General features: G+C 49.8%; 64 protein-coding genes and 1 pseudogene (1 of these 65 only partly in view). 39 read left to right on the top strand and 26 right to left on the bottom strand.

Annotation, left to right across the window (positions count from 1 at the left end):
* The coding region (locus A9165_RS16865) for a hypothetical protein (RefSeq protein ID WP_176714591.1) at positions 1–479 on the top strand (479 nt) is incomplete at its 5' end.
* Positions 480–488: 9 nt separating this feature from the next.
* Here the strand turns inward: A9165_RS16865 and A9165_RS03510 are convergent.
* From A9165_RS03510 to A9165_RS03540, 6 genes are all read right to left on the bottom strand, one after another.
* Entirely contained in the window at positions 489–974 is a 486-nt protein-coding gene (locus tag A9165_RS03510; RefSeq protein WP_065954917.1) for a PIN domain-containing protein, read from the bottom strand.
* Positions 975–2027 (bottom strand): ImmA/IrrE family metallo-endopeptidase, encoded by a 1053-nt coding sequence (locus A9165_RS03515; protein ID WP_065954918.1) that lies wholly within the window; start codon positions 2025–2027, stop codon positions 975–977.
* 143 nt (positions 2028–2170) lie between these two features.
* Entirely contained in the window at positions 2171–3289 is a 1119-nt protein-coding gene (locus A9165_RS03520; RefSeq protein ID WP_065954919.1) for a Fic family protein, read from the bottom strand.
* A gap of 122 nt (positions 3290–3411) precedes the next feature.
* Positions 3412–4302, bottom strand: a complete 891-nt coding sequence (locus A9165_RS03525; protein WP_065954920.1) for a nucleotidyl transferase AbiEii/AbiGii toxin family protein — start codon at positions 4300–4302, stop codon at positions 3412–3414.
* A 13-nt stretch (positions 4303–4315) separates the two neighbouring features.
* Positions 4316–4843: a type IV toxin-antitoxin system AbiEi family antitoxin gene (gene abiEi / locus A9165_RS03530; RefSeq protein WP_065954921.1), complete on the bottom strand. Its 528-nt coding sequence runs from the start codon at positions 4841–4843 to the stop codon at positions 4316–4318.
* An 885-nt stretch (positions 4844–5728) separates the two neighbouring features.
* Positions 5729–6055 (bottom strand): hypothetical protein, encoded by a 327-nt coding sequence (locus A9165_RS03540; protein ID WP_065954923.1) that lies wholly within the window; start codon positions 6053–6055, stop codon positions 5729–5731.
* Between the two features lie 316 nt (positions 6056–6371).
* On the opposite strand from A9165_RS03540, the gene A9165_RS03545 reads away from it, so the two are divergent.
* Entirely contained in the window at positions 6372–6677 is a 306-nt protein-coding gene (locus A9165_RS03545; protein ID WP_065954924.1) for a hypothetical protein, read from the top strand.
* Between the two features lie 54 nt (positions 6678–6731).
* Positions 6732–7226: a hypothetical protein gene (locus A9165_RS03550; protein ID WP_255365631.1), complete on the top strand. Its 495-nt coding sequence runs from the start codon at positions 6732–6734 to the stop codon at positions 7224–7226.
* Here A9165_RS03550 and A9165_RS16560 read toward each other — a convergent pair.
* Positions 7222–7371: pseudogene (locus A9165_RS16560) on the bottom strand (type II toxin-antitoxin system HipA family toxin); the annotation flags it as partial. The gene A9165_RS03550 and the pseudogene A9165_RS16560 overlap by 5 nt on opposite strands.
* Complete coding sequence (locus tag A9165_RS03555) at positions 7364–7690, bottom strand: helix-turn-helix domain-containing protein (RefSeq protein WP_057786018.1); 327 nt, start codon at positions 7688–7690, stop codon at positions 7364–7366. The gene A9165_RS03555 and the pseudogene A9165_RS16560, both read right to left, overlap by 8 nt.
* Before the next feature lie 382 nt (positions 7691–8072).
* Between A9165_RS03555 and A9165_RS03560 the strand changes: the two genes are divergently transcribed.
* From A9165_RS03560 to A9165_RS03600, 9 genes are all read left to right on the top strand, one after another.
* A complete protein-coding gene (locus A9165_RS03560) occupies positions 8073–8363 on the top strand; it encodes a helix-turn-helix domain-containing protein (RefSeq protein ID WP_065954925.1) in 291 nt (96 codons plus the stop codon).
* Between the two features lie 140 nt (positions 8364–8503).
* Entirely contained in the window at positions 8504–8989 is a 486-nt protein-coding gene (locus A9165_RS03565; RefSeq protein ID WP_065954926.1) for a PaaI family thioesterase, read from the top strand.
* Between the two features lie 89 nt (positions 8990–9078).
* On the top strand, positions 9079–9711 hold the full coding sequence (gene gmk, locus A9165_RS03570; protein ID WP_065954989.1) for a guanylate kinase: 633 nt from the start codon (positions 9079–9081) through the stop codon (positions 9709–9711).
* Between the two features lie 58 nt (positions 9712–9769).
* A complete protein-coding gene (gene rpoZ, locus A9165_RS03575) occupies positions 9770–10045 on the top strand; it encodes a DNA-directed RNA polymerase subunit omega (RefSeq protein ID WP_008606791.1) in 276 nt (91 codons plus the stop codon).
* A gap of 124 nt (positions 10046–10169) precedes the next feature.
* Positions 10170–12287 (top strand): bifunctional GTP diphosphokinase/guanosine-3',5'-bis pyrophosphate 3'-pyrophosphohydrolase, encoded by a 2118-nt coding sequence (spoT, locus tag A9165_RS03580; RefSeq protein ID WP_065954990.1) that lies wholly within the window; start codon positions 10170–10172, stop codon positions 12285–12287.
* A gap of 6 nt (positions 12288–12293) precedes the next feature.
* The gene (locus A9165_RS03585) at positions 12294–12686 is read left to right on the top strand and encodes a RidA family protein (RefSeq protein WP_008984677.1); all 393 of its coding nucleotides are present in this window, start codon (positions 12294–12296) and stop codon (positions 12684–12686) included.
* Between the two features lie 23 nt (positions 12687–12709).
* Positions 12710–14794: an ATP-dependent DNA helicase RecG gene (gene recG, locus A9165_RS03590; protein ID WP_065954927.1), complete on the top strand. Its 2085-nt coding sequence runs from the start codon at positions 12710–12712 to the stop codon at positions 14792–14794.
* A 108-nt stretch (positions 14795–14902) separates the two neighbouring features.
* A complete protein-coding gene (locus A9165_RS03595; RefSeq protein ID WP_065954928.1) occupies positions 14903–15688 on the top strand; it encodes a putative hydro-lyase in 786 nt (261 codons plus the stop codon).
* A gap of 92 nt (positions 15689–15780) precedes the next feature.
* A complete protein-coding gene (locus A9165_RS03600; RefSeq protein ID WP_065954929.1) occupies positions 15781–16029 on the top strand; it encodes a type II toxin-antitoxin system Phd/YefM family antitoxin in 249 nt (82 codons plus the stop codon).
* A gap of 61 nt (positions 16030–16090) precedes the next feature.
* Here the strand turns inward: A9165_RS03600 and A9165_RS03605 are convergent, their stop codons facing one another.
* A complete protein-coding gene (locus A9165_RS03605) occupies positions 16091–17104 on the bottom strand; it encodes a sensor domain-containing diguanylate cyclase (RefSeq protein WP_065954930.1) in 1014 nt (337 codons plus the stop codon).
* Between the two features lie 258 nt (positions 17105–17362).
* Between A9165_RS03605 and A9165_RS03610 the strand changes: the two genes are divergently transcribed.
* From A9165_RS03610 to A9165_RS03655, 10 genes are all read left to right on the top strand, one after another.
* Positions 17363–18118, top strand: a complete 756-nt coding sequence (locus tag A9165_RS03610) for a 5-oxoprolinase subunit PxpA (protein WP_065954931.1) — start codon at positions 17363–17365, stop codon at positions 18116–18118.
* On the top strand, positions 18109–18822 hold the full coding sequence (pxpB, locus tag A9165_RS03615) for a 5-oxoprolinase subunit PxpB (protein WP_065954932.1): 714 nt from the start codon (positions 18109–18111) through the stop codon (positions 18820–18822). The genes A9165_RS03610 and pxpB overlap by 10 nt, the downstream gene beginning before the upstream one ends.
* Positions 18819–19871, top strand: coding sequence for a biotin-dependent carboxyltransferase family protein (locus A9165_RS03620; RefSeq protein ID WP_065954933.1), 1053 nt, complete (start codon positions 18819–18821; stop codon positions 19869–19871). The genes pxpB and A9165_RS03620 overlap by 4 nt, the downstream gene beginning before the upstream one ends.
* A complete protein-coding gene (locus tag A9165_RS03625; protein WP_065954934.1) occupies positions 19868–20749 on the top strand; it encodes a glutamate cyclase domain-containing protein in 882 nt (293 codons plus the stop codon). The genes A9165_RS03620 and A9165_RS03625 overlap by 4 nt, the downstream gene beginning before the upstream one ends.
* Positions 20750–20766: 17 nt before the next feature.
* Entirely contained in the window at positions 20767–21633 is an 867-nt protein-coding gene (locus A9165_RS03630; RefSeq protein WP_065954935.1) for a D-amino acid aminotransferase, read from the top strand.
* A 192-nt stretch (positions 21634–21825) separates the two neighbouring features.
* The gene (locus tag A9165_RS17180; protein WP_008984688.1) at positions 21826–22230 is read left to right on the top strand and encodes a prepilin-type N-terminal cleavage/methylation domain-containing protein; all 405 of its coding nucleotides are present in this window, start codon (positions 21826–21828) and stop codon (positions 22228–22230) included.
* A 1248-nt stretch (positions 22231–23478) separates the two neighbouring features.
* Positions 23479–23763 (top strand): BrnT family toxin, encoded by a 285-nt coding sequence (locus A9165_RS03640; protein ID WP_065954936.1) that lies wholly within the window; start codon positions 23479–23481, stop codon positions 23761–23763.
* Complete coding sequence (locus A9165_RS03645) at positions 23738–24019, top strand: BrnA antitoxin family protein (RefSeq protein WP_008606753.1); 282 nt, start codon at positions 23738–23740, stop codon at positions 24017–24019. The genes A9165_RS03640 and A9165_RS03645 overlap by 26 nt, the downstream gene beginning before the upstream one ends.
* A gap of 361 nt (positions 24020–24380) precedes the next feature.
* Positions 24381–24626, top strand: coding sequence for a type II toxin-antitoxin system CcdA family antitoxin (locus A9165_RS03650; protein WP_065954937.1), 246 nt, complete (start codon positions 24381–24383; stop codon positions 24624–24626).
* Positions 24626–24922, top strand: coding sequence for a CcdB family protein (locus A9165_RS03655; RefSeq protein ID WP_008606750.1), 297 nt, complete (start codon positions 24626–24628; stop codon positions 24920–24922). The genes A9165_RS03650 and A9165_RS03655 overlap by 1 nt, the downstream gene beginning before the upstream one ends.
* 268 nt (positions 24923–25190) lie before the next feature.
* Here the strand turns inward: A9165_RS03655 and A9165_RS03660 are convergent, their stop codons facing one another.
* A complete protein-coding gene (locus A9165_RS03660; protein WP_218060728.1) occupies positions 25191–25895 on the bottom strand; it encodes an NF038132 family protein in 705 nt (234 codons plus the stop codon).
* 233 nt (positions 25896–26128) lie between these two features.
* Between A9165_RS03660 and A9165_RS03665 the strand changes: the two genes are divergently transcribed.
* Positions 26129–26941 (top strand): nidogen-like domain-containing protein, encoded by an 813-nt coding sequence (locus tag A9165_RS03665; RefSeq protein WP_065954938.1) that lies wholly within the window; start codon positions 26129–26131, stop codon positions 26939–26941.
* A gap of 457 nt (positions 26942–27398) precedes the next feature.
* On the opposite strand, the gene A9165_RS03675 is transcribed toward A9165_RS03665, so the two are convergent.
* Together A9165_RS03675 and A9165_RS03680 are read right to left on the bottom strand one after the other, a co-directional pair.
* Entirely contained in the window at positions 27399–27845 is a 447-nt protein-coding gene (locus tag A9165_RS03675) for a helix-turn-helix domain-containing protein (RefSeq protein ID WP_008606759.1), read from the bottom strand.
* Positions 27846–27855: 10 nt separating this feature from the next.
* Positions 27856–28197, bottom strand: coding sequence for a DUF4258 domain-containing protein (locus tag A9165_RS03680; RefSeq protein WP_039924875.1), 342 nt, complete (start codon positions 28195–28197; stop codon positions 27856–27858).
* A 427-nt stretch (positions 28198–28624) separates the two neighbouring features.
* Here A9165_RS03680 and A9165_RS03685 point away from each other — a divergent pair, with 427 nt between their 5' ends.
* Positions 28625–29200: a zeta toxin family protein gene (locus tag A9165_RS03685; RefSeq protein ID WP_008606755.1), complete on the top strand. Its 576-nt coding sequence runs from the start codon at positions 28625–28627 to the stop codon at positions 29198–29200.
* Complete coding sequence (locus A9165_RS03690) at positions 29193–29387, top strand: hypothetical protein (protein WP_008950236.1); 195 nt, start codon at positions 29193–29195, stop codon at positions 29385–29387. The genes A9165_RS03685 and A9165_RS03690 overlap by 8 nt, the downstream gene beginning before the upstream one ends.
* A gap of 151 nt (positions 29388–29538) precedes the next feature.
* Here A9165_RS03690 and A9165_RS03695 read toward each other — a convergent pair whose 3' ends face one another.
* Positions 29539–29922, bottom strand: coding sequence for a type II toxin-antitoxin system death-on-curing family toxin (locus tag A9165_RS03695; protein WP_369799931.1), 384 nt, complete (start codon positions 29920–29922; stop codon positions 29539–29541).
* An 8-nt stretch (positions 29923–29930) separates the two neighbouring features.
* A complete protein-coding gene (locus A9165_RS03700; RefSeq protein ID WP_008950244.1) occupies positions 29931–30101 on the bottom strand; it encodes a hypothetical protein in 171 nt (56 codons plus the stop codon).
* 392 nt (positions 30102–30493) lie between these two features.
* Between A9165_RS03700 and A9165_RS03705 the strand changes: the two genes are divergently transcribed.
* From A9165_RS03705 to A9165_RS03725, 5 genes are all read left to right on the top strand, one after another.
* Positions 30494–30721, top strand: a complete 228-nt coding sequence (locus tag A9165_RS03705; RefSeq protein WP_255365632.1) for a toxin — start codon at positions 30494–30496, stop codon at positions 30719–30721.
* A gap of 5 nt (positions 30722–30726) precedes the next feature.
* Positions 30727–31005 carry a CopG family antitoxin gene (locus tag A9165_RS03710; protein ID WP_008606764.1) on the top strand — a complete coding sequence of 93 codons (279 nt, stop codon included), beginning with the start codon at positions 30727–30729 and terminating at the stop codon, positions 31003–31005.
* A 128-nt stretch (positions 31006–31133) separates the two neighbouring features.
* Positions 31134–31844: a transposase gene (locus A9165_RS03715; RefSeq protein WP_065954942.1), complete on the top strand. Its 711-nt coding sequence runs from the start codon at positions 31134–31136 to the stop codon at positions 31842–31844.
* 88 nt (positions 31845–31932) lie between these two features.
* Positions 31933–32202, top strand: coding sequence for a BrnT family toxin (locus tag A9165_RS03720; RefSeq protein ID WP_065954943.1), 270 nt, complete (start codon positions 31933–31935; stop codon positions 32200–32202).
* Positions 32186–32461 carry a BrnA antitoxin family protein gene (locus A9165_RS03725; RefSeq protein ID WP_008606745.1) on the top strand — a complete coding sequence of 92 codons (276 nt, stop codon included), beginning with the start codon at positions 32186–32188 and terminating at the stop codon, positions 32459–32461. The genes A9165_RS03720 and A9165_RS03725 overlap by 17 nt, the downstream gene beginning before the upstream one ends.
* 135 nt (positions 32462–32596) lie before the next feature.
* Here the strand turns inward: A9165_RS03725 and A9165_RS03730 are convergent, their stop codons facing one another.
* Positions 32597–33388, bottom strand: a complete 792-nt coding sequence (locus A9165_RS03730; protein WP_065954944.1) for an NF038132 family protein — start codon at positions 33386–33388, stop codon at positions 32597–32599.
* Positions 33389–33702: 314 nt separating this feature from the next.
* Here A9165_RS03730 and A9165_RS03735 point away from each other — a divergent pair, with 314 nt between their 5' ends.
* The 8 genes from A9165_RS03735 to yacG all read left to right on the top strand — a co-directional run bounded on the left by A9165_RS03735 (position 33703) and on the right by yacG (position 41096).
* Positions 33703–34449, top strand: coding sequence for a PilZ domain-containing protein (locus A9165_RS03735; protein WP_065954945.1), 747 nt, complete (start codon positions 33703–33705; stop codon positions 34447–34449).
* A gap of 93 nt (positions 34450–34542) precedes the next feature.
* The gene (locus tag A9165_RS03740; protein ID WP_065954946.1) at positions 34543–35352 is read left to right on the top strand and encodes an ABC transporter substrate-binding protein; all 810 of its coding nucleotides are present in this window, start codon (positions 34543–34545) and stop codon (positions 35350–35352) included.
* A 189-nt stretch (positions 35353–35541) separates the two neighbouring features.
* Positions 35542–37242 carry a type IV-A pilus assembly ATPase PilB gene (gene pilB, locus A9165_RS03745; RefSeq protein ID WP_008606741.1) on the top strand — a complete coding sequence of 567 codons (1701 nt, stop codon included), beginning with the start codon at positions 35542–35544 and terminating at the stop codon, positions 37240–37242.
* Positions 37243–37317: 75 nt separating this feature from the next.
* Entirely contained in the window at positions 37318–38547 is a 1230-nt protein-coding gene (locus tag A9165_RS03750; protein WP_008606740.1) for a type II secretion system F family protein, read from the top strand.
* Entirely contained in the window at positions 38547–39425 is an 879-nt protein-coding gene (locus A9165_RS03755; protein WP_065954947.1) for an A24 family peptidase, read from the top strand. Before A9165_RS03750 ends, A9165_RS03755 begins: the two co-directional genes overlap by 1 nt.
* Positions 39422–40063, top strand: coding sequence for a dephospho-CoA kinase (gene coaE, locus A9165_RS03760; protein ID WP_008606738.1), 642 nt, complete (start codon positions 39422–39424; stop codon positions 40061–40063). The genes A9165_RS03755 and coaE overlap by 4 nt, the downstream gene beginning before the upstream one ends.
* Positions 40053–40802, top strand: coding sequence for a cell division protein ZapD (gene zapD / locus A9165_RS03765; protein ID WP_065954948.1), 750 nt, complete (start codon positions 40053–40055; stop codon positions 40800–40802). Before coaE ends, zapD begins: the two co-directional genes overlap by 11 nt.
* A gap of 60 nt (positions 40803–40862) precedes the next feature.
* The gene (gene yacG / locus A9165_RS03770; protein WP_065954949.1) at positions 40863–41096 is read left to right on the top strand and encodes a DNA gyrase inhibitor YacG; all 234 of its coding nucleotides are present in this window, start codon (positions 40863–40865) and stop codon (positions 41094–41096) included.
* Positions 41097–41105: 9 nt separating this feature from the next.
* On the opposite strand, the gene mutT is transcribed toward yacG, so the two are convergent.
* Entirely contained in the window at positions 41106–41513 is a 408-nt protein-coding gene (gene mutT / locus A9165_RS03775; RefSeq protein ID WP_065954950.1) for an 8-oxo-dGTP diphosphatase MutT, read from the bottom strand.
* Positions 41497–44217, bottom strand: coding sequence for a preprotein translocase subunit SecA (gene secA, locus A9165_RS03780; RefSeq protein ID WP_065954951.1), 2721 nt, complete (start codon positions 44215–44217; stop codon positions 41497–41499). Before secA ends, mutT begins: the two co-directional genes overlap by 17 nt.
* A 237-nt stretch (positions 44218–44454) precedes the next feature.
* Between secA and A9165_RS03785 the strand changes: the two genes are divergently transcribed.
* Entirely contained in the window at positions 44455–44922 is a 468-nt protein-coding gene (locus tag A9165_RS03785; RefSeq protein ID WP_065954952.1) for a DUF721 domain-containing protein, read from the top strand.
* Between the two features lie 4 nt (positions 44923–44926).
* Here A9165_RS03785 and lpxC read toward each other — a convergent pair whose 3' ends face one another.
* The 9 genes from lpxC to murD form a co-directional block, all read right to left on the bottom strand.
* Positions 44927–45838, bottom strand: a complete 912-nt coding sequence (lpxC, locus tag A9165_RS03790; RefSeq protein WP_039924923.1) for a UDP-3-O-acyl-N-acetylglucosamine deacetylase — start codon at positions 45836–45838, stop codon at positions 44927–44929.
* 142 nt (positions 45839–45980) lie between these two features.
* The gene (ftsZ, locus tag A9165_RS03795) at positions 45981–47147 is read right to left on the bottom strand and encodes a cell division protein FtsZ (protein WP_065954953.1); all 1167 of its coding nucleotides are present in this window, start codon (positions 47145–47147) and stop codon (positions 45981–45983) included.
* A 28-nt stretch (positions 47148–47175) separates the two neighbouring features.
* Positions 47176–48411 carry a cell division protein FtsA gene (gene ftsA / locus A9165_RS03800; protein ID WP_065954954.1) on the bottom strand — a complete coding sequence of 412 codons (1236 nt, stop codon included), beginning with the start codon at positions 48409–48411 and terminating at the stop codon, positions 47176–47178.
* Positions 48408–49160, bottom strand: coding sequence for a cell division protein FtsQ/DivIB (locus A9165_RS03805; protein WP_065954955.1), 753 nt, complete (start codon positions 49158–49160; stop codon positions 48408–48410). Before A9165_RS03805 ends, ftsA begins: the two co-directional genes overlap by 4 nt.
* Positions 49161–49163: 3 nt before the next feature.
* Positions 49164–50075: a D-alanine--D-alanine ligase gene (locus A9165_RS03810; protein WP_065954956.1), complete on the bottom strand. Its 912-nt coding sequence runs from the start codon at positions 50073–50075 to the stop codon at positions 49164–49166.
* Positions 50072–51526, bottom strand: a complete 1455-nt coding sequence (gene murC, locus A9165_RS03815; RefSeq protein ID WP_065954957.1) for a UDP-N-acetylmuramate--L-alanine ligase — start codon at positions 51524–51526, stop codon at positions 50072–50074. The genes A9165_RS03810 and murC overlap by 4 nt, the downstream gene beginning before the upstream one ends.
* Positions 51523–52608 carry an undecaprenyldiphospho-muramoylpentapeptide beta-N-acetylglucosaminyltransferase gene (gene murG / locus A9165_RS03820; RefSeq protein ID WP_065954958.1) on the bottom strand — a complete coding sequence of 362 codons (1086 nt, stop codon included), beginning with the start codon at positions 52606–52608 and terminating at the stop codon, positions 51523–51525. Before murG ends, murC begins: the two co-directional genes overlap by 4 nt.
* On the bottom strand, positions 52601–53800 hold the full coding sequence (ftsW, locus tag A9165_RS03825; protein WP_065954959.1) for a cell division protein FtsW: 1200 nt from the start codon (positions 53798–53800) through the stop codon (positions 52601–52603). Before ftsW ends, murG begins: the two co-directional genes overlap by 8 nt.
* Positions 53797–54861, bottom strand: partial view of a UDP-N-acetylmuramoyl-L-alanine--D-glutamate ligase gene (gene murD / locus A9165_RS03830; protein WP_065954960.1) — the 3' portion only. Its footprint extends 267 nt past the window's final position; the window shows 1065 of its 1332 coding nt (coding positions 268–1332); its start codon lies off the right edge, out of view — the gene reads right to left on this strand; it ends in the stop codon at positions 53797–53799. The genes ftsW and murD overlap by 4 nt, the downstream gene beginning before the upstream one ends.

Genomic DNA, 54861 nt, shown 5'->3' on the forward strand with positions numbered 1-54861 from the left:
CAAAATTTCTGGGGATACCTCAGTGGAATCAGACCAATGCTTTCAAAATAGAACTAATCGAATGCTTGAAACGCAACTGGAACACCCAAAATGAATTTAAACACAAAATATTTAGCCACCTAATGCATGATAACCATGAGCATGGCCAATGGTTTTGGAATTATCTAATCGATAAAGCAAAAGTGCCTCACTGGTTTCTTGTTCCTACAACATACAGTGAATATTTTGCATGTGCATTTGCTATTCTCTACATCTGGCAAGTTAGTCATGCTGAAAAAACTCTAATGTTAAATAAGGCTTACAGCAGTTTTCATAATAGTCGATCAAAACAGAAACCAGATAATGAGAAAGGAGCGAACCTCTGGCTTAATGCAGACTCTTTGAATCAGTTGAACGAGATTGCACGTAAGAAAAATTGTAGCACCAAGCTCGCACTAAAGAGGCTAATAGCGGCTGAGTTTGACAAAATTAGCAAATAAAAGTAAAGGTTAAGGTATTAGTTGCATTAGCCGCTGTTTAGCAAGAGCCCATGGCAGGCGACGCCCGGCTTTTGCCATTTTATCGTAAGCAGCTTGCGCCTCAACAACTGTAAGCATGCCATGCGTGACAAGCTGCTCGATAACCCATAGCGTCCCTTGAACCAATATCGCTTCTTTTTCGGCGGCACTCTTAAGTGCTCTATCACCGGTAAGAAGTGGGCACTGCTCTTGCCTGGCTAACGCAAGTGCAAAGCAATCGTTCATGCTGGGGCCCGTATATTTCTGCCTCAATTCAAAGGAATACATCATAGACTCAGGGCTTAGCTCCCCCAGAGACAAGCCTAAATCAATTAGAAATCCGTGTTGCTCACTCAGCTCCTCATGAAATAACACATCTGGAACTTTGAATTGGTAGGGTAAATTGAAAAAGATCTCCAGTAACTGGCCTTCCTCGAGATCAATGAGAATATTGGCATCACTGATCAACAAGTACATCTATACAGCCTCAGCTAACATTCGGCGTTGCTTATGCAGTGCCATAACCGATATTTGTAACAATTCAGCGGCTTTCGACTCGCTAAGGATCCCCTCAGCTAAGGCGCGATAGACTAGTTGCTCAAACAGCAGTGTTTGCTCTTGCGGGTAAGGCTTCCCTGGCTCTTGCTTACGCCAGCCATTTTGAGAAAACTGGATAAAAATTTGGCGCTTTTTCTCTTGAGTTATAACACCAAGATCGGCGCTACGATACAAACAGGCCGCCATGCTTAAACCGTATTCATGCTTCAAAAAGTAAAGTTCTTTAGCCTCAATATTCGAGCGCTGCTCACCTAAGTGTTGATAAAGCCCAATGTCTGGCAATAAAAATGCTGACGCAAAACGATTGCATGCCATTTCCTCGTTAACAGAATCATCTAGCAGGCCATGTAAAATCAGATGACCAAGTTCGTGTGCCAGCGTGAATCGCTGACGACACCCTGGCCAGTGTGCAGATACCACAATGATAGGCTGCCCAGAAATCTTGGCTTGTAATCCATCAAATTTATCTGCTTGAGGCACGTTGCTGACAATCACCAAAATACCTTTAGACTCAAGCAAATCAATTAAATCAGGTAGAGGATTCATCCCCAGTTGCCAGTCACTACGTACCTTAGCAGCAACCTGCTCTACCGCAGCTAATGAACTCACCACTGGAATATCAGGATGATAGTCAAAGTCTGAAATTGGGAAGTTAGGCCACGCATTTTTGAGCGCCAGCCAGCGTTCAGCTTGGTCGATCACATCAGATTCTATTTTTTTCAGTAGCTTAGCTGGAGCTGACGCTTTCTTGCGATACTCCACCTCACCTAACGTCACTTGTGCTGGGCGAAAAAAGTATTCAGAACGAACCGACAATGCAGCCGCCAATTTGAGTAAAACACCCGAGGACGGCATACTCTGGTTATGCTCGTATTTTTTAACCATGTTGGCACTTATACCAACAATATCACCCAAGGCCTGCATAGACAGGCCAGCAGCAGTACGGGCTCGTTTTATGCGCTCTCCAATCACACTGACCTCCGGTTTATAAATATAAATATTTGTGGGTAATTATAAACCGACTGGGTGATTCTGTCGATTGGCATCACAGGGTAAAAAGGATGGCGATCTTGGGATTGTTTAGACACTTTGCTTTATAAGGCTATAAACGCCCGCTAATGCGAGATCACATATCTAGTACTTCTCCCCCCAGCCGCGGTTTTCTCCAAGCACCCCATTTCAACCAACTGAGCCAAATGCCGGCTTGCAGTTGCCGGACTGACCTTGGCCACTTTGCCGTACTGGCTATTACTGATGCCATCGCTGAAATCGCCATCCAGTAACCGGTTTAGTACTTTTACTTGCTCTTTGCTCAGTTGGGTTTGGTCTACCCGTTGCCAGAAGCGGGTTTTTAGCAGCGTTTGTTCGATATCAGCCAGCGCCTGCTTTAGGCTAGCGGCTAGCGTGTCGAGAAACCAAACCAACCAAGCAGTGATATCAGTATCGCCTTTTTGGCTTTGCTCAAGAATGTCGTAATAGCTGCTTCGCCTTTCCAGGATAGCAACCGACATGGCATAAAAGCGGATCGACTGATGTTCGGCCTGCGCCAGCGCCAGATCAGTCAGCAGCCTGGCCAAGCGGCCACTGCCATCTTCCAGTGGATGGAGTGTGATAAACCAGAAATGCGCAATGCCTGCGCGAAGCAGCGGGTCTAACTTGGCATCATCCCGCGAGCGGTTAAACCAGTCGATAAAGCAATTAAGCTCGCTTTCCAATACGTCGCGTGGTGGCGCTTCGAAATGCACTTTAGGGCGATCTATCCGACCGGAGACCACCTGCATCGGCTCGTTACCGCGAAGCTGCCCGCCCTGCACTCTCTGCATTAGTGAGCTGTCGGTCGGAAATAGCCAGGAGTGCCACTGTAATAATCGCTCCTGCGTTAATGGCTGTTGCCAATTACCGATAGCATCGGTCACCATCGCAGCAAGGCCATCCGATTGCGCTGTTGTTGCAACGCTTTGCAGTTCAGCAATACCCAGCTTTCGGGCTAATGATGAACGCACCACGCTATGGTTAAGTCGCTCTCCCTCAATGGCGCTAGAGGTAAGGATATTGGCAAGCATGGTATCCAGTGCAGCCTGCTGGTTATTCTGCACGCCCATTTTGCCCAGCAGCACGCCTTGCAAAAAGTGCAGTTCACGTAACTTAGGCATCAGTGTCGCATGATCATAACGAAAGGCTGGCGATGCATTTTGCTGACGGCCAGGCCAATCGGGTTTTTGCCAGATCCACATAGACAAGGCTCCTACTGATTGAGGTGAATACGTTGCACAATCTACTCACATGGTGAGGCGAATAGCAAGATTAATCACCTCATCAGACGCACTCAGAAATTCTAAGTTTCGTTCGACAGGCTTCACATCCCCATATCAAACCTGGTTTTGGGCGAACCATTACTGAGTAACTCCGATGCCATCGCACTGACTTCGGCCTGCACATAAGCCCAATATTCCGGGTTATCCACCGTACGCTCCTTGATCTGACTTGGGATAAAACGGCTCATCTCCATATTAAAATCAGCACGTACTTCATCATCTTGCTGTAACTTTTTGATCTGCTGCTCGAGCGCGGTTCTAAAGTCGTCTTTATGTTTATGTCTTGCCGCTAATTTTTTTTCAACCAGCTCTTTTGATAGCGCTACGCCTCGTTGTTTGATCCAGACGATATCCCAGATATCTCGCGGTTTAATTCTTCTAGCCCGATAAGCGACGGCAATAAATTTATCTGCCAACGTTTCTTGCAATGACTGCACCGGCACCAAAATCCCTTCGGTGGGTACCACGATATTGTAATGGTTTAACAAGGGCCTTTTTTCAATGTCGAATGACGGAATGGCGCAAACATCAATATGCATTTTTTGCCGGGGCAAGTCCGGACGGTTCGCTTCTTTTACGATACTGATTTTCCAGGAAACCGTATCTCCCTGATTGTCTGCTGCAGGTTTGTTTACCCATACCTCAGTTTCATATTTGTTCTGAATATAGTTTTGAATGTCGGCTTCAAGACCATCGAAATCAGCCGGCTTGAAATTATGGCCACCGTTAAAATCGAGATCCTCTGATAGGCGTGCACTGTTGTAACACATACGCAAAGAAGTCCCGCCAATAAAGGTCAGACTTTGCATCGCACCTTGCTTGATCAAGACCGCCATAATGTCGTGGTGCAGGATCTCTTTCTCAATAACAGGGGTAATAGCGGCATAGTCTGGATTCGCTTGTACAATTTGACGAAGCTGTTGTTTTAACATCCTGATCCTCTCTCTATTCATGCTCCAGCATATGCAGATTGCGCTGACAGTATTTCAGGTCGGTCAGCGCTTGTTGGGTATTGGCGCGATACATTTTAATGTCAGGGTCAAAATACAGATTAGCACCAAGCTGTTCGACAGGCCTTTTGGTGTGGGTGAACTCAATCACGCCGTAAGGGGTGGCAAAGGTGCCGCTTCTACCTTTTGTCACCACGGTAACCCTGTCCATCATCACTTGCGAAATCTCACCAGTATGGCTTAGCTGACTTTCCAGGCTGATATAACTCAGTTCATCGCTGCGCAATTTTTTGATGATTTTATAAATGGCTGTTTCAGGCTCTGGCGGCGTTAGCACACTTTCGTATAACCCTTTAGCTACTCTCCTAAGCTGACCTTTTTTTACCCGGTCGGCCAGAAATTTCGTAAAAGCAGGTGTGTATGGCTCACCTAACATAAAAGCCAGCTCTGCAGCGCTATGAATACCGCCGCCAGCCTTTACCGCGTTAGCAAAAACGAGCAATAATTTATCAGATTTTTGCATAGGTACACACCAAATAACCAAATACGTAATAAAGTGTAGATGAAAACGGAAAATCGTCAATCTAATGGTGCACAAGAACACACCATTCAGGTAAGAAATTGCCAACCTAATAGTTAATATAACTCATACAAGCTTGAGCAACAGTCGGGCGACAATTAGGATGACCGCCAAAGATAGACGACGAACAACAGTTGCTGCCAATCCACACGGAGCTAACTACTCAAGAAGCGGCGGATCTACTGAATTTAGCACGGCACTTTACCTATCAAATCGGCTAATTGCTGGCGCGTTAAGTACGGATTGTGTTGCAGCAATAATTTAATCGGCTTAAGCGTTTTTAAACCAGCAATATTTACAGGGGCATTTACAGAGGCGTTTACAGAGGCATTTCTTACTAAAGCTTGAACCAAATTTTTAGCAATAGCGCTCAGCGCAAGCAACAGAAAAACGGTGGGTAAAGTGGCGGGTAAAACTACAAAAATACCAACAAAATAAAACTCAAACCACTGATTTAAAACAAAAATAAATTCACACTCTACAAATAGATCCAGAATATTGAATGATATCTACCGGTATTAACCTTTATCCACTGGAGCCGCTGGCGAAATTGGCTGAACATTTAAGAAATATCATTTAAAACTAAAAAAATGCATTTTGGGACATCACCATCACATGCCATAAAACCGTGTGATGGTGATGTAGAACTACTTATCTAATTATCATCTGCCATCCAGCTCTTCAGGTGGCAGCAAACTGGCAATGTTACTTTCACCAATGACTACGCCGTATTTACCATCGTTCTCTTGGGTGTACACTGCTCCACCTTCAAAGCGTTTAAACAGTGTTAATCCAGCCAGGTCGTCAATAGACTGATTTGCAGTTTTATTATTCATCAGAGACTTGATACAACCGATTAAACGCCGGCTCTTCAAAATAAGCATAATCGCCCAACTGCAAAGCCTGCTGGCGGCGCGCTTGGGCTGAGGGTTTGCGCTCGGCAATGCTGATCCCGAATACTTCCAGGTGCACCTTTTCCATCAGCTGTTGCACTTGTTGGCGGCTGCATAGCTGTAATAGCTCACCAGCATGAATAAAGCCCTGCGCCCGTAAACGTTGCTCGCTGTTATCTTTGCCTGCTTTACTGGCCTGAAACAGATCGCGAAATTGCGCTTCTAAGGTTATTAAGAATAGGTCTTGCTGTAACATGCTCATTTCAGTCTCCTTTGGTAATTGGCATCCTTGCCGGTTTGTCCCTGCGCATCCAAGCAAATAGCATCCTTGCTAATAGCTTCCTTAAAAAAGCATCCTTGCCAATAGCGTCCAGCTAGCTTGTCCATACACTGTCATGGTTAGTGACATGTCATCCATAAGTCACCATCTTAGGCTGTTTCTTTTTTCACGCCATACTGTGCAGGTACTCAGTGTATGATTTTCAGGCAGATGTTTTTTGGCCTTTGCGCCAACCCCTTTAAGACGTTCGCGCACTGGCTTAGAGTTGGGGCAACACCCAACAAAACGCGAGCTAATCATGAACAACCAGCACATTCGCGCTGAGGATTTACCCCGGCTAACCCGCTTACAAGAGTTGTGTAAAACTCTCAATGCTATAGAGCACTTAGTCAACGCTAAGCACGATAAAGTGGTGTATGCTGGGCGTATTTGGCGCTATGCCGATTTGGTTTATCTGGCTTATGAGTATTATGTGCTGGCTATTCCGTACGGCTTAAAGATTGATAACTTCAGTAAGTGGTTAGCGGCAGAACAAGCTATTTTAAAGCAGTTTAATTTACCCTGGCCGGTTGCCACCTTAAATGCAGCAACGGATAACGCCTAAAACGTATTGATTGCAGGTGTGTATGCTAATCAGACACATTTTACAGGAGTTTAGATGCAAAACCCTCAACCACAGCCCCCACTTTTAACAGATAGCCGTAGCAGCCTAGACGCCAGCGGCTGGCCACTGCGCTGGGAGCTATTAATGCGTTACCGGCTAATTGAAATTGTCGCGCTATGGGAAGGCCGTTTAACCACGAATCATTTATGTAATAGTTTTGGTATCGCACGCCAGCAGGCATCGAAAGATATTAATGCCTATTTGCGCGATATTGCGCCGGGTAACCTGGTGTATGACGGCAAGCTTAAAGGCTATAAACCGGCTGCCAATTTTACCCCCAAAGTCACCAGCGGCCTGGCCGATGAATACCTGCATGCGCTAGCCAGCACCAAAGATTTTGCCCACACCTTTAGCCAGCTCGATTTAGGCTTTGCCCATACCGAAATGCTCACGCCCCCACTGCGCCAGGTAAACCCGGATATTTTGCGGGCATTAGTACAGGCCGCACGCGATGGTAAAAAGATTGATATGGGTTATGTGTCGCTTTAAACCCCAGCCCCAACACAGGCCGCGATTTGTGATTAATGTACGAATCTGTAAAAGCGAAAAGTGTTCTGTCATTGCCCACGTTAGTGATCGTTGCAATGGGTTCACCATAAAGCAAAACGTTGAGCGTAGAGACATTATTAGTCATCGTCATCTCCATCTAACTGATATGCGGGCGACATTGGCTCAGTTTCATCACCAAGACCGTTATTATCAGTACCTTTGCTACTTCGAATGATCGACTTAATGGCAGGAACAGATTTTTTAGGTGCGACAAATAACTCTAAATCGAGTACGCGGGCAATCGCTATCAAACTGGACATTCTTAAATCAACGCCACCAGACTCGATCTTCGAAATATGACTTTGCGGCACACCCGACCGCGCGCTCAACTCTCTTTGGCTAAAACCCTTACTTATTCGCGCTTCTCGAAGGCTTTGTAGTATCTGCTCTGTTACATAGCTCATTTCGATACGCCTTAATATATCACTGAGAAATAATTATATGTATAAACATATCAACCTAACCAAGAGAACACAAGAATGATTAGTTATTACATATCATAAATCGACATTGATATACAAATGTAGATAACACGGCGCACAGCAAGTAAACCCGGCACCCCATTGTTGGTCATTGACTGTGGAATGTAGAGGCAAATAATCGAAACAATACTTTTTATATATCTAAGTCAGCCCTACAATTAATCACCAATATCGGCTATTTATCAAGAAAACCTGTTTCTGCCTCAATATATTCACCGTTATCGGTGATAATAATTGAAATCTCCCAAAGCCCAACTATAATCACCGGATGTGGTGATTAATATATTAAAAAGCGACTCCCGTTATGGCAAAGAAAGTCACGGCGTCAAACATGCCTAACTCAGTATTTATCGAAAATGCCGAAATATTAGGGCGACTGATTAAAGCGAAGCGCACAGAGCTTGGCATTAAATTGGCCGACTGTGCGGCGCTGTGCGGCATTGGCATTAACACCTTATCACGTATTGAAAACGGCAACGCCAATTGCACTTTAGCCGCAGTTTTCTCTGTGTTAAACGGCTTGGGAATTAAGCTAACATCGAAAGAGTTGACGACAGCAGCGAATTCCTCATCAGCTGAAAGAAAGTGGGTTTGATATCAGCTTAGCCTCAGCTATAAAGGGCTATCTGTAAAAAACAGTAGCGCAGACAACTCTAAAACCAACACTGGCCTCTTGGTCTGACCAGTGCTAAGCTAGCGCTTTACTAGCAGCATTTTCGGAAAACTGGAGTGGTTATGGCGGTATCGTTACGTAAAGCGAATTGGTTTTTAAAGCTGTTTGCCTGGCGCTATATACCACTGATTGGCTTTTGCTCGCCCAAAATTATCCGTATGGATGACAAAACCGTTGAAGTGACGATGCCGCATAAATGGCGCACCAAAAACCATCTGGGCAGTATCTATTTTGGTGCCTTAGCCATTGGTGCTGACTTAGCCGGGGCATTTTTAGTATTTACCAAAGCCAAGGCGCGGGGTGTAAATGCTAACTTTGCTTTTAAAGATGTGGAAGGTAAATTTTTAAAACGTCCGGAAGGTCGGGTGCATTTTATTAGCCATGATGGCGATGTGATTGACCAGATGCTGGATGAGTCTATCGCGACCGGCGAGCGGATCAATCGCCCGGTGTCGGTAATGGTAACTTGCCCGGAAAAAAATGGTGACGACGTGATGGCGAGTTTTACCCTTACCTTGTCAATTAAAGCCAAAGCGAAAAAATCTTAACTGACGCGCCAGTTTGCACCGGCAAGCTGGCCACAGTAAACTTAGCCTATTCCTATTTAGCTAAGGTATTCCCCGTGATCGATCACAGCATGCAGCAATTAAGCGGCAACCTGTTTATTATTTCGGCGCCCAGTGGCGCCGGCAAATCGACGCTGATCCAAGCGCTGCTAAAGCGTTACAGCGATATGCGCTTAAGTGTGTCGCATACCACCCGTGCGCCACGAGCAGGCGAGCAGGATGGCGTGCATTATCACTTCACCACTATTCCCGATTTTCAGCAGCGTATCGCCAACGGCGAATTTTTAGAAAGTGCCGAGGTATTCGGTAACTACTATGGCACCTCAGCACAGGCTATTCGCGAATTACTCAGTCAGGGTATCGATGTGTTTCTGGATATCGACTGGCAGGGTGCACAGCAAATCCGCGCCAAGGTGGCCGGCACTATTGGCATCTTTATTTTGCCGCCCAGTCTCGACGCGTTGCTGCAGCGGCTGACCCATCGCGCTACCGATAGCGCCGAAGTCATCGCCAAACGTATGGCGCAGGCGCAAAGTGAAATGTCACATGCCTTCGAATATGACTATCTGATTATTAATGACCAGTTAGAGCAAGCTTACAATGAGCTGGAGCGCATCGTACTGGCGCAGCGTAACCGCTTTAGTAGCCAGGCTCACCGGCAGCAGGCTTTGCTGGAACAACTGTTGGCGAAAGCAGCAAAATAGCGTACACTATGCGGTCTTGTAATACCTGTATTAACACTGAATTATCCCGGAGTGCTGAATGGCTCGCGTAACCGTTGAAGATGCTGTAGATAAAATTGGTAACCGTTTTGACTTAATTCTGGTTGCAGCACGCCGTGCTCGTCAGCTGTCAGTGGAAGGCAAAGAACCCATGGTTGACCGTGAAAACGACAAACCAACTGTGGTTGCACTGCGCGAAATTGAAAAAGGCTTTATTACTCAGAGCATCCTGGACCAACAGGAGCGCCGCGATCAGTTACAGCAAGAAGCCTCTGAAATGGCTGCCGTTGCTGCCATTATCGGCTCAGATCAGTAAAAAAAAGCCTGCCAAATTGCTGCCAACGGCCTTTCTGCCGTTGGCATTCGCCAAATTTACACGTATATTCTAAGCTTAAACAGCATATTATCTTTCAACTATGCTGTGTTCGTTTGGAGATCCCGTGTATCTGTTTGAAGGTCTGAAAAATCAGATAAGTGCGTATCTGCCCCCGGAGCAGGTTAATCTGGTACAACAGGCCTATGTGGTTGCCAGAGATGCACATGCACCGCAGTTTCGCTCTAGCGGTGAGCCCTACATTACCCACCCGGTAGCGGTCACCAGTATTCTGGCCGAGATGAAACTCGACCACGAAACACTGATGGCCGCCCTGCTACATGATGTGATTGAAGACACCCCGGTTACCAAAGAAGATCTTACCCGCTTATTCGGTGCCACCGTAGCCGAGCTGGTACAGGGTGTTAGCAAACTCGATAAAGTAAAATTTAAAGATATCAAAGAGTTTGAAACTACCAACCTGCAAAAAATGTTTATGGCGATGACCCAGGATATCCGGGTTATTCTGATTAAACTGGCCGATCGCACCCACAATATGCGCACCCTAGGGGCGTTAAAACCAGAAAAACGTCGCCGTATTGCCAAAGAAACCTTAGAACTGTACGCGCCGATCGCCAACCGCCTGGGTATTCATAATATCAAAAATGAGCTGGAAGACTGGGGTTTTCAGGCGCTGTATCCTATGCGTTACCGTGCTCTTAGCTCAGCGGTTAAACAGGCGCGCGGTAACCGCCGTGAGCTGCTGGAAAAAGTGCAGCAGGATATCCGCAACCGCATTCAACAAACGGGTATTCCGGCTGAGGTCAGTGGCCGCGAAAAACATCTGTACAGCATCTACCGCAAAATGAAAAACAAAGAGCTGATGTTCAATGATGTGATGGACATCTATGCGTTTCGGGTCGTGGTCGACAGTATTGATAACTGCTACCGCACCCTGGGCGTGATGCATAACCTGTTTAAGCCGATTGAAAGCCGCTTTAAAGACTATATCGCTATTCCAAAGCAAAACGGCTATCAGTCGCTGCATACCTCACTGATTGGCCCGCACGGTATTCCGGTTGAAATTCAGATGCGCACCCGCGAAATGGACGAAATGGCCGACAAAGGCATCGCCGCGCACTGGATGTACAAGGTTAACGGCGAAGTGCGTGAGTCTACCGCCCAAATCCGCGCCCAGCGCTGGATGCAAAGCTTGCTGGAATTACAGCAAAGCGCCGGTAACAGCCAGGAATTTGTCGAAAATGTGAAATCCGAGCTGTATCCGGACGAACTTTATGTCTTCACGCCAAAAGGCCGCATTGTCGAGCTGCCCATTGGCGCCACCGCAGTCGATTTTGCTTATGCGGTACATACCGATATCGGTAATAAATGTGTTGGCGCTAAGGTCGATCGCCGGCCCTACTCGCTAAGCAAACCACTGGAAACCGGGCAAACGGTGGAGATTATTACCAGCCCCGGCGGTAAGCCGAATGCCAACTGGTTAAACTATGTGGTCACCAGCCGCGCTATTTTAGGTATCCGCAATTACCTTAAAAAACAACAGCAAAACGAAGCTGTTAGCCTGGGTAAACGCTTACTGACGTCCGCTTTGGGTACAGTGAAACTGGAAGAGATTAGCCTGGAGCGGATTGAACAGGTCCTGACCAACTTACAACAACCGACGCTGGATGCACTGTATAGCGAAATCGGCCTCGGTAATCAGTTACCCATTGCCATTGCCCGCCGCTTATTGGGTGAGTTTGATAGCGATGAGCCGCAAAGTAAGGCGCCGGCTATCCCCAAAGGCAATACCTTTATCGTCGGCTCCGAAGGTATGTTGGTCACCTTTGCCAAGTGTTGCCGGCCGATACCCGGCGATCCTATCGTCGCCAATGCCACACCGGGCAAAGGTCTTAACGTGCACCGCGCTGAGTGTCGTAATATCAAAGGCTGGGAACGTGAACCGGCAAGGTTCTTCCCGGTACGTTGGGATAATACGACGGAGAAACAGTTCCTGTGTGATATCCGGGTGTTTATTCTGAATAAACAAGGCGTGCTGGCAAAACTGACCACGATGATCGCCACTCAGGACTCGAATATTCAGGATTTATCGACAGAAGATCGCGATACCGGCGAATATGTGATAAAAATCACCCTCTCGGTGAAAGATCGGGTACATCTGGCCAATGTGATGCGCAAAATCCGCGTTATGCCCGATGTGCAAAAAGTTTACAGAAGGAAATAAGCGTTCATGTCAAAAGTGATTATCCGTACTGATGCCGCGCCAGCAGCCATTGGTACCTACAGCCAGGCGGTAAAAATTGGCACTACCGTGTATTTATCCGGCCAGATCCCATTAGTGCCAGCTACGATGCAAATGGTGTCAGAAGATTTTGCCGAACAAACCCACCAGGTGTTTAAAAACTTAAGCGCGGTGTGTGAAGCGGCCGGCGGCACTCTGAATAATATGGTGAAGGTAAATATCTTTTTAACTGACTTAAGCCAGTTCGCCACGGTGAATCAGATTATGAGCCAGTACTACCAGGAGCCATATCCGGCACGGGCTGCGGTACAAGTCAGTGCCCTACCCCGCGGTGCGCAAATTGAAATCGACGGCGTGATGGAAGTGCCGTCAACCTACTAACGTTTAGCTACTTAGGCCCGGTTTTGAGCCAGACCCGTCTTGATAATATCGCCATTTCAGCCATTAAGGGCGTCGGCAGCAAAGTTGCTGAACGCCTGGCGAAACTGGCGATTTTTAGCATTCAGGACATCTTATTTCACCTGCCGCTGCGTTACGAAGATCGCACCCGCCTGTACCCTATTGCCGACTTAATGCCGCTGTTGCACGCCACCGTGCAGGGCGAAGTACAAAGTAGCGAGGTGCATTTTGGTAAAAGACGCAGCTGGCTGGTTACCGTCAAGGATGGCAGCGGCAGCATTACGCTGCGGTTTTTTCATTTTTCGGCGGCGCAAAAAAATGCCGTGGTAAAAGGCAGCCGCTTACGTTGCTTTGGCGAGGTCAAGCGCGGCCCGCGCGGTTTGGAAATGCTGCATCCGGAATACAAAGTATTACAGGATGAGGCCTTGGAGCTGCAAGTCGCCGAAACCCTGACGCCAATTTACCCGACCACCGAAGGCTTAAAACAAGCCACCTGGCGTAATCTCACCGATGCCGCCCTGACTTACCTGAAGCAATATGCACCAACTGAATATTTACCGGCCGAGCTGATGCGCCAGCCCTGGTCGCTGGCCGAGGCTCTGCATTATATTCACCGCCCGCCGCCGGATGCGCAGCTTACGCTGTTAGAAGCAGGCAAGCACCCGGCGCAGCAACGGCTGATTTTAGAAGAGCTGATTGCGCAGCAGCTGAGTATGTATCAGCTGCGTAGTCAGGGCCAGCAACAGCAGGCAGTGGCATTGCCAGCACCGGCAAAACTACTCAATGACTTTTTAGGCCAGCTGCCGTTTCAGCCTACCGGCGCCCAACAGCGGGTGGTCGCGGAAATTCAGGGCGATCTCGCCAAGCCTCTGCCAATGCTGCGCTTAGTGCAGGGCGATGTCGGTTCCGGTAAGACGCTGGTTGCGGCACTGGCGGCGTTAACCGCTATCGGTAATGGCTATCAGGTAGCGTTAATGGCACCCACCGAGCTTCTGGCCGAACAGCATGCACTCAATTTTCAGCGCTGGTTTGCGCCGCTCGGTATTCAGTTAGCCTGGTTGGGCGGTAAAAGTAAAGGCAAGGCGCGTGAGCAGAGTCTGGCTGCGATCGGCGATGGCAACGCCCAAATGGTGGTGGGTACCCATGCGCTGTTTCAGCAACAGGTTGAATTTAAACAACTGGCGCTGGTGATTATCGATGAACAGCACCGCTTTGGCGTACATCAGCGCCTGGCACTGCGGGAAAAAGGCGGCATTGCCGGCCATTATCCGCATCAGCTGGTGATGACGGCAACGCCAATTCCTCGCACCCTGGCAATGACTGCCTATGCCGATCTGGATACCTCGGTGATTGATGAATTACCGCCGGGTCGTACGCCGGTGACCACCGTCGCCATTCCGGATAGCCGCCGCGATGAAGTGATTGCGCGGGTCAAGCAGGTGGTTACCGAACAACAACGCCAAGCGTACTGGGTTTGCACCTTAATTGAAGAGTCAGAAGCGCTACAATGCCAGGCCGCGGAGGATACCGCGACCTTGCTACAGCAAGCGCTGCCAGAGCTAAAAATTGGCCTGGTGCATGGCCGCTTAAAAAGCGCTGAAAAACAACAGATTATGCAAAGCTTTAGCAGTGGTGAACTGGATTTATTGGTCGCCACTACCGTCATTGAAGTGGGCGTCGATGTGCCCAACGCCAGCCTGATGATTATCGAAAACCCGGAGCGGCTGGGCCTGGCGCAGCTGCATCAGCTGCGCGGCCGGGTTGGCCGGGGTAGCGCCGTATCGCATTGTGTGCTGTTATATCATGCACCGCTGTCGCGCACGGCCCAGGCACGGTTATCAGTACTACGCGAGAGTAACGACGGCTTTGTGATTGCACAGCGCGATTTGGAAATTCGCGGTCCCGGTGAGCTATTGGGCACCCGGCAAACCGGTTTAATGCAGTTTAAAATTGCTGACTTAACCCGTGACAGCGAGTTACTGCCACAAGCACGACAACTCGCAGCGATAATGTGGCAACAACACCGGCCGGCCAGCCTGCAACTAATCAAACGCTGGCTCGCCAACAAAGAAATTTACGGCCACGCCTAACCTTCGGTATCTGACCCCGAACCTTGACCCCGAACCTTGACGGCCACGCCTAACCTTCGGTAACCTTCGGTATCTGACCCCGAACCTTGTCCGGCCAAGGAGATCTCCATGCAACAACTTACCCCCTATCAAATCCGCCAGCTGTGTCGCAGCGGTGAGTTTGCCAGCAATACCTCGGGCCTGGCGCCGGGTTTTGTGCAGGCCAATATGGCGATTATCCCTGCCGCCTATGCAGCCGACTTCCTGCAGTTTTGTCACTTTAACCCCAAGCCCTGCCCGCTGCTGGGTATGGCGGCTCGTCCCGGTGCTGTTGCGCTGCCGGCACTGGCACAAGATTTAGATATTCGCACCGACTTACCGCGTTACCGCATTTTTCGCCATGGCGAACTGGTGGATGAAGTGACTGATCTGACTACCGTCTGGCGCGATGATCTGGTGACCTTTTTAATCGGCTGTTCTTTTTCATTTGAAGAAGCATTACTGGCTGATGGCCTGGAAATTCGCAATATAACCGAACAGGTCAATGTACCGATGTATCGCACTAACCTGGCCTGTCAGAGTGCCGGGGTGTTTAGCGGCAGTATGGTGGTCAGTATGCGACCAATGAAACCAGCCGATGCCATCCGCGCCATTCAGATTTGCTCGCGCTTCCCGCAAGTACATGGCGCGCCGGTGCATTTTGGCGATCCGGCGGCTATCGGTATTCGGGATATCAATCAGCCTGATTATGGCGATGCGGTAACGATTAAACCCGGTGAAGTGCCAGTATTCTGGGCCTGTGGTGTCACACCGCAGGTAGCGATTGCTAATGCCAAACTGGATTTTTGTATTAGCCATGCACCGGGGCATATGCTGGTTACCGACTTAAGCAACAGTAAACTGGCAGTGCTCTAGCAAGTCACGCCAAGTCGAAACGCGGCAACTTGTGACACCACTACTTAAGCGCTAAAATGACCTAAATAGAGACTGCATTAAGGACCTAATCAATGACCTCTAGAATTTTAGCTGATGTAGCAGCAAGCATTACTGAATTAAAAGCCAACCCGATGAAAGTTGCGACAAGTGCATATGGTGCACCTGTCGCGGTTCTTAATCGAAACGAGCCTGCGTTTTACTGTGTGCCCGCTAAAGCATACGAAGACATAATGGATCGTCTCGAGGATCTCGAACTGCTTGCAATTGCAAGAGAACGGGAATCAGAAGAAAGCATCCCGGTTAATATCGATGACCTATAAACTTGATTTTAAAAAAAGCGCCTGGCAAAGTTCGGGGTCAGAGCCGCTAGGTCACCATAAATCAGGCGCGCAGCGTTCTGCAGGCGATTTGGCCGCGACCGCTGTTTTTAGCCTGATACAGCGCCTTGTCGGCCAGTAACAGCAAATCATCGTTCGCGCCCTGCCCGGTCACAGCGATACCAATGCTGATACCGTGTTTGTCACCAAAAGGGCTGGCCTGATAACTTTGCTGAATGCGGCTGGCCACGTCTTGCGCTTCCAGACGCTGACAGCCGGGCAACACCAGTAAAAATTCATCACCACCTAAACGCGCGGCAAAATCATAATCGCGGGTATGTTGCTGTAAAATCGCGCCCAAGGCTTGCAAGGCTTCATCGCCCGCCTGATGCCCAAAGTTATCATTCAGTTGTTTAAAATTATCGAAGTCCAGCGCAATCACCGCTACCTGCTTTTGATCGGTGTCGACTTCGGTGCAGCGCTGCCAGAAATCCGCAAAACCACGCCGGTTTAATAAGCCGGTTAAGGGGTCACGTTCGGCCAGGGCTTTTAACGAATCACGGTCCTGATAGGCAAGTTGTAAACGCTGGCGGGTAAACTGAAGCCGCTGCTGCAATTTAAATAAACGCTGCCATTGTGCCAAGGTCCAGGATACGGCTTCGGCAATCAGCTGCAGTTGTTCATGCTGCTCTGCACTAAGGTATTGCTCACGAGTACTGGCACCACACACAGTACCAATGATTTTCTCCTGATGCTGCACCGGCACCGCAAAAAAGGTATTCATGCCCAGGGCCGCCCCAGCGCTTAGCGGATAGTGCTGTTTAATCTCGTTGTCTTGCCAGTGCTCGTCATTAAACAGCAGCCGGCACATCGAGTCTTGCCAGTCGATTTCACTGCCCTCGACAACGCCAATTTCACCATCACCCACTACTACGGCCACTTGTTGGCGCGCCAAAATAGGGTCGATATAGGTGACAAAAGCGGTTTCCAGCCCGGTAATTTTACATACCAGTTGCATTAGCGGCAGTAACGCCTGCTTTAAATCTTTTATTCTGCTATCAAACCGCGCATTGCTCATACTGCCTCTAAGCTCCTGCTGTAGCGTCTGCCTATTAAAGCACAACTTGTTACTTACTGTTCAGATATTTTCAACAAAGACAAAGTTCATGGAATACTTTATTCCGCTATGAAATGCATAAAGAATTTTTTATTAGAACAGCGCTACCAACCTCTGGACAAGGCGGGGCCAGTCGCGCAAACTAGACCAGGCTCTGACCCCGAAGCGGACTTCGGGGTCAGAGCCACTAAGTCAAGCCAGCTACGACCGGAGAGCCCAATGTCACAACCTCGCCCTGCCTTATTACTCAACTGTGATCTCGGTGAAAGCTTCGGTAGCTGGACTATGGGGTTAGATGAGCAGGCCATGCCCCATATCGACCTGGCTAATATTGCTTGCGGTTTTCACGGCGGCGATCCTGATGTGATGGCGCGCACCCTTAAGCTGGCCAAACAACATCATGTTACCATCGGCGCCCATCCGTCTTACCCAGACTTACAGGGTTTTGGCCGGCGCAGTATGCAATGCTCCGCCAGCGAAATCATTAATCTTATTCACTATCAGGTAGCAGCGCTGGATGGCATGGCGCAAAACCAGGGCCTGACACTAAGCTACATTAAACCGCACGGCGCCCTGTATAACGATATGATGGCCAAAGCTGAGGTTTGGCAAGCGGTACTGCAAGCGGTTGCCAGTTACCATAAACCCTTGAAGCTGATGATTTTAGCCACCGCCAATGCCGCCGATTATCAGCAACAAGCGGCCGCGGCCGGGGTTAGCTTATTACTGGAAGCCTTTGCTGACCGCCGCTATACCGACGCCGGCAAACTGACACCACGCAGCCAACCCGGCGCGGTGCTGCATGGTGCCGAGGTGCTGACGCAGGTACGACAACTGCTGGAGCAGGGCACTGTTACCACCGACAGCTGTAAGGCGCTGCCACTGACTGCCGACACCCTCTGCGTGCATGGCGACAATATCGCAGCCATCACCCAGCTGACCGAAATCCGGGAGTTACTGCGCCAATGGCCATAACACAACCACAACTACGGCTGGAGCTGGCCGGCGAAAACGCTTTTATCCTGTATCTGGAGCCGCAACAAATCAGCCCGGCTACGGCCGCTGCCGTACAGTATTACTGTTCGCTGCTAACACCCCTGTTGGGGCAGCACCTCACTGAACTGCTGCCATCTTACGCCTCAATATTAGTGCAATTTAATCCGCTTACCCACAGCCACCTTAGCTTGCTACCCTTGCTAAACCAGGTGTTACAGGCGAAAGCCGCTGGTGCTGGCCAATTGGCGCAGCAAAGCAGCAAAATTGTCGAACTGCCGGTTTGGTACAGTGCGCAAAGCGGCGCGGATTTGCTTAGCGTCGCCAAGGCAAAAAACCTCACCCCCGATGAGGTAATACAACTGCACAGCAGCCAAAGCTACCAGGTATATGCCATTGGTTTTGCGCCGGGTTTTGCCTACTTAGGTGAACTGCCGGCCGAACTGGCCATGCCGCGCCTTAGCAGCCCGCGGCCAAAAGTACCGGCCGGTGCCGTCGCCATAGCCGATCGGCAAACTGCGGTTTATCCTGCAGCCTCACCGGGTGGCTGGCATTTATTAGGCTTGTGTCCGATCCGGATGTTTAACCCGCAGCAACAACCGGCGATGCCGGTCGCGGTCGGCGATCAGGTGCGCTTTATCCCGGTTAGTGAGCGGGAGTTTCAGCTCCTCGGAGGCGCCTTATGACTCAGCCAAACCACAGCGCCTGCCTGAAAATCATTAGTCCCGGCACCTTAAGCCTGTTACAGGATGCCGGCCGCTTTGGCATGACGGCCCTGGGCCTGACCCAGGGCGGCCCCTTGGATGGCCATAGTTTTGCCTGGGCTAATGCCTTAGTCGGTAACCCACTACACAGCACTGTTATTGAACATAGCATTGGTGGTTTAATCGTGCAGGCAACTGCCGGCTGTACCGTCGCCGTTACCGGTGCCGTGCTGCCACTGCTGCTAAATGGTAAAGCCGTCGCCTGCTGGCAAGCCATTAGCTTAAAAGCCGGCGATGAACTGGAACTGGGTTATATGACGCAGGGCTTGCGCGCTTATCTGGCCGTTAGCGGCGGTTTTGCAGTAGCGTTGCAATTTGGTAGCTGCGCCACCGTAATGCGGGAAGGCGTAGGCGGCCTGCATCAGGATGGCAGCAAACTGGCAGCTGGCGATCAGATCCCACTGGCCGGGCAAGCCACACTGCCGGCGCTAACCACACCGAGTTCACAAATACAACAATTTAGCCTGCCGCCACTTGCCAGCGTAGCAGCGCTTACCGGGGCAGAGCAAAAGCAAGCCAGCGCCAGCACAGTGCTAAGCCTGCGCTTACTGGAAGGCTATCAGCACCATGTATTTAGCGCCGTTGAGCGCGCCCGTTTTTATCTTAACCCGTATCAGGTTAGCAGCCATTGTGATCGGATGGGCTATAAACTCAGTGGCAGTGCTATTAGTTGTAGTAGTCGCGCTTTATTGTCTGAGGGTATTAGTCTGGGTGCAGTACAAATTCCACCCGATGGCCAACCGATAGTGCTGCTCAATGATCGCCAAACCCTTGGTGGTTATCCGAAAATAGGCACTGTGCTAAGTCTGGACTGCTGGCGACTGGCACAAACCCCGCCCGGCAGCCTGGTGCAATTTAGCCAGCTGGATAGTTATCAGGTGCACAATACCCTGGCTCTCTATCGGGCCAGGTTTGCGCCTGCAACCAAAGCATTCCACCCGCAGCATGCCGCTACGCAGGAACCGTTATGACGCTATCCCAACCTACCGCACCCGCCAGTAAAGTGGCAGACTTTTTCGCCATCAGCCGGCAAATTGAGCTGCTGCTTACCGCCCGTAATCTGCGCGGTATGCAGCAGGTACAGCAACAGCTGCGCCCCGGCTATATCCTGCGCGCGGCGCGGCTGTTTAACCTGCCGGCCGGCAGTACCCTGTTAATCGGCACCGGCTTTCCGGTACTGGATACCTTTGAAACCGACGGCCCGGTGGGTGCCATTGCGCTGTACCAGGCAGCCCAGGCACTTAATTTAAAACCTTATCTGGTATGCGGCAAACCGCTGTTCTCGTTATTAGCGCAGCATTATCAATGTGCCGAGCTACCGGTAAATCAACTGCAGGGGCGGGTGGCGCAGGCCAGGCAACTACTGCAGCAACTCAAGCCGGCACTGGTGTTATCAATTGAACGGCCGGGGCTGAGTGCGGCCGGTATTTATGTGAATATGCGCGGTGAAGATATCTCGGCGCGCTGCGCCAGCTTTGATGAGCTGCTGAATCAGGCGCCCTGCCCCACGCTGGCTATTGGCGATGGCGGTAACGAAATTGGCATGGGCAATGTGCAAGCGGCACTGGCCGGCTTAAATATTACCCCCAGCATTACCGAATGCGACGAATTAGTGGTGGCCGATGTGTCAAACTGGGCGGCCTGGGGTATTATTGCCATGTTAGGTGTATTACGGGGTCAGGACTTGCTTACCAACGCCGATCTGGCCGGCCTGTTACAGTTTTTAATCGCCCATGGCTGTATCGACGGCGTAACCCGCCAGGCCACCCTAACCGAAGACGGCCTGCCGATGAGCGCAGGCGAGCAGCTGATTGAGCGGCTACGGGCACTTACTGCGCCCTATCTGTAACCTAAAATGAGAGCCTTATGAGCACAGTATATTTAAATGGCAAGTTTATGCCGGCCAGCGAAGCGCGGATTTCACCAATGGATCGTGGCTTTTTATTTGGTGACGGTATCTATGAGGTGATCCCAACCTATCACGGCCGTTATGTTGGCTTTGCACCACATATCGCACGGATGCACGAAGGCTTAGCCGCGCTTAATATTCAACATGGTATGACCGAGCAGCACTGGCGCGAGCTTTGCGATCAGCTGCTCGAGCTAAACCGGCCAGTGCTGGGTGAGAATCTGGGCGTCTATATTCAGGTAAGCCGCGGTGCCGACACCAAACGTAATCACGCCTTTCCAACTGGTATTAGCCCAACCATTTTTGCTTACACCTTTGCCATCGCCGCCGAGCCGGTGCCGGATAAAACCAAGGTCAGCACCTATAGTGTGGTTACCGCCAACGACTTACGCTGGCAGCGCTGCCATATTAAATCCACCTCCTTGCTGGGTAATGTGCTGCACTATCAATACGGCGTGGAACAGGGCGCGCAGGAAACCCTGCTATTTGACCGCGACGGCAACTTAACCGAAGGCGCGGCAGTCAATGTGTTTGTGATTAAAAACGGCGAAATTGCCACCCCGCCACTTAGCAATAAACTCTTACCCGGCGTAACCCGCTTATTATTGCTAAAGATTTTACGCCAACATTCCAACCTTAACGTGGTCGAGCGCGATATTAGCTTCGACGAAGTGCTTAGCGCAGATGAAATCTGGCTAACCAGTTCCAGTAAAGAAATTGCGCCGGTGCTTAGTGTTAATGGCCAGCCGGTGGGCAATGGGCAGGTAGGCGATATCTGGCTGGCGGCGCAGCAGCTATTTAGCCAGTATAAGTATCAGTCTTAATCACGAAACAAATAGTACTTTATGGCTATACTTATTAGTGACAATGATCGTGGCTGCAGCAGGAAAAATCTGCGCTACAGCAATAAATTAGTAAAAAACGTTAAAAGCCTTGAAAATTTGCTTGCGCTTTAACAAAAAGCATCCAGAATGGATATTAGCCTTCGCGGCTATTCAAACTCAGGAGATGTTAAAATGAAACGTACACAACAGGGTTTTACCCTTATTGAATTAATGATTGTAGTTGCGATTATCGGTATTTTGGCGGCGGTTGCTATCCCTGCCTACAGAGAATATGTTGCGACTGCCTACGGTGGTCAAGCTATGAAAGGTGTTGCCGGATATGTGTCAAAAGCGCAAGCCTGCATTCAAACTGGTATTGCGTGTGACTCATTAAATACCGAAATTGGTGCTGATGGTAAAATTGCTTCAACACCTGCTACTATATTGCAAAATACCTCAGCTTCATTAGCTTACACTACTACAGGTTGCGTTATTACTGCAGCAATCACCGCTGACGGAGGCTTGAGTTACAGTATTGTAGCAGCAGCTGGTGGAGCTGCTACGGAAGCACAGTGCCGTAAAGGCGCAGGGTTGTAATCTCCCTAAGCATATAATTCAACCTGAACGTGTAAGTTCAAGTAGTAAACAAACCAGCCTAGCGCTGGTTTGTTCTCTTATTAAAAAGCAATGCTCTACTCTAAAACCTTCGATGGCAGATCTCAAACCTTCGGGGTCACCCATTAGCCTCTCGGTGTCAATAGCGTAACCAAACCCGCGCGCACGCCAGTGCGCGTATCTTTTATTCCTCGTAAACCAAAACTAACCTTCGAACCTTCGGGGTCAGATACCGAACCACAAGCCCGCCTAGTGCGGGTTTGTTTTTTGGCGCGTTAAATCAACCTTCGGGGTCAGATACCGAACGAAACCTTCGGGGTCAGATACCGAACAACAACCTTCGGGGTCAGATACCGAACCACAAACCCGCCTCGTGCGGGTTTGTTTTTTCGGCGCGTTAAATTGGCTACCCCTACCGCTAATGCGGTGTGTTAATAACTATCAGGCATAGTATAAGCAAGCGCAGTGACTGAGACCAACCTTCGGGGTCAGATACCGAATAACAAGCCCGCCTCGGAACCTTCGGGGTCAGATACCGAACCTTCGGGGTCAGATACCGAATAACAAGCCCGCCTCGTGCGGGTTTGTTTTTAGTGAGTGGGCTGGTCGTAACGCTCGCGTAGCTGGCCAACAGGCTGGAACCTTCGGGGTCAGATACCGAACAACCTTCGGGGTCAGAACCTTCGGGGTCAGATACCGAACAATAAGCCCGCCTCATGCGCAACCTTAGATACCGAATAACTAACCTTCGGGGTCAGATACCGAACAACAAGCCCGCCTCGGAACCTTCGGGGTCACCCATTAGCCTCTCGGTGTCAATAGCGTAACCAAACCCGCGCGCACGCCAGTGCGCGTATCTTTTCATCCTTACAAACCTATAACTGTCGCAGTTTAGTTCTCGTTGCTGGTTGCGATAGTTCGTAACCTTCGGGGTCAGATACCGAACTAACCTTCGGGGTCAGATACCGAAGCAACCTTCGGGGTCAGAACCTTCGGGGTCAGATACCGAACAATAAGCCCGCCTCATGCGGGTTTGTTTTTCTCAACCTTCGGGGTCACCCATTAGCCTCTCGGTGTCAATAGCGCAACCTTCGGGGTCAGATACCGGGAACCTTCGGTAACCTTCGGGGTCAGATACCGAACCACAAGCCCGCATCGTGCGGGTTTGTTTTTGCGTAGTTTTACGGGATGCACTTTGCTTAAATTACTTTCTGTATGTACACTAAATGTATGAACATCACCTATGATCCACAAAAAGATCTGAGGAATCAGACTGAACGCGGGATTTCACTGTCCGCGGCGGCAAACCTGGACTGGGATTCCTGGTTAGGTGCTGAAGACGTGCGTCGAGATTATGGTGAAGTGCGTTATCGTGGCTATGCCATTATGCCGGCTGAAAACAGGCTGTACTGTGTGGTGCATACTCATCGGGAAGATGCCATCCGCATTATCAGCTTACGTAAAGCGAATAGCAGAGAGGTCGCATTATATGAAGCAACAAAACAGACAACTTAATCGGCCAACGCCGGAAGAGGATCAGCAAATTAACGAAATGATAGCTGCTGATACAGATGATTTTGAAGCAACAGCCGATGACTTTGCGCAGTTTCAGCCACTGGCCAAAATGGGCCGCCCTAAAGCTGCGGTTAAAAAAGAAAGCGTAACGATTCGTTTGTCGCCTGAGGTTGTCGGCTATTTCCGTGCCAGTGGTAAAGGTTGGCAGACTCGGCTTGAACAGGCGCTAAAAGATTATATGCAATCACATCCCTGACCTTCGGGATTGACCTTCGGGGTCAGATACCGAACAACAAGCCCGCCTCGTGGAGAAACCTCACCTTCGGGGTCAGATACCGAACAACAAGCCCGCCTCGTGCGGGTTTGTTTTTTAAGAACCTTCGGGGTCACCCACTAGCCTCTCAGTGTCAATACCATAACCAAACCCGCGCGCACGCAAGTGCGCATATCTTTTCGCCCTGCAAGCCGAAAACCTTCGCACTTTGGTTCTCGCTGCTGGTTGCGATATATCGCACCAGTCCCCCATCAGGATCAAGGCTCTAAACTCACAAAGCGCGCTTGAAAGGCAACGCATTGGTGTGTATATTTACTACACACTAGCAAGTGAGGATATTGCTATGGTAAGCGACAGCCAGATAAGTAGCCACAAAAAGCGCACCAACCTATCTATTGATAGTCAATTATTGTTCGAAGCAAAGCTACTGAGCATTAATGTTTCGCAAGCTGCAGAAGCCGGGCTTGCACAAGCAGTTAAACTGCAAAAACAGCAGCGCTGGCTTAAAGATAATAGCCAAGCTATTGAAAGCTCAAATGATTTTGTTACTCATCACGGCTTGCCGCTTGCAAAGTACCGGCATTTCTAATGGCCCGCTTCGATGTCTATCTAACCAGTAGTAGCGGTTACTTACTGGATGTGCAAACAGATTTACTGGCTGGTCTGAACACCCGTGTAGTTGTGCCACTACTGCCTCTGGACAATGCACCTAAAGCGGCCAAACGCTTAAATCCTATTTTTGACATTAACAATCAAGCGTTTCTGATGGCAACGCAGTTTATGGCAGCCGTACCAGAGGCCGAATTGAAGCAGAAAGTTGGCAGTCTGATTGACCATCAACAAGAAGTATCTGAAGCGCTGGATATGCTGTTTGTTGGTTTTTAACCTTTTAAAGCTTCCGAAGGTTGGGTCCACCATTAGCCTCTCGGCGTCTATAGCAAACCTTCGGAGGCAAATACCGAACAATAAGCCAGGCAGTAAAATAGCGGGTTTAATCTTAGACACCGCTTGACAGCAAGTGGAAGTAAAAACGATTAAACAAAAAGAATTCAATGTTATGCGGCTTTGCTTTTTCCTAAGGAAGGGATCACTATCGCAAAATCGTCTCCGGTATAGCAAGCATACCGGAGACAGAGCCTAATACTTCTATACGTTACAGTGGATTACGGCGACGACGCAGCAATAGCAAACCAGAAGACAGCAGTAATAAGGTGAACGGAGCTGAAACTGGGCCAACTGGCGTACCATTAATAGTTACCGCATCAATCGCCAGGCCAGACTGGAAATTGTTGTCAGACCAGTTTACCACACCAAACTCCAGAAAGTAGCTGCCAGTATTGGCAATACTAAAGCTGGTATTTACCCAACCGGTATAGCCACAGCCAGCATTAAAACGGGTACCCGAAGAACTGCCTAATGGTGACCACACAGGTGCACCAGAAATAATTGGAACTGTTAATGGGTCAAGAGTGACACTGGGTGCAGGCATACTAAAGCCTGGTACTACAGAACCATTTGGTGTGGTTCGGGCCGTAAATAACAGCGCAACCTGATTGGCACTGCTATCCAATAAACGCGCCCAGGCGCAGTCACCATAGCCGGAACAGTCTGAAGTGATATAGTTAAAAGAGAAGCTTAGTACATCATCGACGCCGGCATTAAATAAGCCAAAGCGTAATACTGAGCCATTTTGCGGGCTACCAGATCCACCGACACCCGCCAAACTTAAGCCTACAACCCCACCAGAGCTAGAAACCCAGGCATAGTTACTACCACCGTTTGGTGCCAGAGTGACTACGCCGTCAGCGCTACTGGCGCCACAGCTACCCTGACAAGACCAGCTGGCTGGAATACCGATATCAAATACCGGTGCTGCTTGTACCGCACCTTACGCGGTCAGTAACAGCGAAGCTGCTACTGTAAATTGTGCTATTTTTGATTTCATTTTTAGGTGTCAGCTTATTTAACGAAATCTACAACAATATTGGCACCTTACAAATTAAGTAATTGATAATAATCAATAATTTTAATTGGCATGCTTCTGGCATTGTATTGAAGACATCACCTAACTCCCATTTAAAAGGACTTTATATGAACTTAAAAACGCTTTGCCTCGGTGCCTGCCTTACTATTTTTACTGCTTTACCTGCTTCAGCCGCTATTGTTAGTGGTTTCGACAGTGCCACTTTAGCCCGCAATGACGATGGCTCAACCGGTTTGGTAGATCTTGGTTTTACTGCAAATTTTTTCGGCGTTAACTTTACCCAGCTGTATGTCAATAATAACGGTAACGTGACTTTTGACAGTGCACTCAGCACCTTTACTCCTTTTAACCTGACTGCGACCAACCGGCAAATTATTGCGCCCTTTTTTGCTGACGTTGATACCCGCAATAGCGGTAACCCTGTGACTTATGGTCAGGGTTTATGGGATGGCCGTAACGCCTTTGGCGTAAACTGGATTGATGTCGACTATTACTCCAGCTCGGCTGCACATACCAATAAAAATAGCTTTCAGCTAATCCTGGTTGATCGCTCTGATATTGGTGCAGGTGATTTTGATATTATTTTTAACTACGACAAAATTCAGTGGGAAACCGGTACTGCCAGTGGTGGCAATGCGGATGGCTTGGGCGGCAACTCTGCGCGGGCTGGCTTCTCTAATGGTACCGGTCTGGCCGGCACTTTTTTTGAGCTAACCGGTTCAGCCATTAACGGCGCCTTTTTAGATGGCGGCCCTAATGCACTGATTAGCAACCGCCTGAATAGCAATCTTGATGGTCGTTATATCTTTAATGCCCGTAATGGCAGTATTGATCCGACACCTAATCCGGTACCGGCTCCAGCCAGCCTGGCCTTACTTGCTGCGGGCTTGTTGTTATTGCGGCGCCAATCAGGTCGTTAGTCTCAGGCTTGTTAATACGGCTGAAATCATGCAAACCGATGCAGTGTTAGTAAAATGCTGCATCGGTTCTTCATTTTTTGCCGCCAGGTAAATAAATCAATTACCGCCTTTTCCTGCACAAATTTTCTGCGCCTTTAGCTTGTATAAATTGGATTTTTCTAACATATTAGCCGTTGTTTGTATCTCAGGTCCAAGGACGGCTTATGTCAGACTCTTCACTGCTTTTATTTGAAGAAAGCCCCACAGTTAGCGGTAATAATAAAGATTGGCTTAGTCATATTAAAATTGGCCAGCGTTTCGACCTTGAACTGCTAAGCCAACGTAAAATCCGCTGCCTCTGCGAACTACTGGGTTATCGAGCCGGTAAATATGCGAGTCTTTGGGGTCAGGTCTTGCTTTTTGCCCCAAATCCCAAACTGCGATACTGAACTATCAACCCCCCAGAGCTCTGTTAATTTTAAGCTGCAACAGACCAATGATCGTCAACTTCTTCCAGTTTTAATTGAATACTTTGTGCTGCAGCTTGGGCTTCAGTATCTGCGAGTAAATCCAGAAAGTAGCTAACCGGGTTATTCTTTTGCTGGCTTTCCATATACAGTGAACGTAAAGCTGCATCTGTGGTTCTGGGAATACTTGACTCGCCTTTCTCATAGCGGGCGATCGTTTGTTCCGTCACACCGAAACGTGTTCCTAAAGTTTTTTGCGATACGTTCATTTCAATGCGCAGGAACCTAAATTCCTGATGAGTTAGCGGTTTTGGACTATCGATAATAGCGTTAGCAATAGTTTTGTGCAGACCGTTCATGTCGTCAATGCTGGTGTATTCCTCACCGTCCAATGTCTCTACGGTAAAGCCATTAACCAGATACACGTTCGGCAAGCCACTTTCAGTGTAATGATACATAGAGATCTCCTTAACTAATCCAAACTGTCACAAGGACAGAGCTTGGTGAATGCTGATGATTTTTCAGCGCAACAGCCAGTTCTATCATTGTCCCCGCCGCCATCCCTTTTAGATTGAATTTCCAGTCGCCATTCGTTTCCTGATACGGTCCTTCACGGAATACAGAATGTCTGCTTTTCAACAGCGTCAATATTTGACCGGTAGTTACATCTCGTTCCTGCATCCGCTCTTTGACGTGTTTACTCCAGCGGATCCTGTCCGTGTGATGTTCAGCCAAATTATTGATGATCTGCCTGGCCGTTCCTTCTGTCAGAGGAAACTCATCTACTCCTTGAGGTTCAGTGTTGCTCATGAATCACCTATCAAGTTGACACCTATCATTCTGATAGGCTGCATGCGCATTGTCAATCATTGTTATCCACTCACTCCTCAAACCTTCGGGGTCACCCATCAGGATCAAGGCTCTGGACTCACTGCGTCCGGCCCCTGGCTACTTGTAGCCCCAGAAAACCCTCTGTTCTCCCGCCTGTCCAAGAGATGCAGCTTTGCTGCGACAGAATCATGGTTTTAAACCAACCCCTTTATGGCTCAGGCAGCAGGCGATGTTACAGCAAACAAGGTAAAATCATCGAACAAACCTTAATGACGTTACATGCACTAGAGTTTATGGTCAGCTATTTAGACCAGTTTGACCTGATGCTGGTTTAAACGTCCGTTCATCGCTATAATAAAAATTGAATATTTATGGTTTCAGCACGTTTATCTATATTGGAGCGACTATGCCAACTTGCTGGATCATTGCAGGGCCGAATGGAGCGGGTAAAACTACCTTTGCGATGGAGTTTTTACCAGAAGTCGCCAAATGCCATAATTTTATTAACGCAGATTTAATAGCGGCAGGCTTGTCACCATTAGCACCAGAGAAAGAGTTACTGAATGCCAGCAGGTTATTTCTTGCAGAAATACAAAACCGTATTAAAGCGAGAGCCTCATTTGCATTTGAAACAACTCTGTCAGGCCGCACTTATTTGAAATTAATAAAACAATTGCAAGCGGATGGCTGGAAAGTAGAATTGATCTATCTTGCTCTTCCAAATAGTGATATATCACAGCTCCGTGTTGCTGAACGTGTAAAACATGGCGGTCATAACATACCGCTACGTGATATCAAACGTCGCTTTCCGCGAAGTTTGGTTAACTTGCTATTACATTACTCGCCTTTGGTTGATCACTGCCAATGTTATATGAACGCCGATGATGAGCCTGTGCTTATATTTGAACAGCAAGGCCAAGTTCGTCTCATTAAAGAGCCTACTCTTTTTGATGTTTTAATTCAGGGAGCTGCTTATGACTAGCCAAGATGTTGGAAAATATACAGTTGAAGACACACACAATGCTTTACGTAATGCGGTTCGTAAAGCATTAGAGAGAAAAAAGAAACTTGGTCATTACAGTGTAATGTGGCAAGCTAACCGACTGGTTCTTGAGGGGCCAGACGCACCCGTTTTAACAAATCAGAGCACCTCGGAACCCCAGGGCTAAAACCTTTTTTTCGGGGTCTTTCGGGGTCAGATACCGAATAACAAGCCCGCCTCGTGCGGGTTTGTTTTTAGTGAATGGGCTGGTCGTAACGCTCGCGTAGCTGGCCAACAGGCTGGGCCTTACAGTTGTATTTTCTGGAATCAGGGACTAGTTATTCAGGCTTACTGAGATACAGAGTATAAAGAATATCAGCCAGTTCTTTCTCGTTGATCTCATCCAGTACTACGGCAACCATAACATCAGCTAACGCATCATTATCGGTCTGAATTTCATAATCGTTCAGTGACAAATACTCTAAAGCTACGGCTAATGCTGTTCGTTTGTTAGCATCAGGCATAGCATGAGCAATGGCGATTGATTTTGCGTATTTAGCTGCAATTTCAAAAATATCATCGAGTTGCTCATAAAGGATGGCGTTATCAATGCGCCCTAATGCCCCACGAAGCTTGTTTAGATCAATGCTCCCCCTCATGCCTGGTTCCCGGCTTAATATATGAGCGTTGATTTCAACGACCCGCTCAAATGGGAATAGCATAAGCTCCATCACATATCAGCCAGTTTTTTAAACGTTTTAGCGTGGGTTCGAAGTACCAACTTCGTTTCAGAAAGAACGATCTGCTGTCCTTCCGCACCGGTTAAATCCAGCTGCTTTTTAGGCTTGATTTTGGGACGTTGTACCAATTGCAGACCCAACTGTTGTATTTTAGGGTTCATCGTTATTTCCTGTACGTAGCTCAGAGTTTATTCTCTATCTAAAAATAGCTTAAGTTTATATTATCGACGGAATGTGCGCCAGCAGGTGCCATCGAGGCATCAAACCTTCGGGGTCAAACCTTCGGGGTCAGATACCGAACAGCAAACCAACCTGCGTGGCAAACCTTCGGGGGCAGATACCGAACCACAAGCCCGCCTCGTGCGGGTTTGTTTTTTCTGGCGCGTTAAATTGGCTAACCCTACCGCTAATGCGGTGTGTTAATAGCTATCAGGCATAGTATAAGCAAGCGCAGTGACTGAGACCGCTTAGCGCCAAGACAAATTGTCAATAAGCTGCTAACCTTTGCTTTATGAAAGCCATCAATTGGAATGCGGACAAGAATCATCTACTGATGACTGAACGTAATTTGTCATTTGAAGATGTGCTATTTTCGATGCGCCAGGGCTTAATTCTGGATGATCTGATACATCCAAATATCGCAAAGTACCCTAACCAGCGTATCATGGTTGTGCAAATCGGCCAGCAAGCTTGCTTAGTCCCGTATGTAGAGACCGAGCATGAACTTTTTTTGAAAACGATTATTCCAAGCCGTAAAGCAACCAAGCAGTATTTGAGGTAAATTCTATGCACGATCCAAAATATACCGCTGATGAACAGGACCTTATCAATGATTTTGTGGCAGAAGAACTGATTTCAGATTTTTCCCCTGAGCGGAAAAATGCACTAATGCAACTCGCTGCCAATAATATCGAACAAGACCGAAAAATCAGTGTGCGGATTTCGGTACGTGATTTGGAAGTTATCCAGCGGCGAGCACTTGAGCAAGGACTACCTTATCAATCGTTGGTAAGTAGCATCCTGCATAAATATGTTTCTGGTGCTTTTAAAGAGGTAGAGCGCTGAACCTTTTTTTCCGGACCTTCGGGGTCAGATACCGAACAGCAAGCAACCTGCGTGGAGCACTTAAACCAAAACTTGAAAAACCAAGTTATTTAAACAATATTTAACATTATTTAAATAACAAAACCGTTATGCCGCGACAACCACGTTTTAGCTTACCCGGGTATGCACAACATATTATTCAGCGGGGCAACAATCGTCAGGTCTGCTTTTTCACCAGGCACGATTACACTGTTTACCTTGAAAGGCTGCAGCACTATGCCCAGCAGCATCAGGTCGCTATCCATGCCTTTGTACTGATGACGAATCATGTACACTTACTGGCAACCCCGCAGTTAGAAAATAGCCTGAGCCTGATGATGCAAGACTTGGGGCGTTATTATGTGCGGCACATAAATAAAAGCTATGGCAGAACCGGTACTCTCTGGGAAGGAAGATATAAAGCAACCTTGGTTGATAATGATCGCTATGCTTTAGCCGTTAGCCGTTATATTGAACTTAATCCAGTTAGAGCCGGTATGGTTGATCATCCTGCAGCTTATCCATGGTCAAGCTATCAGGCGAATGCATTAGGTAAAACCATTCAACTTTGGCAGCCATTACCGGCCTATTTGGTTTTGGGTGAGACTGCAGCACAACGTCAACAAAGTTACCGAGAGCTTTTTTCACAACCTTTTTCGGATAAAGCGCTGGCGGAAATACGCTTAGCCAGCCAGGGTGAGTGGGTTCTTGGCAGTGAACACTTCAAACAGCAGATAAATGCGCAGCTTAATGTACAGAGATCAATCACACCAAGCAGAAAACAACCTACTTATTCGGGACCGGTCAATGAAGAGACTTAGGTGTTAGATCCCGAAGAAGCTCCCGCTTGCTCACTCAGGTTTTTGTTACTACAATAACTGATATAACATCGAAAATTCGGATGCACGTTTGCACATTACTTACGATCCTGAAAAAAATCAGCGTAACATTAATGAGCGAGGTTTAGCTTTTGATGATGCGGCATTTTTTGAGTTTGCCACAGCATTAATTGCAAAGGATGATCGCAAAGAGTACGGAGAAATACGCTACTCAGCATTAGGCATTTTGGATGGCCGCGTGCATGCTTTGGTGTTTACACTAATTCCAGATGGCATTCGGGTTATCAGTTTTCGAAAGGCCAATAAAAGAAAGGTACAGCGCTATGGCACAGTTAAATAGACCATTAACTACAGAAGATGGTGAGCTGCGTGACGATCTGACAAAAGAAGAGCTGGATCGTTTCAAACCCGCATCTGACGTTTTACCGGCAAAAGTACTGGCACAATTAAATCGTGGTGGTCGTCCTATATCTGATAACCCTAAAGTGTCGACGACAGTTCGTTTTGATGCAGATGTTTTAGCTGCTTTCAAAGCAACCGGAAAAGGCTGGCAAACCCGGATGAATAATGCACTAAAAGAGTGGCTGGCTACGCATTAACCTTTCGGGGTCAGATACCGGACTAGATTAGATACCGAACCAGGTTCTTGTTTTATCCTGGAACAGGAATCACTATCGCAGATTCGTCTCCGGCACAGCAAGCATACCGGAGACTCAGCCTAATACCGGCAAGCTCTACAGCAGATTACGGCGACGACGCAGCATTAGCAAGCCAGAAGACAACAGTAATAAGGTAAAGGGAGCTGATACTGCACCAACGGGCGTACCATTAATAGTTACAGCATCAATGGCTAGGCCAGACTGGAACATATTATCAATCCAGTTTACCACACCAAACTCCAGAAAGTAGCTGCCAGTACTGGCAATGCTAAAGCTGGTATTTACCCAACCGGTATAGCCGCAACCGATATCGTAGCAAGTCCCAGAAGAGCTTCCCAATGGAGACCACACAGGTGCACCAGAAATAATTGGAACGGTTAATGGGTCGAGAGTGACACTGGGTGCAGGCATACTAAAGCCAGGCACAATAGAACCACTTGGCGCAGTTCGGGCAGTAAATAATAAAGCTACCTGATTGGCACTGCTATCTAATAAACGCGCCCAGGCGTAGTCAGCAAAGCCGGCGCCGTCTGAGGTGATATAATTAAAGGAGAAGCGCAGTACATCATCAACGCTGGCATTAAACAAACCAGAGCGTAATACTGAGCCATTCTGCGGGCTACCAGAACCACCAACACCGGCTAAGCCTACACCTGCGACGCCGCCAGAGGTAGAAACCCAGGCATAGTTATTACCACCGTTTGGCGCCAGAGTGACTACGCCGTCAGCGCCACTTGCACCGCAACTACCCTGACAAGACCAGCTAGCCGGAATACCGATATCAAATACCGGTGCCGCCTGTGCTGCGCCCGAGGCGGCGAGCAGCAGCGAGGCTGCGATTGAAACTTTTGCTACTTTTGAGTTCATTTTTGCATCCTTGTTAAAAAAGCAGCAATGCAAAGCAAAAACTAAGCCAACCAAAATTAAAAAATTAGATGGCTGTTTTTATTGAATTTAATTAAACACGCTAACCAAGTAACCCGGCGTCATGTCAGGCAATGTAAATAAAGCTGACATTATTGCTAATTCCAGGAAAGGCGGCTTGCACTACTCGATGCATATTTCGCTAACTAGTATTAAAACTACCGCTAAGTGGAGACACTTTATCTGATCTTACTTGAACTTAGCGGAAAAATTACGCATATTAGTAATGTGTTAAAATCATCGGTCCAGGGATGGCTATGTCAGACTCCTCACTGCTTTTATTTGAAGAAAGCCCCACTGTTAGCGGTAATAATAAAGATTGGCTTAGTCATATTAAAATTGGCCAGCGTTTCGACCTTGAACTGCTAAGCCAACGTAAAATCCGCTGTCTCTGCGAACTACTGGGTTATCGAGCTGGTAAATATGTACTTTTTCGCCTGGAAGAAGACACTGTGCCGGATGCGTTACTGGTCACAGGCTTACCTTTGGTTTGCCGATTTCTGGTTGAAGATGCGTTGGGCGAGTGCTTTGCCTTTCGCAGTGAACTGCTACATATTATCCGCTTTCCGGATAAAGTGATCCTGATTAACTTTCCACAAACCGTGCAACGCAGAGCCTTGCGCAACGAAAAGCGCAGCAGTATTTATCTTAACGCCAGCTTGCAACTGTATCTTGGACAAGCCAGCACCCCTGCTGTCGTACCTGGCCAAATTATTGATATTTCGAAAAATGGCTGTCGCTTTCTATTTAGCACCACCTATAAGCCGGAGCAGATCCGCCTTGCGGATGTCATTATTCAGCTTGCCGATACGCAGGCCGGCTCACCACAAACCCTAAGTGGTACGATACGCAATGCCAGAATAGATGAGTATGGCCTGACTGCCGGGATCCAGTTCGCTACGCCACAAACTACCTTGGTTAACAAACTGGCCGATATTAATCCGGCTGCTGCGGGCCTGGCACTTCAATACCGCCTGGCTGGTCAACCCGATATTCCGTCCTGAGGCAGCCGCGGTCAAAGTACCGCTGAAAGACTGGCACAACCTAAAGTGCCAGCTACACTAAAGGTAACATCAAAACCTGTAAGGAGTTTTGCTATGCGCAGTCTTCCTTTAACGCTGGTTCTACTGTTAACACTCTTTTTGCTGGCTTGCCAGCCAGCAGCTGAACATAACAAGGTCGAAGATACAACAACCACAGTTGCCGCCCAACCTGTGCCGGGCTGCATCCTTAGAGCAGGCTTTGACGCCTGGGAGCCCTATCACTATCTTGGTCAGGGCGAACAAGCGCAAGGGTTGGATATTGAAATTTTGCAAGCAGTTGCTGCAGAGCTTAACTGTGAGCTAACACTGCAACAAGATACCTGGGCTGCCTTGCTGGCGCGCTTACAAAGCGGCGAACTTGATATTTTACCCGGTGCCTCGCGCAGTACCGAACGTGAGCGCTACGCCTGGTTTGCCGGTCCCTACCGGCAAGAACAGTTTGTGCTGTATGGCCGTACTGAAGCCACACTAAATTTCCCTAATGTGCTGGCCCTGGTGGCTGCAGGCCATAAGGTTGGCCTGGTCAGCGGCTATTATTATGGCGCTGAGATTGATGAGTTATTAGGGCAGCAACCCGATGCTTTTGTCAGTGCTCAACTTAGTGAATTAAATATGGCGCGTTTACTGGATGAGGAAATCAGCGCCCTATTGGAAGACAGTATGGTCGCTACTGCCATCTTGCGCCGCAAAGGGCTGGATCGCTATATTAGCGCCACCGCTATCAGCTTGCCGGCCTCGGATGTCTATCTGATGCTAAGCAAGGCCAGTATGGGTGAGGCGCAGCTACAGGAGATTACTGCCGCCGTCAGCCGCTTACAACAAAATGGCAAGCTAACACAGCTAATCCGGCAATATCAGCGCTAACTCTGTTTGAAACGTACTGGCAACAATTTAACTGAGTTTTTTTACACTCTAACTTTTACGGCACAGCCCGTGTAATAGCAGGCTGTGCCAGCAGGGATCAATATAGCAGTAAACCTTGAATAACTAAGGGATACTGGCATAATCAGACGTATCTGATAATTGAATATTTTCTGGGATATATAGCCGGTTATGGCAGTAAATACCAACTCTACCTTACTTAAGCGCTTAATTCAGCAGGGCTTTATCGATGGCGATAAAGCGCAGCGGCTGGTGGTAGAAAAATCCCGCCAATACAAAACTTTACCAGAACTCCTTATCGCTGAAAAATTACTGGATGCCAATACGCTGGCAGAAGTGGCGGCCAGTGTTGGTAATCATCTGACCTTAGATCTGGAGCATTTTAATCCGGCTTCAATCCCCGATGAGCTGCGTAACGAAAAACTAACCCGCAAAACCGATATGCTGCCACTCAGCAAGCGTGGCCGTACCATGTATCTGGCAGTAGTTGACCCGACCAATATCGCCGCCATCGAAGACTTTGAATTTAACGCCGGCATGAATGCTGAAGTCGTGGTAGTTAACTACGATAAGCTACATAAACTGGTCGAAAAACTCTTTGAAAATGCCTATAACAGCCTGGGTGGCGGGGATAGTGACTGGGATCTCTCCGCTATGGGCGTGGTGGAGGAAGCGGATGACGAAGGCGTTTCTGCGCAGCCTGATAAAGAAGACCAGCCGATTATTACCTTTATCAATAAAATTCTGTTGGATGCTATCCGCAAAGGCGCGTCCGATTTGCACTTTGAACCCTATGAAAAAGCCTATCGCATTCGCTTTCGGATTGATGGCATTTTAAATGAAATCGCCAGCCCACCCGTTGCATTGGCAACCCGTTTATCGGCACGGTTAAAGGTAATGTCGCGACTGGATATTGCAGAAAAACGTATTCCGCAGGATGGCCGGATTAAACTTAAACTCTCCGCCAAAAAATCGATTGATTTTCGCGTTAGCACCCTGCCAACGCTGTGGGGAGAGAAAATTGTAATGCGGATCCTCGACTCTGACAGTGCGATGCTGGGCATTGATGTGCTGGGTTATGAGCCGGAGCAAAAACAGCGTTATCTTGATGCGCTGGCGCAGCCGCAAGGGATGATCCTGGTTACCGGTCCTACCGGTAGCGGTAAAACGGTATCGCTATATACCGGCTTAAATATTCTGAATACTGAAGAAACCAATATTTCCACCGCGGAAGATCCAGTCGAAATTAACCTGCCGGGGATTAACCAGGTACAGGTTAATCCGCGCGCCGGTCTGACCTTTGCTTCAGCCCTGAAAGCGTTTTTACGGCAAGATCCTGATGTGGTGATGGTGGGGGAAATCCGGGATTTGGAAACCGCTGAAATCGCCATTAAAGCGGCGCAAACTGGCCACCTGGTATTATCGACGCTGCATACCAACTCCGCACCAGAAACGTTAACCCGCTTACTGAATATGGGCGTACCAGCCTATAACGTGGCCAGCTCGGTCTCGCTGATTATTGCACAGCGGCTGGCCCGCCGGCTCTGTCCCAAGTGTAAGCAGCCGGAGCATATTCCGCCGGCCGAGCTAATTCGCCAGGGTTTTCGCGAAGATCAGCTGGACAAAATAACCATTTTCAAACCTGTTGGCTGTGAGCATTGTACCGGCGGCTATAAAGGCCGGGTCGGTATTTATGAAGTGATGCCAATTAGCCCGAAGATGGCCGATATTATTATGGAAAACGGTAATTCATTGGATATTGCCAGCCAGGCCCAGCTTGAAGGCATTAATAACCTGCGCCAATCCGGCCTGATTAAAGCCGCGGCCGGCGTAACCAGTCTGGCCGAAGTAAACCGGGTGACGAAAGGCTAAAGGTTTGTTATAAGGTAGCTTTTGGCCACTATACTCTAGTTATTCAGGCGGTTCGCGCATACAAGGAATCAGCAAATGGCGCAGTCAACAAAATATAAAATTAAAGAACTGCAGGTCTTTCTCTATAAAGGGATTAACCGCAAAGGCGATAAGCGAAATGGCGAAATAAAAGCCACCAGTATTGCTGAAGCCAAAGCATTGCTACGCCAGCAAGGTGTCACCCCTTCTGCGGTGAAGAAAAAGCCGAAATCACTCTTTGGTGACGAAAAACGTATTAGCGCCATGGATATCGCGGTGGTGACCCGGCAAATTGCAACTATGTTGGGTGCAGGGGTACCGCTGGTGCAATCTATTGATCTGATTGCTAATGGCTCGGATAATAAAAGTTTACGGGCGCTGATGCAAAAAATCTCGGTAAAAATTCAGGCTGGCTTACCGCTATCCGATACCTTACGCGAACACCCCAAGTATTTTGATGATCTGTACTGTGATTTAGTTAAATCCGGTGAGCAATCCGGTGCTTTAGATAAAATCTTTGACCGTATCGCCATCTATAAAGAAAAAGCGGAAGCGTTAAAATCGAAGATTAAAAAAGCGATGTTTTATCCTGCTGCCGTTATGGTTGTCGCAGGTATTGTTACGTCTATATTATTAATTTTTGTCGTACCACAATTTGCCGAGATTTTTGGTAGCTTTGGTGCCGAACTGCCGGCCTTTACCCTGTTTGTATTGGGGATTTCCGAGCTAATGCAGCAATATTGGTGGGTAGTGTTGGCTGCAGTAGTAATTGCCGCTTACCTTACTGCCAAAGGTTATCGTAATAGCCTGAAATTTCGTACCGGCTGTGATGCGATGCTATTAAAGGCACCAATTTTTGGCATGATTCTAAATAAGGCAGCTGTTGCCCGCTTCGCCCGTACCTTATCGACCACCTTTGCTGCCGGCGTGCCCCTAATCGAAGCGCTGGAATCTGCCGCCGGTGCCTCCGGCAATGAAATTTATAAAAAAGCCATTTTGGATATCCGGGATGAAGTATCTTCCGGTAACCAAATGCATTTTGCGATGAAACAGACTAACCAGTTCCCGGAAATGGTAGTACAAATGGTCTCAATTGGTGAAGAATCCGGCTCACTGGATAGTATGTTGGCCAAGGTGGCCAATATTTATGAACAGGAAGTTGATGATGCTGTCGATGGCCTGACGGCGCTGCTTGAGCCGCTAATTATGGCCGTGCTAGGCGTGATTATCGGTGGTCTGATTATTGCGATGTATCTGCCAATCTTCCAGATGGGTAATATTGTCTGATGATGGAGCTGATTAACTTACTTACCGCTAATATGGCAGTGTTTCTGTTACTGGTGTTTATCTTCAGTTTAATGATTGGCAGCTTTTTAAATGTCGTAGTTTACCGGCTACCCAAGATGATGGAGCTGGAATGGCAAAGCGAATTTCAGGCCTATTTTCAACCAGAGAGCCAAAGTGCCGCACCCGCCCGCTATAATCTGGCGGTACCGCGCTCGGCCTGCCCCAGTTGCCATACCCCTATTGCGGCGCGGGATAATATCCCGCTGTTAAGCTATCTGTTATTAAAAGGTCGCTGCCGGCATTGTCAGGCGCCAATTAGCCTGCGTTATCCGGCGGTAGAGCTGCTGACCGCACTATTAGCAACCCTGGTTGCCTGGCAGTTTGGCCCTAGCTTGACTACCTTGGTGTTAGTTATTGTTACCTTTGGTTTGGTGGCGCTCACCTTTATTGATATTGATAAGATGCTGCTACCCGATCAGCTTACTCTGCCGCTGCTGTGGTTAGCCCTGCTATTTAGCCTGACCGATGCAGCCCTGGTAGACCCTGCCAGCGCCATTGTCGGTGCTGCGGCCGGTTATCTTAGCCTCTGGTCAGTCTATTGGGCCTTTAAGCTGCTTACCGGCAAAGAAGGTATGGGCTATGGTGATTTTAAACTACTGGCGGTATTTGGTGCCCTGCTTGGCTGGCAACAACTGCCACTGATTATTTTATTGTCCTCTCTGGTTGGCGCAGTGATCGGTGCCTCGATGCTGGTAATTCAGGGTAAAGATAAAGCCACCCCTATTCCATTTGGCCCCTATATTGCTGCCGCCGGTTGGATTGCCCTGTTGTGGGGTGAACAACTGACTAACGCTTACCTGGCCTATCTGGGCTTATGAGTGCGGTTACCGGCAAGCTGCTGATTGGCCTGACCGGTGGTATCGGCAGTGGTAAAAGTACTGTTGCCGAGGCATTCCGGGAGCTGGGTGCCGGCTATGTCGACGCCGATCAGGTAGCACGGCAGGTGGTCGCACCAGGTTCTGTCTGCCTGCAGCGCATTGTTGAGCACTTTGGCCCGCAGATCCTCAATAGCGATGCCAGTCTTAATCGCCCACTGCTGCGCCAGCTGATTTTTAGCGATGCCGCAGAAAAACTCTGGTTGGAACAATTACTGCACCCGGCGATCCGCGAGCAGCTGTTTCAGCAATTAAAACAGTTAACCACGCCCTATGCGCTGCTGGTGGCGCCATTGCTGCTGGAGAACCAGCTGGATCAATTTACCGATCGGGTGTTGGTAGTAGATATTAGCGAGCAAACCCAGCTAAGCCGCACCATGACACGGGATCAGAACAGTGCTGAACAGGTAAAAGCCATTATGGCGAGCCAGCTTAGTCGTAGTGCCAGACTGGCGCGGGCCGATGATTTGCTGGACAATAACGGCAGCCTGGCGCAACTTATTGAACAAATTCAGCATTTACATGAAAAATATCTTGAACTTAGCCAGGAAATAAGACACAAAGAGCAGTATGACTGCTGAAATAGTATACGAACATCCGCTGAATAATAAAATCCGTACCTATCTGCGGATTGAGCATCTGTTTACCCAATTGTCAGCGCTGGGCCAGCAAGGCGGTGAAGCGCAGCAGCTCAGTTTCTTTACTACCCTGTTTGCGCTGATTGATGTGCTGGATCGCTCAGATATAAAACCCGATCTGCTAAAAGATTTAGAGCGCTGTGAGAGTCAACTGGTGCTCTGGTCACGCCACCCTTCAGTATCCGATCAGAAGTTACAGCCCTTACTGCAGCAAGCGCTGCGCTTTCAAACCGAATTACTCCGCGCCGGTAAATTAGCCCAGGCGTTAAAAGAAGATAAGTTCCTGGCGCCGTTACGCCAGCGTTTTGCGCTACCCGGTGGCTGTTGCTATTTTGATGTACCGCAACTGCAGTACTGGCTTAGCCTGCCAGAGGCCGAACAGCGACAACAGTTTAGTGACTGGCTAAGCCAGCTCGCACTGACCGAGCAGGCGCTGGCCTTTGTGCTGAATTTTATCCGCCAGCGTGGCGAATTTACACAGATTGAAGCAGAGAATGGCTTCTTTCAGCAAAACGCTGAACAATTCGAGTTGCTGCGGATTAAATATAGCCACGCCTGTTGTTCCTTCCCCACCGTCAGCGGTAACAGATACCGCTATGCGATCCGCTTTATGCAATTATCAGAGCAGGATGGCCGTAGCGCCTGTGCCGAATCGGTTCAATTCCAGCTCGCCTGCTGCTAAACCTGCGCCAGCAGCTAATTTCTGCTAGAATCGCGCAGCTGTTGTCTGAAAGGAGCCGTTATGACTGCGACCGTATTATGTCCAACTTGCCAAAACACAGTTGTCTGGTCTGCTGCCTCACCGTTTCGCCCGTTTTGCTCTGAGCGCTGTAAGTTAATTGATTTGGGCGACTGGGCAGCGGAAAACCACCGTATTGCCGATAAAAGCAGTATTGATCCTGAGTTGTCAGAGCAATTTCTGGCTGAACTGGAGCAGGAGATGCTGGCAGCGGATAACCGCTTTTTTAAAGACTAAGACAGCAGTTCAGCTGAACTGCTGTTGTAAGCGGGTAACGATAGGTTGGTTGGCGTCAGGTAGCGCCAGAGTGTTCAGCTGCTGTATCGGTACCCAAAGCAGTGGCTGACCTTCAGCGCCATGCGGTTCGCCACTAAAGGCGGTAACCAGATAAATATCCAGCAACACTTCCCGCTCCGGATAATCATGGCTTAGCTGCATCAAAGGCTCAGCGGCGGTGACTGTAATGCCGATTTCTTCCTGCAGCTCACGCCCCAGCGCGGATAACACTGACTCACCTTGTTCTAACTTACCGCCGGGAAACTCCCAGCGATCGCCCTGATGCTTGCTGGCATGGCGCTTCGCCAGCAGCACCTGCTGTTGCTGCAGGATCACACCCACAGCAACATGCAACCTGGGCTTAGCTGAGCTGACCATGGCAGTGCTTATACTTTTTGCCGGAACCACAAGGACAGGGATCGTTACGGCCAACCTTCATCCCATCCCGATATACCGGCGCAGTACCACGCACACTGTCTGGCAGCTCGCCGCCAACTTGTTCGGCTTCAGCATGCTGATACTGGTGTGGTACCTGCTCGGCTTTACGACGCTGCGCTTCTACTGCCTCGACATCTTCCGAAGCGCGAACCTGCACCCGGCTTAAAATACCAATCACGTCCAGCTTCAGGTTTTCCAGCATCGTCGTAAAGAGTTCAAAGGCTTCGCGCTTGTATTCCTGTTTCGGGTTCTTCTGCGCATAGCCGCGCAGGTTAATACCCTGGCGCAGGTGGTCCATCGCCGCCAGGTGTTCTTTCCAATGGCTGTCCAGACTTTGCAGCATTATCGCTTTTTCGAACTGCCGCAGCACCTGCTCACCAACCATTTGCTCTTTCAGGGCATAAGCGGCAGCCACATCCTGTTGAATACGCTCACGCAGTTTTTCTTCAAACAGTTTTTTATCGTCTTTCAGCCACTGACCAACCGGTAACTCGACGCCGAAATCCGCCTGTAAACGTTGTTCCAGGCCTGGGATATCCCACATTTCGTCCAGCGATTGTGGCGGGATATATTCGTTAATGACCCGCTCTACCACGTCTTCACGGATCGCATTAATCGTATCAGCGATATCAGTAGCATCCAGCAGGTCATTGCGCTGCTCGTACACCACTTTACGCTGATCGTTAGCCACATCATCAAATTCCAGCAGCTGTTTACGGATATCAAAGTTACGCGCTTCGACTTTGCGCTGCGCATTTTCGATCGCCCGGCTAACCCAGGGATGCTCGATAGCCTCACCCGGTGCCATACCCAGACGACGCATCATACCGGCCATGCGATCTGAAGCGAAAATCCGCATCAGCGCATCTTCCAGTGACAGATAGAAGCGTGATGAACCCGGGTCGCCTTGCCGGCCGGCACGGCCACGCAGCTGGTTATCGATACGGCGCGATTCATGCCGCTCAGTACCTATGATATGTAAGCCACCCGCGGCGATCACCGCATCATGCCGCTGTTGCCAGTCGGTACGGGTTTTTTCGATCAGTTCACTGCTGGCATCAGGTCCCAGCGCTTTTAATTCTGCTTGTAAGCTACCACCGAGCACGATATCGGTACCGCGGCCGGCCATATTAGTCGCGATGGTAACGGTGCCAGGACGACCAGCGTCGGCAATAATCTGCGCCTCGTTGGCGTGGAACTTGGCGTTCAGTACCTGATGCTTAATTTTGACTTTATTCAGCAGGCTGGATAAATATTCTGAGCTTTCAATTGAGGCGGTACCCACCAGTACCGGCCGGCCGGCATCGCGCGCCTGAAGCACATCGGCGATAATGGCGGTATATTTATCTTCGGCGGTCAGATAGACCAGATCTGCCATATCATCGCGCACCATTGGCTTATTGGTCGGTACCACGATGGTTTCCAGACCATAGATTTGCTGGAATTCAAAGGCTTCAGTATCGGCAGTACCGGTCATACCGGCCAGCTTGTCGTATAAACGGAAATAGTTCTGGAAAGTAATTGAAGCCAGCGTCTGGTTCTCGTTCTGGATCCGTACGCCTTCTTTAGCTTCCACCGCCTGGTGCAGGCCCTCAGACCAGCGCCGGCCTTCCATAGTACGGCCGGTATGCTCGTCAACAATCACGATTTCGCCGTCTTTTACCACATAATCCACATCGCGCTTAAACAGCTGATGGGCACGTAAGGCAGCGTAAACGTGATGCAACAAGGTAATATTGGCCGCAGAGAACAGGGTATCGTGCTCGGCGATCAGCCCCTGCTCGCGCAGCATATCTTCTACTTTGATCTGGCCTTGCTCGGTCAGGTACACCTGACGCGCTTTCTCATCCACCGTAAAGTGGCCGTCACCATGTTTGCCTTCTTCGTCTTCTTTATCCTGCTTTTCCAGCAGCGGCACCAGCTTATTAATTTGCTTATACAGCTCAGAACTGTCTTCGGCCGGGCCTGAAATAATCAGCGGCGTACGGGCTTCGTCAATCAGAATGGAGTCAACTTCGTCGATAATGGCATAGGCCAGGTCGCGCTGAACGCGGTCTTGCGGCGAAAACGCCATATTATCGCGCAGGTAGTCAAAGCCAAATTCGTTGTTGGTACCATAGGTAATGTCAGCGGCGTAAGCTTGCTGCTTTTCATGGTGTGCCATCCCCGGCACGTTTACGCCAACAGTTAGCCCCAGGAAGGTAAATAAGGGTTCGTTGGTTTGGGCGTCGCGCTTCGCCAGATAGTCGTTAACGGTGATCACATGCACCGATTTACCACTTAAGGCATTCAGGTAGGCTGGCAGGGTCGCGGTCAGGGTTTTACCCTCACCAGTACGCATTTCTGAGATCTTGCCCTGATGCAGTACCATACCACCAATCAACTGCACGTCGAAATGGCGCATATTGAACACCCGCTTACTGGCTTCACGCACTGTTGCAAAGGCTTCCGGCAGGATGTCATCCAAAGTAGCGCCGGCCTGAACCCGCTGCTTAAATTCGCTGGTTTTTTCTTTTAGTTGTTCGTCACTCAGCTTGGTAAACTGCTCTTCCAGGGCATTAATCTGAAGCACAGTTTTTTTGAGTTTCTTTAAAAAGCGGTCGTTACGGCTGCCAATCAATTTGGCGAAGAGTTTTCCAAACATTATCCCAATACCATTCTTAGTTGAAACTGCCAGCCCCAGCCGGCATTACTTGCCCTGAGTGTTGCTGCAGCCCTGGCTTCGCCAGTGTTATTCGTATGCTGTGACCCGCGCAGCAGGCCAGTACCGGCAGATGTTAGCAGGATATGGCGCTATTGACAGTGCCTTTCAAGGGCAAAGCTATGGCCACCACTAAAAAACTGCTAAACTGCAGCTTCAGTCTGCCAGGTCAATGATCCGATGAAACGTTATAATCACAAACCGGAAGATCTTTCTCATTTACTGAGCAACAGCCCACTGGCCACAGTACAACAGCAATACAGCCTGTTGCAGCAATTCAATACCGAACTGGCCAGCCAGCTCCAATTACCGGACCTGGGGTTCTGTCAGGTCGTGAATCTGAAAGACGGACGAGCAGTGATCCTGTGCAGCTCAGCAGCCTGGGCTACCCGACTGAAAATGCAGCGCGACGCCATTTTAGCCAATTTCCGGCAAAAAATCTTGCCTGATTTAGCGGGTCTTGACATTGAGGTTTCGCCAAACGGACAAAATAGCAGGTTTAGTGTGCGGGAGACGGCGGCTACGCCATATCTGAAGAACCAAACGGCGCTGAGTGAGCAAACCAGACAGCAATTGTCAAAGTTAGCAGAACAAACGGCAGGCCCACTGCAACAGGCACTACAACGCCTGTTGCGCGGGCAAAATTAGCGATTTAGGCCAGTTGCGGTGCCAGATAGGAGATTGGCAACTCGGCTTTATCGTCAAAGGTGGCGAATTCCCAGTTTTCCTGATTGGCCAGTACCGCTGCCAACAACTGATTGTTCAGCGCATGCCCGGTCTTAAAGGATTTGAACTCTCCCAGAATACTGTAACCGGCCATGTAAAGGTCACCAATGGCATCCAGGATCTTGTGCTTGATAAATTCGTCTTCGTAGCGCAAACCATCCTGGTTTAATACGCGATACTCGTCCAGTACCACCGCATTGTCCATGCTACCGCCGAGCGCCAGATTATTCGCCCGCAGATACTCAACTTCATGCAGGAAACCGAAAGTACGGGCACGGCTGATTTCTTTAATAAAGGCAGCAGCGGAGAAATCCATCACCAGATGCTGTGTGGTTTCAGAGATCACCGGATGGTTAAAACTGATGGCAAAGTCCAGCTTAAAACCATTGTAAGGCTTAAACTCGGCCCATTTATCGCCATCTTCAACCCGCACAGGTCGTTTGATGCGAATAAACTTTTTCGCCAGCCGCTGTTCGCTGATGCCAGCTTCCAGCAACAGGTAAACAAAAGGATTGGCGCTACCGTCCATAATTGGAATTTCCGGGGCATCGACATCAATCACCAGATTGTCGATGCCAAGGCCAGCGATAGCCGCCATTAAATGTTCTGTGGTAGACAGGCGCACGCCCTGCTCATTGATTAAACAGGTACACATGACCGTATCACCCACCAGAGAGGGAGTGATCTTAAAGTCAACTACCGGGTCCAGATCAACACGACGGAAAATAATTCCCGTGTTATCAGGCGCAGGCCGGAGAGTAAGCGTAACCTTTTCACCTTTGTGTAATCCAACACCGACGGTGCTGACGATTTGGCTGATGGTACGTTGTTTAATCATAATTTTATCCTGCTCATTATCTAAGCAAACAAAATGGGCGCGCAGCATAACACATGCAAGCTACTATGCCAAATAGTGGCTGAACAGCGGATGAACTGCATCTGCTGCCTGACGCCTGTCTACCGCGCAAACAGCGCGGACTTTAGTCCGCTTGTTTGCGTAAGAAAGCCGGGATATCAAAAATATCGATACCGCCACCTTTCACTTCCGGTTGTACCTTAGGCTGTAACATTTCTTCGCGTTGCACTGCGGGCTGCGGTGCACTTTGCCGCATGGTATTACCATGTTGTACATAACCGTGGTTCACCGGCTCAGGACGGTGAGTTGGCACCAGGCTGATATCCGGCTTGCGATCGGCGCCGATACCGGTTGCAACTACAGTAACCCGCAGCTCATCACGCATTTCCGGATCAATAACGGCACCGACAACCACAGTCGCATTTTCAGACGCGAAGGCTTTTACGGCATTACCAACAGTTTCAAACTCTTCGATACTGATATCCAGACCAGCAGTGATGTTAACCAGAATGCCCTTAGCACCAGATAAATCGATATCTTCCAACAGCGGACTTGAGATGGCTTGCTCGGCGGCTTCTTCGGCACGGTCCGGGCCGGTAGCGCGGCCAGTACCCATCATCGCAGTACCCATTTCCGACATCACGGTACGTACGTCAGCAAAGTCAACGTTGATCAGACCCGGGCGGGTAATTAACTCAGCAATGCCCTGAACTGCACCCAGTAATACGTTATTGGCGGCTTTAAACGCATCTAACAGACTGGTGCCCTTGCCTAAAACTTTTAATAACTTGTCATTCGGGATGGTGATCAATGAATCAACATGCTTGCTCAGCTCGCTGATCCCCTCGTCGGCAAAGGCGCTACGCTTTTTACCTTCAAACGGGAACGGCTTGGTCACCACTGCGACCGTCAGGATCCCCAGCTCTTTAGCCACTTCGGCAACGATAGGTGCCGCACCGGTACCGGTACCACCACCCATACCGGCAGCAATAAACACCATATCCGCGCCCTGCAGGGTTTTCTTGATGGTTTCCCGATCTTCCTCGGCGGAACGACGACCGATATCCGGATTGGCACCGGCACCCAGACCTTTGGTGACACCTGCACCTAACTGCAGGGTGACATTGGCTGAGGAATTACGCAGCGCCTGGGCATCGGTATTGGCAGCAATAAACTCTACCCCTTCGATATTGCTGGCGACCATATATTCCACGGCGTTACCGCCGCCACCGCCAACCCCTACTACTTTAATGACAGCTTCTTCGCTGTGGTTTTCCATTAACTCAAACATAGCTCTCTCTCCGTTTTTTTACGCTTACTTAAAATTGACCATTAAACCAGCTACTGATTTTTTTCAGCCAGCCGCTGACAGATTCCCGACTCTGACCGGCAGCTTTTTGCTGGCTGCGCACATCTTTGCCATAAAGTAATAAGCCAATGACACTGGCATAGGCCGGGTCACTGACGTAATCCCGAAGCCCGGTAACATGCATCGGATAACCGAGCCGTACCGGCATCTGGAAAATATCTTCTGCAAATTCGACCGCACCTTCCATCTTGGCGGTACCACCGGTTAGCACCAAGCCGGCAGCAATTTGCTCTTCTAAACCACTGGAGCGGATTTCTTCCAACACCAGTTCAAATAATTCCTGATAACGCGGCTCTACCACTTCTGCCAGCGTATGACGCGACATGGAGCGGGCTGGCCGGCCACCAACACTAGGGACTTCGATACTTTCCTCTTTCCCCACCATACTGCGCAGGGCACAGGCATACTGCACCTTAATATCTTCCGCATGGCTGATTGGCGTACGGAAAATCTTGGCAATATCACTGGTCACCTGATTACCGGCCACCGGGATTACCGCGGTATGCCGCAAAGCGCCATTGGTGAAGATGGCGATATCAATGGTGCCGCCACCAATGTCGACCACGCAGACGCCAAGCTCTTTTTCATCATCAGTCAGTACCGCATAGCTGGATGCCAGAGCATTAAAAATCAGTTGATCAACCTGTAAGGTACAGCGCTCTACACACTTCTCAATATTCTTCGCCATGTCATTGGCACAGGTGATAATGTGGGCCCGTGCTTCCATCCGCACGCCTGACATGCCAACCGGGCTCTTGATACCCTCTTGCATATCAACTGAAAACTCTTGCGGTAACACGTGTAGCATCCGGCGCTCGGCAGAGATCGGCACTGACTTGGCGGCATGAATCACGCTGGCCACATCTTCCGCCGTGACCTCAGTATCATTGATTGGTACCATCCCACTTTCGTTCTGGCAGCGGATATGCTTGCCGGTGATCCCCAGATAAACCGAGGAAACCTGGCAATCGGCCATCAGTTCGGCCTCGTTAATGGCGCGTTGCACCGCTTGTACCACCAGGTTCAGATCGTTAACGCCACCCTTATCCATACCCCGTGAGGCATGGGTGCCGACGCCGACGATGCTCAACTGGTTGTCGGCGGTGATCTCGCCTACTACCGCCTTTATCTGAGCGGTGCCGATATCCAGACCAACAATCAAATCCCGTTCTGCTGACTTTGTCATGTTTTTCTCTTAGTGTCTGTTACTGCATAGCGCACGGCAATACCCGTGTCATAACGTAAATCCACCTCTGCCATCCCGGCCTGGTGCTGTTGCATGGTCGGATACAACTCAATAAAGCGTTGCAACCGCTTCAGCGTATCTTCGCGGCCCAGCTGCAAACTCAGGCCATCGGCCAGTTCCAGTCGCCAGGCAAAGCGTTCGGTTAAATACACCTTTTGTACATCAAACTGATGCAGCGTCATTAACTGCTGCATGCGGCCGAACATGTTCAGGGCATCCTGCTCGGTCCCATCCGGACCGTACAGCCAGGGCAAAGGTTGGTTCAGTTGTTGTATTGGGGCGGCAAACACCTGCCCTTTTTCGTTCAGTAACTGCTCACCATTCCAAATTGCCACCGGCTGCTGCTCCGTTACCACCACCACCAGCGTATCAGGCCAAAGTTTGCGCACGGCACTCTGATACACCCATGGTTGCTGTTGCAGGAACTGCTGCACCTGATCCACGTCCACCCGAAAAAAATTCCCCACATATTCCTGATGCAAGCGCTGCTGCAGGTTGTTAACGTCCAACTGCTGAAACTTGCCATATAACCGAACCTGCGAGATTGGCGCGCTTTGTTGATCCCGTACCCAGTTGCGCACCTCGGCAATCAGATACAGTAAAAACAAAATAGAACAGACAAAGAACACCAGGCCCAGCACAAACTCGGTGCGGCTGCGTGGTGTGATCTGCGTCTGCGCTGCTTTCATCCGTTAGCTCCGGGCGCTGTCGGCTTGTTGTAAAATCGCCAGCACCAATTGCTGAAAGCTATAACCGGCTGCCTTGGCCGCCATAGGTACCAGCGATTTCTCAGTCATCCCCGGTACAGTGTTCACTTCCAGTAAATAGTGCTGCCCGCTCTGATCCAGCATCAGATCAACCCGCCCCCAGCCACTGGCGCCCACCGCTTTAAAGGCGGCCAGCGCGCTTTGCTGCATTGCCGCGGTCAGCTCTGCCGTTAACGGCGCCGGGCACAGATACTCAGTACTATTGGCCTGATATTTGGCTTCGTAATCATAAAACGCGCGCGGCGTACGCATTTCAACTATCGGTAATACCTGATCATTTAAAATAGCGATGGTAAATTCCCGACCGTCAATCCAGCGCTCAACCAGCACTTCCTGATCATATTGATGGGCGGTGGCGATAGCAGCGGCCAGCTCTGCCGCATTGCTGGCAGCACTCATGCCAATGCTGGAGCCTTCATTGGCAGGTTTAACCATCACCTTACCGCCGAGCTGTTGCAACATAGCGGCGTAATTAGTATCGCCAGGGCGCACCACTAAAAAGGGCGCTGTCGGTAAGCCCTGCGCCTGAAACAGCCATTTACAGCGAATTTTATCCATTGCCAGCGCTGAGCCAAGCACACCGCTACCGGTATAGGGTAAACCCAGCTGCTGTAATGCACCTTGCATAGTGCCATCTTCACCGCCGCGACCATGTAGCACGATAAAGACTTTATCGGCACTCAGACTGGCCAGTGGTTGTTCCTTCGGATCAAAAGCAAAGGCATTGATACCGGCATCCTGCAGCGCGGCTAATACGGCCTTACCGGAGCGCAGCGACACCTCGCGTTCTGCCGAGCGGCCACCAAACATCACGGCAACTTTTGCATTCTGGCTCATTGCGCAGCTCCCTTGGTTGCTTTTAACTGTTCAATATCGAGTTGCATCGCAGCCAGTTGTTTCACCAGGCTACCAATATTGCCGGCACCTTGCGTCAGCACCACATCACCATCCTGTAATACTTCTGCCAGACTGGCTGCCAAATCCGCCGGTTGTGCAACATAGATCGGCTCCAGCTGGCCACGGGCGCGAATAGAGCGCGCCAGGCTACGACTGTCAGCGCCGGCTATCGGTGCTTCACCGGCAGCATACACTTCCAGCAGCAATAACGTATCCACTTCTGACAGCACCCGGGCAAAGTCGTCATAAAGATCACGGGTGCGGGTATAGCGGTGTGGCTGGTAACACATTACCAGACGGCGTTGTGGCCAGGCACTGCGCACTGCGGCAACAGTAGCAGCCACTTCGGTCGGATGGTGACCATAATCATCTAACAGCAGCACCTTACCACGGCCGGTGTCAAACTCGCCGTATTGTTGAAAACGCCGGCCTATACCTTCGAATTTATTTAATGCCGCCAAAATTGCCTGCTCTGCAATGCCCTCGTCCTGCGCCAGCGCAAATACCGCTGTGGCGTTAAGTGCATTATGCCGGCCCGGTAAATTCAGGCTGATTTCGCGCTGGTTACCGGCCGGATCGGTGATCACAAACTGGCTGCGGGTGCCTAACTGACTAAACTCACTAATCCGGTAATCGGCATCTTCGCTAAAGCCATAGGTCAGCACAGTGCGACCAATTTGCGGGATCAGGCCGCGCAGCACAGCATCATCCAGGCAGACGACCGCTAAGCCGTAAAACGGCAGATTATGCAAAAACTCCAGATAAGTGGCTTTTAGCTTTTCAAAGTCACCCTGATAGGTATCCATATGGTCGGCTTCGATATTAGTAATTACCGTCGCCATCGGCTGTAAATGTAAAAAGGAGGCATCACTCTCGTCGGCTTCAGCAATCAGATAGCGTCCGGCGCCCAGCCGTGCATTAGAGCCGGCAGAATTTAACAAGCCACCAATAACAAAGGTCGGATCGGCACCGGCTTCAGCAAAAACAGACGCCATTAAACTGGTGGTCGTGGTTTTACCATGCGTGCCGGCGATGGCGATACCGTGGCGAAAGCGCATCAGTTCACCTAACATTTCTGCCCGGCGTACTACCGGGATCCGCTGTTCGCGCGCCGCAGCCACTTCAGGGTTTTCCTGCTTGATGGCGCTGGAAACCACCACCACACTGGCACCCTGAACATTATTGGCAGCATGGCCAAACACTATCTCAGCACCCAGGCTGATTAAGCGCTCGGTCACGGCACCGGGTGCGATATCAGAGCCGCTGACTTTGTAGCCCTCGTTTAGCAGCACCTCGGCAATGCCGCCCATACCGGCGCCACCAATACCGACAAAATGGATCCGCTCGACCCGGCGCATAGCCTGTTTTTTCTGTTGCAGTGTCGTAATCATACTACTTGTCCTGTTACTTGCCGGCATATGGCAACCACCTCTGCCGCTGCATTATCGAGCGCAAAAGCCCGGGCCTTATCTGCCCGGCGCTGTAGCTCGGTTTTATCTGTTAAAACGCCGGCCAGTAATGGCACTATACCCGGCTGGGCCAGCTGATTTTGCGGTAATAGCCAGGCCGCTTCGACACTGGTCAGACTGCGTGCATTTGCGGTCTGATGATCGTCAATGGCCGTGGGCAGCGGCACAAAAATGGCGGCAATGCCGGCAGCGGCCACTTCACTCACCGTCAGTGCACCGGCGCGACAAATCACCACATCGGCCCAGCGATAGGCAGCGGCCATATCTTTGATAAAGGCCTCAACCTGAACCGTCATACCCAGCTGGCGTAGTGGTTGGTAAGCAGCATCGACCGTATCGCGCATGGCTTCACCTGTTTGATGCCAGACCGCAACTTGCCCCTGTCTGGCCAGCTGCGCCAGTTGCGGCGGTAATTGTTCATTCAACGCTTTGGCGCCCAGACTGCCTCCGACCACCAGCACCCGTAACTCGGGATTCTGTTGCCGGCCAAGACGGCAATTAATCACTTCATTGCGTACCGGATTGCCAACCAATTGCTGCTTCACCGAGTCGGCAAAGGCCTGCGGAAAGGCTACCAGCACTTTCATGGCCAGCTGTGCCAGCAGTTTATTGGTGCTGCCGGGTACCGCATTTTGTTCGTGAATCAACAAAGGGATGCCGCTTAAGCGTGCCGCCAGGCCACCGGGACCACTGGCATAACCACCAAAGCCCAATACCAATGTCGGCTTCAGCCGTCTAACCAGGCGTCTAGCCTGCAGTAAAGCTTTGACCAGCATCCAGGGCGCCAGCAACTTACTGCGCCAACCTTTACCGCGTAGCCCTGCCACCTCAATCGGGTAAAAGGGTAAACCGAATTCCGGCACCAGCCGTGCTTCCATCCGATCTGCAGTACCAAGCCAGGCGATGTCCCAGCCATCGGCCTGTAGCGATCTGGCCACTGCCAACGCCGGGAAAATATGGCCACCAGTACCACCTGCCATAATCAGAGCCAGAGGTTTAGTCATGCTTACCTCCGCTCACCGCTTGCTTGCCCTGCAACCTGACTTCGAAATCAATCCGCAGCAGCAAGGCTGCAGCCATCAGCATAATAATCAGACTACTGCCACCATAGCTGACAAAGGGCAAGGTCATACCTTTGGTTGGCAGCAAACCGCTGGCCATGCCGGCATTGACCGCGGTTTGAAAGCCGATCCAGATCGCCAGGGCATAGGCCAGAAAACCATGGAAACTCATGCCTTTTTGCAGAGCCCGGCTGCCCATCAATAAGGCGCGGAACACCATCAGGAATAACAAGCTAAGTAGCAGAGCCACCCCGAAGAAACCGGTTTCTTCGGCAATCACCGAGATAATAAAGTCGGTATGGGCCTCCGGCAGGTATTCCAATTTTTGAATACTGTTGCCCAGCCCTTGCCCAGACCAGCCGCCACGACCAAAAGCCATTAAAGACTGCGTTAACTGATAGCCGCTACCAAAAGGATCAGCCCAGGGATCGAGGAAGGCCGTCACCCGACGCCAGCGATACTCGCTGTAAAATATCAGCACCGCGATTGCCGCCAGACCGGTGAGGATCAGCGCAATAAACTGCCAGAGCTTGGCACCGGCCAAAAACAACAGCACTACCGCCGTCGCAAACATCACGATAACGGTTCCTAAGTCAGGCTGCATCAGCAGTAACACCGCCACCACAAACAGCATCAGCAGTGGCTTTAAAAAACCCATCAGGTTTTCCCTGACCTCTTCATGCCGGCGCACCAGATAGCTGGCCAGATAAGAGAAAAAGAATAACTTCGCCGGCTCAGCACCCTGAATATTAATCGGGCCCAGCGCCAGCCAACGGGTAGAACCATTGACGTTTTTACCAAAAATCAGTACCGCAACCAGTAAGGCCAGGGCAGCAAATAACAATTGCATATTGTAAGTGTGCCAGAAACTAACCGGTAAACGGGTCACGACATAGGCCGCGGTGAAGCCCATCGCCATATAAATTAAATGCCGGATGGTAAAGTGCAGTGGATTACCGTGCAGCCGCTCTGCCACCGGGATCGAGGCACTGGTCACCATCACCAGACCAAAGGCCAGCACCAACAGCAATGCGGTCAGGAACATATTGTCAAAGGTACCCTCGTCTCGGGATTGCCACCAGGCATCCAAACGTGGGAAAGGGTTAAAACGTGCCGGCAGGGTTAAGGCTTTCATGGCTTTAACTCCCTGACGGCAGCCGCGAACTGTTCACCGCGATCGGCATAACTTTTAAACATATCCAGGCTGGCACAGGCCGGCGACAACAATACCATATCACCTGGTTTCGCCAGACTGGCCGCTGTTTTTACTGCCTGCTGCAGCGTTTTTACCTGAATGCTGTCAGGTAGCAGGGCCGCAAGCGCCGGGCCATCCTGCCCCAGCGTAATCAGCTGCTGCACATCGCGCTGCAGCGCCGGTTGCAATTCAGTCAGATCAGCGCCCTTGGCATCACCGCCGGCAATCAGGATCAGCTTGCCTTTGACACTGCTGCGCAGTCCGGCCAACGCAGCCAGAGTTGCGCCGATATTGGTGCCCTTAGAATCGTTGACCCAGCGTACACCGTTTCGCTCCAGTACCAGCTCACAACGATGCGCCAGGCCGCGGAAGGTTTTTAATGTGGTGGCAATCGCCTCGCGGCTGGCACCTGCCGCTAAGGCTAACGCTGCAGCAGCCAGCGCATTGAACTGGTTATGCTTACCAAATAAGCTCAGCTCAGACACCGGCAACAACGGTGCCCCGGCGACCAACAGATACTCCTGCTGCTGATGCTGCACTATGCCATAGCCACTACCGTTATCCTGCAAGCTCAAACCAAGTCTCGGCCCGGAGGTGGCTGGCAGCGTCAGGTTGTCTTCCGCGTTGTAAACCGCCAGCGCACTGTGCTGATAAATACGTTGCTTGGCGGCAGCATAATCAGCCAAATCGTTATAGCGGTCGAGGTGGTCAGCACTAACATTCAGGTTAGCCGCGGCGACGAGCTTTAAACTGTCGGTCGTTTCCAGCTGGAAGCTGGATAACTCCAGCACATAGACTTCTGCACTTTGCTCTGCCAGCGCATCCAATACCGGCAAACCAATATTGCCAGCGGCCAGTGCTTTGATACCACTTTGCTGTAACATCGCTTCGGTAAGGCGGGTGACGGTAGATTTGCCATTAGAACCTGTTATTGCCACCACAGGTTTAGTGTTGAAACGGGCAAAAAGTTCGACATCACCCAGCACTGTCGCACCCTGCAG

The organism is Alishewanella sp. HH-ZS, assembly GCF_001704375.1.
GTDB lineage: Bacteria > Pseudomonadota > Gammaproteobacteria > Enterobacterales > Alteromonadaceae > Alishewanella > Alishewanella aestuarii.

What these genes read in the sequence shown, in the direction of transcription:
- ftsZ (WP_065954953.1), bottom strand. Translation starts at nt 47,147, where the DNA reads ATGTTTGAGTTAATGGAAAACCACAGCGAAGAAGCTGTCATTAAAGTA.
- A9165_RS03785 (WP_065954952.1), top strand. Translation starts at nt 44,455, where the DNA reads ATGAAACGTTATAATCACAAACCGGAAGATCTTTCTCATTTACTGAGC.
- A9165_RS03805 (WP_065954955.1), bottom strand. Translation starts at nt 49,160, where the DNA reads ATGAAAGCAGCGCAGACGCAGATCACACCACGCAGCCGCACCGAGTTT.
- A9165_RS03640 (WP_065954936.1), top strand. Translation starts at nt 23,479, where the DNA reads ATGAACATCACCTATGATCCACAAAAAGATCTGAGGAATCAGACTGAA.
- A9165_RS03730 (WP_065954944.1), bottom strand. Translation starts at nt 33,388, where the DNA reads ATGAACTCAAAAGTAGCAAAAGTTTCAATCGCAGCCTCGCTGCTGCTC.
- zapD (WP_065954948.1), top strand. Translation starts at nt 40,053, where the DNA reads ATGACTGCTGAAATAGTATACGAACATCCGCTGAATAATAAAATCCGT.
- A9165_RS03755 (WP_065954947.1), top strand. Translation starts at nt 38,547, where the DNA reads ATGATGGAGCTGATTAACTTACTTACCGCTAATATGGCAGTGTTTCTG.
- A9165_RS03650 (WP_065954937.1), top strand. Translation starts at nt 24,381, where the DNA reads ATGGTAAGCGACAGCCAGATAAGTAGCCACAAAAAGCGCACCAACCTA.
- A9165_RS03630 (WP_065954935.1), top strand. Translation starts at nt 20,767, where the DNA reads ATGAGCACAGTATATTTAAATGGCAAGTTTATGCCGGCCAGCGAAGCG.
- abiEi (WP_065954921.1), bottom strand. Translation starts at nt 4,843, where the DNA reads ATGCAAAAATCTGATAAATTATTGCTCGTTTTTGCTAACGCGGTAAAG.
- A9165_RS03610 (WP_065954931.1), top strand. Translation starts at nt 17,363, where the DNA reads ATGTCACAACCTCGCCCTGCCTTATTACTCAACTGTGATCTCGGTGAA.
- A9165_RS03740 (WP_065954946.1), top strand. Translation starts at nt 34,543, where the DNA reads ATGCGCAGTCTTCCTTTAACGCTGGTTCTACTGTTAACACTCTTTTTG.
- A9165_RS03675 (WP_008606759.1), bottom strand. Translation starts at nt 27,845, where the DNA reads ATGTATCATTACACTGAAAGTGGCTTGCCGAACGTGTATCTGGTTAAT.
- A9165_RS03520 (WP_065954919.1), bottom strand. Translation starts at nt 3,289, where the DNA reads ATGTGGATCTGGCAAAAACCCGATTGGCCTGGCCGTCAGCAAAATGCA.
- A9165_RS03680 (WP_039924875.1), bottom strand. Translation starts at nt 28,197, where the DNA reads ATGAGCAACACTGAACCTCAAGGAGTAGATGAGTTTCCTCTGACAGAA.
- A9165_RS03700 (WP_008950244.1), bottom strand. Translation starts at nt 30,101, where the DNA reads ATGAACCCTAAAATACAACAGTTGGGTCTGCAATTGGTACAACGTCCC.
- murG (WP_065954958.1), bottom strand. Translation starts at nt 52,608, where the DNA reads ATGACTAAACCTCTGGCTCTGATTATGGCAGGTGGTACTGGTGGCCAT.
- A9165_RS03540 (WP_065954923.1), bottom strand. Translation starts at nt 6,055, where the DNA reads ATGAGCATGTTACAGCAAGACCTATTCTTAATAACCTTAGAAGCGCAA.
- pxpB (WP_065954932.1), top strand. Translation starts at nt 18,109, where the DNA reads ATGGCCATAACACAACCACAACTACGGCTGGAGCTGGCCGGCGAAAAC.
- A9165_RS03705 (WP_255365632.1), top strand. Translation starts at nt 30,494, where the DNA reads ATGACTGAACGTAATTTGTCATTTGAAGATGTGCTATTTTCGATGCGC.
- A9165_RS03685 (WP_008606755.1), top strand. Translation starts at nt 28,625, where the DNA reads ATGCCAACTTGCTGGATCATTGCAGGGCCGAATGGAGCGGGTAAAACT.
- A9165_RS03695 (WP_369799931.1), bottom strand. Translation starts at nt 29,922, where the DNA reads ATGCTATTCCCATTTGAGCGGGTCGTTGAAATCAACGCTCATATATTA.
- lpxC (WP_039924923.1), bottom strand. Translation starts at nt 45,838, where the DNA reads ATGATTAAACAACGTACCATCAGCCAAATCGTCAGCACCGTCGGTGTT.
- A9165_RS03565 (WP_065954926.1), top strand. Translation starts at nt 8,504, where the DNA reads ATGGCGGTATCGTTACGTAAAGCGAATTGGTTTTTAAAGCTGTTTGCC.
- A9165_RS03710 (WP_008606764.1), top strand. Translation starts at nt 30,727, where the DNA reads ATGCACGATCCAAAATATACCGCTGATGAACAGGACCTTATCAATGAT.
- A9165_RS03645 (WP_008606753.1), top strand. Translation starts at nt 23,738, where the DNA reads ATGAAGCAACAAAACAGACAACTTAATCGGCCAACGCCGGAAGAGGAT.
- coaE (WP_008606738.1), top strand. Translation starts at nt 39,422, where the DNA reads ATGAGTGCGGTTACCGGCAAGCTGCTGATTGGCCTGACCGGTGGTATC.
- A9165_RS17180 (WP_008984688.1), top strand. Translation starts at nt 21,826, where the DNA reads ATGAAACGTACACAACAGGGTTTTACCCTTATTGAATTAATGATTGTA.
- ftsW (WP_065954959.1), bottom strand. Translation starts at nt 53,800, where the DNA reads ATGAAAGCCTTAACCCTGCCGGCACGTTTTAACCCTTTCCCACGTTTG.
- A9165_RS03605 (WP_065954930.1), bottom strand. Translation starts at nt 17,104, where the DNA reads ATGAGCAATGCGCGGTTTGATAGCAGAATAAAAGATTTAAAGCAGGCG.
- A9165_RS03510 (WP_065954917.1), bottom strand. Translation starts at nt 974, where the DNA reads ATGTACTTGTTGATCAGTGATGCCAATATTCTCATTGATCTCGAGGAA.
- A9165_RS03595 (WP_065954928.1), top strand. Translation starts at nt 14,903, where the DNA reads ATGCAACAACTTACCCCCTATCAAATCCGCCAGCTGTGTCGCAGCGGT.
- ftsA (WP_065954954.1), bottom strand. Translation starts at nt 48,411, where the DNA reads ATGACAAAGTCAGCAGAACGGGATTTGATTGTTGGTCTGGATATCGGC.
- rpoZ (WP_008606791.1), top strand. Translation starts at nt 9,770, where the DNA reads ATGGCTCGCGTAACCGTTGAAGATGCTGTAGATAAAATTGGTAACCGT.
- A9165_RS03725 (WP_008606745.1), top strand. Translation starts at nt 32,186, where the DNA reads ATGGCACAGTTAAATAGACCATTAACTACAGAAGATGGTGAGCTGCGT.
- A9165_RS03555 (WP_057786018.1), bottom strand. Translation starts at nt 7,690, where the DNA reads ATGAGCTATGTAACAGAGCAGATACTACAAAGCCTTCGAGAAGCGCGA.
- A9165_RS03655 (WP_008606750.1), top strand. Translation starts at nt 24,626, where the DNA reads ATGGCCCGCTTCGATGTCTATCTAACCAGTAGTAGCGGTTACTTACTG.
- A9165_RS03750 (WP_008606740.1), top strand. Translation starts at nt 37,318, where the DNA reads ATGGCGCAGTCAACAAAATATAAAATTAAAGAACTGCAGGTCTTTCTC.
- A9165_RS03600 (WP_065954929.1), top strand. Translation starts at nt 15,781, where the DNA reads ATGACCTCTAGAATTTTAGCTGATGTAGCAGCAAGCATTACTGAATTA.
- A9165_RS03810 (WP_065954956.1), bottom strand. Translation starts at nt 50,075, where the DNA reads ATGAGCCAGAATGCAAAAGTTGCCGTGATGTTTGGTGGCCGCTCGGCA.
- mutT (WP_065954950.1), bottom strand. Translation starts at nt 41,513, where the DNA reads ATGGTCAGCTCAGCTAAGCCCAGGTTGCATGTTGCTGTGGGTGTGATC.
- A9165_RS03715 (WP_065954942.1), top strand. Translation starts at nt 31,134, where the DNA reads ATGCCGCGACAACCACGTTTTAGCTTACCCGGGTATGCACAACATATT.
- A9165_RS03545 (WP_065954924.1), top strand. Translation starts at nt 6,372, where the DNA reads ATGAACAACCAGCACATTCGCGCTGAGGATTTACCCCGGCTAACCCGC.
- A9165_RS03690 (WP_008950236.1), top strand. Translation starts at nt 29,193, where the DNA reads ATGACTAGCCAAGATGTTGGAAAATATACAGTTGAAGACACACACAAT.
- A9165_RS03550 (WP_255365631.1), top strand. Translation starts at nt 6,732, where the DNA reads ATGCAAAACCCTCAACCACAGCCCCCACTTTTAACAGATAGCCGTAGC.
- A9165_RS03585 (WP_008984677.1), top strand. Translation starts at nt 12,294, where the DNA reads ATGTCAAAAGTGATTATCCGTACTGATGCCGCGCCAGCAGCCATTGGT.
- A9165_RS03560 (WP_065954925.1), top strand. Translation starts at nt 8,073, where the DNA reads ATGGCAAAGAAAGTCACGGCGTCAAACATGCCTAACTCAGTATTTATC.
- yacG (WP_065954949.1), top strand. Translation starts at nt 40,863, where the DNA reads ATGACTGCGACCGTATTATGTCCAACTTGCCAAAACACAGTTGTCTGG.
- A9165_RS03735 (WP_065954945.1), top strand. Translation starts at nt 33,703, where the DNA reads ATGTCAGACTCCTCACTGCTTTTATTTGAAGAAAGCCCCACTGTTAGC.
- A9165_RS03665 (WP_065954938.1), top strand. Translation starts at nt 26,129, where the DNA reads ATGAACTTAAAAACGCTTTGCCTCGGTGCCTGCCTTACTATTTTTACT.
- secA (WP_065954951.1), bottom strand. Translation starts at nt 44,217, where the DNA reads ATGTTTGGAAAACTCTTCGCCAAATTGATTGGCAGCCGTAACGACCGC.
- murC (WP_065954957.1), bottom strand. Translation starts at nt 51,526, where the DNA reads ATGATTACGACACTGCAACAGAAAAAACAGGCTATGCGCCGGGTCGAG.
- A9165_RS03620 (WP_065954933.1), top strand. Translation starts at nt 18,819, where the DNA reads ATGACTCAGCCAAACCACAGCGCCTGCCTGAAAATCATTAGTCCCGGC.
- pilB (WP_008606741.1), top strand. Translation starts at nt 35,542, where the DNA reads ATGGCAGTAAATACCAACTCTACCTTACTTAAGCGCTTAATTCAGCAG.
- gmk (WP_065954989.1), top strand. Translation starts at nt 9,079, where the DNA reads ATGCAGCAATTAAGCGGCAACCTGTTTATTATTTCGGCGCCCAGTGGC.
- A9165_RS03625 (WP_065954934.1), top strand. Translation starts at nt 19,868, where the DNA reads ATGACGCTATCCCAACCTACCGCACCCGCCAGTAAAGTGGCAGACTTT.
- A9165_RS03525 (WP_065954920.1), bottom strand. Translation starts at nt 4,302, where the DNA reads ATGTTAAAACAACAGCTTCGTCAAATTGTACAAGCGAATCCAGACTAT.